This window comes from Corynebacterium sp. HMSC074H12 (genome assembly GCF_001813755.1).
Lineage (GTDB): Bacteria > Actinomycetota > Actinomycetes > Mycobacteriales > Mycobacteriaceae > Corynebacterium > Corynebacterium hiratae.
The window spans coordinates 56,454-105,869 of record NZ_KV813901.1; the positions used below are offsets into that span (position 1 = coordinate 56,454).

The window sequence follows — 49,416 nt, forward strand, 5'->3', positions numbered from 1 at the left end:
CAGTTCGGCTGGGTCTACCGTGGCCGCGATCTTCTCCAGTTCCTCGGCGGATACGCAACCGCCCTCCTTACAGGAGACCTGCGAGATCAGGGAGTAAATACCAAACCGGACATCGCCCCCCAGTACGTTGACGTCCAGCAACGTCGCTCCGCCGTGCACGTCGAGGAGGTCGACCATGTTGGCGTCATCAAGCAGAGCCTCCACGGCAGACTTTGCACTCATCTCCTCTTGGAGGCGGTAAAAACCTGGCTTGATCTGGCTCGCGCGCGGATTCGAATTGGCCGCCGAAGAGAAAGCCTCAGGCGTCTTCACCACATTCTTTTCTGCTAGCTCAGGTGCCAGTTCTCCCATGGATGAGCCTTCCGGGACCTGAACGAGCTGTGTTACACCATTGCCTTGTCCCTCATAGTCCAAGGTATTGCCCCCTCCCAACAGGCGGAAACCGATGTAGCCGAGGCCGCCGATGATGAGGACAAGGCTGGCAATAAGCACGGCCATGCCGCGCTGGCGGCGCTTGACGTACTGGGGTTCCATCGAGCGTCCGATGCGTGAAGGTTTACGGCTCACGTACTTCGTCTCCTAGGTTTGAAGGGCTGTGGCCGTTCAACGCGAAATGGCGCGCATCCAGCCAGGATTGCAAAATTTCCACCGCGGCAGCTTGGTCGATAACCGAACGGCCGCGTTTCTCTGACACGCCAGAGGCTCGCAGTGCAGATGATGCCACCACTGTGGTGAGGCGCTCATCCACCATGCGCACAGGCGGAGGTGTGTTTATCGTGTCATCTTTTGCCAAGCGGCGGCGGATACGAAACGCGATTTCTTTGGCATGTTTAACACTTGATGAGCCGTTGCCCTTGAGATCACGCGGCAAACCGACTGCCACCTCGACGACGTCATACTCGTGAATAAGCTCAAGCAGTCGGTCGATGTCACCCTTGTCGCGGTCCTTAAACCCGGTTTCGCGGCGGACGGTCTCGACCGGCATAGCCAGGCGGGCATCCCGATCGGACACCGCCACGCCGATTCGGACGGTTCCGACGTCAAGACCCAACCGGCGCCCAGGTCCGGGATCGTCTGCTCCTGGCTTATCGGGCTCTACGGCCATGGTGTTCCTCCTGGTCCTGAGAGTCAGCTACTGCTGCACACCTACTCGTGCGCATCCATTAGTGGGTTTCGAGCTCATCACGGACGGCGTCGAAGGCAGCTTGCAGGCCTTCGGCGTTTGCGCCGGAGCCTTGAGCCATATCTGGCTTGCCGCCGCCCTTGCCATCAACGTAGCCGGAAACCAGCTTAACCAAGTCACCAGCCTTGACACCACGCTCGATGGCGGCCTTCGTAGCACCCACGATGAATGGCAGCTTGCCGCCCTCATTCTCCGATGCCAAGACGACCACACCAGCGACATCACCGAGGCGGTTCTTAATGTCGGAAGCCAGCGTGCGCAGGTCACCGCCGTTCACACCCTTAGGGAGCTTGACGGCCACGATGGTGAAATCGTTGACAGTCTTCGCAGTGGAGATCATCTCTCCAGTCTGGGACATGAGCTGGGCCTTGTGCAGCTCTGCAATCTGCTTCTCTGCGGCCTTGAGCTTCTCCGTCAGCTGCGCGATGCGCTCCGGCAGGTCCTCGGTCTGGACCTTCAGCTCGCGAGACACACCTTCCACCAGGGCTGCTTCCTTGGAGTAGTAACGGAAGGCATCCAAGCCCGAATAGGCCTCGATGCGGCGCGCACCGGAACCCACGGAGGATTCACCAAGGACAGACACTGGACCGATCTCTGCGGTGTTCTTCACGTGCGTACCGCCGCACAGCTCGATGGAGAAGGGCCCTCCCATCTCCACGACGCGGACCTCGGAACCATAGTTCTCACCGAACAGGGCCATCGCGCCCATCTCCTTGGCCTTGTCCAAGGAAGTCTCGATGGTATTGACCGGGAAGTGCTGGTCTACCGCCTGGTTAGTCACCAAAGCGATCTCATCGAGCTGCTCCTGGGTGAGCTGGTCGGTGTAGTTAAAGTCAAAGCGCAAGTAACCCGGTCGGTTCAAGGAGCCAGCCTGGACAGCGGTCGGCCCCAGCACCTGGCGCAGCGCGGCGTGGATGAGGTGCGTGGCGGAGTGCGCCTGCACGGCACCGTGGCGCCACTGCTGGTCTACCTCGGCTGTTACGCCAGTGCCCAGTTCAAGGCCACCAGCGGTCACCGTAGCTTTGTGGACCCACAGCCTCTTGCCGATCTTCTGCACGTCATTGACCTCAAGGAGGGTTTCACCGGCAATGATCCGGCCTCGGTCGGCGGTCTGGCCACCGGCTTCGGCGTAGAGCGGCGACTGGTCCAGAATTACCTCGACGGTGTCGCCTGCTTGGACTTCAGAGACCTTCTCGCCATCGCGGACGAGGCCGAGTACCTTGGCTTCGGACTCCAAGGTCTCGTAGCCCGTGAACAGAGTCGGATGGTTATCCACCCACTCGCGGTAGAGCGACAAGTCGGCGTGACCATGCTTCTTAGCCTGGTTATCAGCTTTGGCACGGCGGCGCTGCTCGCCCATGGCGGCATCAAAGCCCTCCATGTCCACGCTAAGGCCAGCTTCTTGGGCCATCTCCAATGTCAAGTCGATGGGGAATCCATAGGTATCGTGCAGTTCAAACGCCTTCTCACCGGACAGCACCTTCGGGGTGGCCGCGCGGGAGGTGCTCTTTAGCTCGTCGACAGCTTCGTCGAAAAGCTTGGTGCCCGACTCCAGGGTCTTGAGGAAGGCCTTCTCCTCCGCCACGGCGACGCGCAGGATGCGCTCACGGTTCTCCGCAATCTCCGGGTAGGACGGAGTCATGGTGTCCATGATGGTGTTCATGAAGCGTTCCATGGTCTCACCCTTCGCACCCAGCAGCTTGGCGGAGCGGATGATACGGCGCAGCAGTCGGCGCAGGATATAGCCACGGCCCTCGTTACCGGGGGTAACGCCATCCAGGATGAGCATCATGCCGGTGCGCGAGTGGTCCGCCACCACGCGGAAGCGGATCAAGTCTTCCTTCGGCGCATCGGGCGTGTATTTCGCCCCGGTGAGTTCCTCGGCAACGTCAATGACCGGGCGCAGCAGATCCGTCTCGTAGACGTTGTCCACGCCCTGCAGGATGCAGGCAACGCGCTCGATGCCCATGCCGGTATCGATGTTCTTCTTAGGCAACGGGCCGAGAATCTCAAAGTTGCCCTTGCCGATGCCTTCGCCGCGCTCGTTCTGCATGAAGACCAGGTTCCAGATCTCCATGTAGCGGTTATCGTCCGCGACGGGCCCACCGTCCTGACCATATTCCGGACCACGGTCATAGTAAATCTCAGAGCACGGACCGCACGGGCCAGGAATACCCATGGACCAGTAATTATCCTCCATGCCGAGGCGCTGAATGCGCTCGCGGGGAACACCGATCTTGTTGTGCCAGATATCGGCTGCCTCATCATCATCGAGGTAGACCGTGACCCACAAACGCTCGGGATCTAGCCCCAAGCCGCCATCCTCTACCGAGTTCGTCAACAGGTTCCAGGCGTGGGTGATAGCACCCTCCTTGAAGTACTGGCCAAAGGAGAAGTTGCCTGCCATCTGGAAGAAGGTGTTGTGGCGGGTGGTGATGCCTACTTCCTCGATATCCAAGGTGCGCACGCACTTCTGGATGGAGGTCGCCGTACCGTTAGCAAAAGGCGGGTTCTGCTGGCCCAAGAAGTAGGGCTTGAAGGGAACCATGCCGGCGTTGACGAAGAGCAGGTTCGGGTCATCCAGGATCAGCGACGCGCTGGGGACGGCTTCGTGGCCGGCCTTGACGAAGTGCTGGGTAAAGCGTTCCCGGATCTCATGAGTCTTCACGAGCAAAAGTCCTTCACTGTTGAGAGGTTTCTAGTCAGCGCTCAACTTTACCCGTCCGGTGCTGTGCTTAGCGACGCCGCCCCCGGATGATGTCCCGCAACCTTCCCAGGTACTCGCGCACGCGCTTTTCCGCTCCGTGGTCGGTGGGCTGATAATACTCGGCATCGGCCAGCGTCTCCGGCAGATACTGCTGGGCTAGAACACCGCGTGGATCATCATGCGGGTACTGATAGCCGACGGCGTTACCTAGGCGCTTAGCACCCTCGTAGTGCCCGTCGCGCAAGTGCGGCGGGACGTAACCGCTCTTACCGGCCCGGACATCGGCCTGAGCAGAATTGATGGCATTAATAACGGAATTCGACTTCGGCGCAGTAGCCAGGTGGATCGTGGCCTGAGCCAGCGGGATGCGCGCCTCGGGCAGGCCGATCAGCGCAGCGGCCTCCGCGGCGGCCACGGCGGTGGGTAGCGCGGTGGGGTCGGCCATCCCAATGTCCTCTGAGGCGTGCACGATGAGCCGGCGCGCAATGAAGCGTGGATCCTCGCCAGCCTCAATCATGCGGGCGAGGTAGTGCAACGCAGCATCGACGTCAGAACCGCGAATGGACTTGATGAACGCGGAGACTACGTCATAGTGCTGGTCGCCGTCACGGTCATAGCGCACCACCGCGCGGTTGACATTGTCTTTGAGAATGTCGACGGTGAGCTCGCCACCATCTGGTACCGCCTCAGCCGCAGCCTCGAGGTAGGTCAGCGTGCGACGCGCATCTCCTCCGGCGAGCAGCACCAGTTGGTCCAGAGCGTCTTCCGTTGCGGTGATTCGCCCGGCTAAGCCGCGCTCGCTCGTCAGCGCTCGCTCGGCGAGAGTGCGCAGGGAGGCGTCGTCAAGCGGCTCCAAGTGCAGCAGCAGCGAACGCGAGAGCAGAGGCGCCACCACGGAGAAGGAGGGGTTCTCGGTGGTAGCTGCCACGAGCAGCACCGTCCGGTTTTCCACCGCAGCCAGCAATGCGTCCTGCTGGGTTTTGGAAAAGCGGTGCACCTCATCGATAAAGAGCACTGTGCGGCGGCCCTCAATCAGCTCGCGGCGAGCATGCGTGATGACTTCCCGTACCTGCTTGACGCCGGAGTCGAGGGCGGACAGGCCGATGAAGTTATCCCCCAGAGAGGACGCGATCAGCGAAGCCAGGGTCGTTTTTCCGGTGCCTGGCGGGCCGTACAGGATGACGGAGGCCTCGCCGGAACCCTCGACGAGGCGGCGCAGCGGAGTCCCGGGTTCCAGAAGGTGCTTTTGGCCCACTACTTCGTCGAGGCTTTGCGGCCGCATGCGCGCGGCCAGCGGTGACCCCGAATGAGTCGCAAAAATATCGGGGCCACCCGGCAGGCTTGGCGCTGATTGGTCGTCGCCGAAGAGTGACTCCTGCCCCATCAGGACTCCCGGAGACGGGAGGCCACAGCGTGGCCGAAAGCGGCAACAGTCGAACACCCATCGTTCTTGCACTGCGCGGCAAAGCGTGAGAGCGCTTCGAAAGTTTCATAAAGGTCGCGCCGAATCAGGAGCTCATCCTCGCTGAACGGGCCGTGATCGGAGCGGCGAAGCAGCGAGCGATGCGGGTCACGATAAATTTCGGCGTTGCCTTCCGCCAGAGCCACTACCCCTTCAATCCCACCGGCATACATCGTGGTCACGCTCGATAAAGCCCAACCAATGAGGCAGGCGACTATCAACTCATGCAGTGTCTTCTCATCCGCCAGCTGCGGCCACACGTCGACGACTCGGCGCTGCCAGGCTTGAATGAAGACGTCCGCCTCAGCATCCGTAATCGGGCGACTGAAGAGGAACTGTGGGAAGCCGGCGACAACACAGGCCACGTCAAAGCCCACGTTGCGAAAACCGGCCCACTCATAATCCAGGAAGGTCAGGGTTGTCCCCGCGATGATGTTGTCTGGGGATAGATCGAAGGGCGTAAAAGCGCGGTTGCGGCCAGAACTAAAGCTCTGCATGGCGGTGCGGGCCAATTCGCGGACGTGCTCTGGTGGCTCCAGTCCTGCTTCGCTGAGGATGTCCGCACCGATCAGAATGGAGCTTTTCAGGGACTCATCGCGCAGGGCTTGGTGCTCGGCGTATTCGGGATGCCGGCGCAACTGACGGTTCAGCAGAGCCTTGTAATCCTCTTCGTGCCCAGCCGTGCCTGCGTGCATTTTGCCCAGCGCGCCGCCCAGGGACCTGAGCAGCTCTCCGCGTTCTTCGTCATTGCTGCGGGCAAGAGTATCCGCCAGGCTGTCGCCATCACCGGCGTCAGACAGCACCAAAATGCGCTTCTCGACGTCGTGTGCGAGCAGCACTGGGCCTGGGCGAACCTCTTCGGATAACGCTGTGGTGAACTGATAGGCCACCACCTCACGCAGAAGGGCGGCGTCATCAATGGTATGCCCGGTGACTGGGTTGTATTTGATGACCACCGAACGATGCGGGAAGAAGGCACTCGGTGACGTGCGGGCACGAAGCACCACGGCGTTGCCCGAACCAGTGAGTTGCTCGACGTCACTAAGCTCAGGCTCCCCGCCAAAGCGGCGCGAGAGCATCTGTGAGGCTTCCGCCACCACGGCATCCGCCACAGATTTGTTCTTGGACTCGTGTCCCATCGGATTCACTTGCTTGCCTGCTTCCACATATCGTAGGCCCAACTACATTACCGAGTTGAGCGACCTAGGACTCCTTCCCAACCTTGTCGCCCTGAGCGGCCTTGGCTGCCTTCTCCGGCTTAAAATCCACGCCGGTCTCCTTGCGCTGCTCGGCAGGGATGGTGCCCGGAGCATCGGTCAACGGGTCCACGCCGCCACCGGACTTCGGGAAAGCGATGACGTCACGAATAGAGTCGAAACCTCCCAGCAGGGAGACAATGCGGTCCCAACCGAACGCGATACCACCGTGCGGAGGGGCGCCAAACTGGAAAGCGTCGAGGAGGAAGCCGAACTTCTCCTGTGCTTCTTCCTCACCGATGCCCATAACGTCGAAGACACGCTTCTGCACGTCTTGGTCGTGGATACGGATAGATCCGCCGCCGATCTCGTTGCCGTTGCAGACGATGTCGTAGGCGTAGGCCAGCGCCTCACCCGGGTTCTCGTCGAAGTTGTCCAGATATTCCGGCTTCGGCGAGGTAAAGGCGTGGTGTACTGCCGTCCACTTGGAGTGGCCCAGAGCCACGTCGCCGGAGGCGGTGGCGTCAGCGGCAGGCTCGAACAGTGGTGCGTCCACAACCCAGGTGAAGGCCCAGTCGCCGTCCTTGATGAGGTCCAGCTTCTTTGCAATCTCACCGCGTGCTGCACCCAGAAGAGCGCGGGATGACTTGGTCTCACCAGCTGCGAAGAAGATGGCGTCACCCGGTTTGGCACCGACGTGCTCGGCAATGCCCTCGCGCTCGGCATCAGTAATGTTCTTGGCCACCGGGCCGCCCAAGGTGCCGTCCTCAGCGATGGTGATGTAAGCCAGGCCCTTCGCGCCGCGCTGCTTCGCCCATTCCTGCCACGCATCGAACTGGCGGCGCGGCTGGGAGGCTCCGCCTTCCATGACGACAGCACCAACGTACTCGTTCTGGAAGACACGGAAGGTGGTGTCCTTGAAGAACTCGGTGCACTCGACGATCTTGATGTCGAAGCGCAAGTCCGGCTTGTCAGATCCGTAGTACTTCATGGCATCGGCATAGGTCATGCGCGGGATGGGGGTCTTGATTTCGTAGCCGATGAGCTTCCACAGGGCGGAGATAATTTCTTCCGCAAGAGCGATCACATCGTCCTGATCAACGAAGGACATCTCGACGTCGAGCTGCGTAAACTCCGGCTGACGGTCCGCGCGGAAGTCCTCATCGCGGTAGCAGCGAGCAATCTGGTAGTAACGCTCCATGCCGGCCACCATGAGCAGCTGCTTAAACAGCTGCGGGGACTGTGGGAGTGCGTACCAGCTGCCCGGCTTGAGGCGGGCGGGCACGAGGAAGTCACGAGCGCCCTCCGGGGTGGAGCGGGTCAGGGTCGGGGTTTCGATTTCAGTGAAATCATGGCTATCCAGAACCTGGCGAGCGGCACGGTTAGCTGCCGAGCGCAGGCGCAAAGCCTCATGCTGGCGCTCCCGACGCAGATCGAGATAGCGGTACTTCAGACGGGTCTCCTCGCCGACCTCACCGGAGGAAGAAGGATCATCGATCTGGAACGGCAGTGCTGCAGACTTGTTGAGCACTTCCAGATCCGTAACGTTGACCTCGATCTCACCGGAGGCCAGGTTCGCGTTAGCAGAACCCTCTGGACGGGGATCCACCACGCCGGTGACCTTAACGCAGTATTCGGAGCGCAGATCATGGGCGCGCTCAGCAACCTCGGATTCACGGAAAACCACCTGGGCAACGCCGGAGCGATCACGCAGGTCAATGAAGATAACACCGCCATGGTCGCGACGGCGCGCCACCCAACCCGTCAGGGTGACGGTCTCCCCCGCCATCTCTTTGCGCAGTTCGCCTGCCAAATGTGTACGCAGCACTCTCGTTCAATCCCTTCTCATTGTTGACGCTCGCACCCACACACGCCACGCGTAGACAGCACGCGCCGAGGGATGCAAGAACTTGAACGGCCCAAGTCTACCGCCCGCACCGGACTTGCTCAGCTCTGGGGTAAACACCGAGCACCGCCGAACGTTGAGCGCTGGTACCCCCGCCTGACGCAGCTCCCCTCATCACACTCACATCACCGCCCGCATATGGCAAAATCTGGACCATGACTTTCAAATCTGGCGCCAACTTTGATGGCAAGCGAGCAAGCTCCGGCGGCGGGGGCCGCGGCGGCATGATCGCTACCGGCGGCGGCATTGGCTCCCTCCTCCTCATTGGCCTCTATCTCTTGCTTGGCGGCGATCTTGGTGACATCACCGAAAGCAGCCCTCAGCCCGACCAAACCCAGGTCGGCCCAGAGGAAAGCGGAGAGGATGCCTTCGCACACTGCCAAACTGCCGAGGACGGCAATAAGTACGACGACTGCCGCGTCATGTTCGCCGCCCAGTCCGTCGACAAGGTCTGGGCCCAGCAGCTGCCGGATCAGGCAGGCATCGAGTACGTCGAACCCGGCCGCGTCATCTTTAACAACACCACTATGTCCGGCTGTGGCCAAGCCTCCGGCGCCACCGGGCCGTTCTACTGCCCGGCCGATGAGTCCGCCTATTTCGACACCGCGTTCTTCGATCAGCTCCGCAACTTCGGTGGGGATAATGCACCTCTGGCACAGATGTATATCGTCGCCCACGAATTTGGCCACCACATTCAGAAGCTAGAGGGCACACTCAGCTTGTCCAATTACAACGAACCCGGCGAGGACTCCAACGCAGTGAAGATTGAGCTGCAAGCGGATTGCTATGCCGGACTGTGGGCACACTACGCCGACAAGGGTGAGGATGCTTTGCTCGAAACGATCACCGAACAGCAGGTCACCGACGCCGTCAACACTGCCCGCGCCGTGGGCGACGACAACATCCAGCGCCGCTCTGGCGGCGAGGTACGCCCCGATACCTGGACACACGGCTCCTCTGAGGACCGAGCACAATCCTTCCTCGCCGGATATAACAGCGGAAAGATGGAGCAGTGCGACACTTTGGGTCGAGGCGTATATAAGTCTTAATACCGAGCGTCAAAAATGTTGGTGTGTCCACCGAAAGGCCACACCACCCCCAAATGTGCCACAAAATGTGCAGATTAAATTCAAATACATGAGGCGTTTACCTGCCGGCAATCTTGATGCTTTACCCTGATCAAGTTCCCGCCGGTTCGTGGTGGGATCCGCTCTGTCTTTAAAAACATAAAAGAACTGTGCGTGATGTCATCACCTGCACCGCAGCAGGTACGTTAATCCCCATCATTATTGACGCTTTTACCTTGCCCGCGGCAGCCCGCGCTTCCTCATCACGCAGCGTTCTCTTCATGAAAGGAACGACGTTTTGAGCACCGCCACGCCGACGATGCCTGATCTCGAAACGATGAATGGTAAGAACAAGGACTGGATTTGGCACTTGTTCTTCGGCGCCATCACCGCTGTTACTCTTGTCCTCTTCATCATTTGGGGCAACGGAGAGGTTGCTGAGGGCGCTAACAAGATCGTCCTTGTTACCGCGATCATCTTCGCCGTATTCATGGCCTTCAACATTGGTGGCAATGACGTCGCCAACTCTTTCGGTACCTCCGTGGGTGCGGGAACCCTCTCTATGAAGCAGGCCCTCGCTGTTGCGGCGGTTTTTGAGGTATCCGGCGCGATCCTCGCCGGCGGCGAGGTTACCGACACCGTCCGCTCCGGCATTGTGGACCTCGACGCCATTGACGGGCTCGACCCCATGGAGTTCGTCTACATCATGATGGCGTCGCTGCTCGGCGCTGCCATCTGGCTGCTCGTCGCTACCCGCATGGGCTGGCCGGTTTCTACGACCCACTCCATCGTCGGCGGTATCGTCGGCGCCGCGCTGACCGTCGGCTTCGTCACCGGCAAGGGCGGAATGGACATGGTGCAGTGGGGCGGCATTGGCACCATTGCTTTCTCCTGGGTACTTTCACCAGTTCTTGGCGGTGTTGCCGCTTACCTGCTGTTTAGGTGGATTAAGGCTTCCATCCTCGTCTACAACGACGCCGCAGACGAGCGTCTGCGCGACATCAAGGTTCGCCGCGCTGAGCTGCGCAAGGAGCACAAGACCCGCTTCGAGCGCATGAACGAGCTGCAGCAGATTTCCTACACCAACGCCATGGCCCGTGATGCCGCCCTCACCGCGGAAGATGATTACGATCCAGAGGCGCTCGAGTCCGACTACTACCGAGATTTGCACAACCTCAACAAGGATCTCGAGGACGTCAACGCGCACCGCGCACTAGAGAACTGGGTCCCGCTGCTGGCAGCATTGGGCGCTGTTATCATCTCCGCGATGATGCTCTTCAAGGGCCTCAAGAACACCGGCGTTGACTTCTCCACACTTGAGAACCTCCTTGTCATGGGCATGGTAGGTGCCGTGGTCTGGATGGCCGTCTTCATCTTCGCCCGCTCTCTGAAGAAGAAGTCCCTGTCCCGCTCCACCTTCCTCCTCTTCTCTTGGATGCAGGTCTTCACCGCCTCCGCCTTCGCGTTCTCGCACGGCTCGAACGACATCGCCAACGCCATCGGCCCCTTCGCCGCCGTCTTCGATGTCCTGCAGACCAACCGGATTTCTGACGAAGTCACCGTCCCGCTGCCGGTCATGGTGGCTATGGGCATTGCCCTCGTTTCTGGCCTGTGGTTCATCGGCCGCTTCGTTATCCAGACCGTCGGTTCCGGCCTGACCCAGATGCACCCCTCCTCCGGTTTCGCCGCTGAGCTGGCTGCCGCTGCCGTTGTCATGGCAGCCTCCCTCCTAGGCCTCCCGGTTTCCTCGACGCACATCCTCATCGGTGCTGTCCTTGGCGTCGGCATCGTCAACCGCGCTGCTAACTGGAACCTGATGAAGCCCATCGCCCTCGCATGGGTCATCACTCTCCCAGCCGCCGCTGCCATCGCAGCTGTGACGGTCTCCATCCTGCGCGTCGTGTTCTAGTCTCAACACAACACGCGCACAGGGCATCGTACCCAGTCGCCGCGAGTCTCCTGCCGCCTCGGGATACTCGCGGCTTCTTTGTTTTCTCTGTCCACCAGCGACCACTGGGGTTTGAGAGCACCCGTACACTGGGACGGCATGAGCGATAACTCCCTGGCCAGATTCTTTTCCGCATTCAACGACATTGAGCAGTTTCTCCGCCAGGCCGTCGGGGCCAAGAACTCCGACTCCTTCTGGTGGATTGTCGACCGCGCACACGACAAACACCTGCTCAGCAAGCGCCAGGCAGAGCAGCTCAAGGACTTAGGTAATCTGCGCAACGCCATCGCCCACGGCCGCTATTTCGACGGCGAGCCCATCGCTACCCCGCACCCACAGGTGCTGGCGCAGCTAGAGAACCTCCAGCGGCTTCTTACAGATCCGCCCACGGCACAGTCCTTACTCGCCAACCGTGAGGTCACCACACTTGGCCCCGATACCCCGATCATAGAGGCTCTCCGGCTCATTAATAGGACCGGCTATTCGCAGATCCCGATTTATGATTCCGGCGCTTACCAAGCCCTCCTCACGACCAATGTCATCGCCCGCTGGGTCGCAGCAGATTTGGGAGACGATGGTGTGGTCAACGCGGCGTCGATTAGCGCCGTTCTAGAGTTTGCAGAGAAGAAGGACAGGGCCGAGTTCCTTCCCCGCAACGCCAGTGCGCAAGAGGTCATCGATGCCCTCACCGAACCCGCGGCGGACGGCACGCATCCTAGTGCGGTTCTCCTTACCGAGCAGGGCAAGCCTTCGCAGCGCCCGCTCGCCATCGCAACGCCAGCGGATCTTGCAGTCTTGGTCGACGCCCTTGAGTGGGAATAATTACCCGGCTAAACTTTGTTGACATGTCACAGAGAGGAGTATGGCATGCAATTTGGAGTCTTTAGCATCGGTGATGTCACGCAAGATCCCACCACCGGTCGCACCCCCACCGAGGCCGGAGCGCATCCGCGCTATGACAGAAATCGCCCTCAAGGCAGAGGAGGTGGGCCTCGACGTCTTCGCCACCGGCGAGCACCACAACCCACCCTTCGTCCCGTCCGCACCCACCACCCATCTGGCCTACATCGCGGCGCAGACGAAGAACCTGCACCTCTCCACTGCCACCACGCTGATCACCACCAACGACCCCGTCCGGCTTGCAGAGGACTACGCTTTTCTCCAGCACCTGGCTGACGGGCGCATCGATCTCATGTTGGGCCGCGGTAACACCGGTCCGGTTTACCCGTGGTTTGGCAAAGATATCCGCGAAGGTATCCCTCTGGCGGTGGAGAACTACCACCTGTTGCGCCGCCTGTGGCGCGAACCGGTCGTGACCTGGCAAGGAAAATTCCGCACCCCGCTACAGGGATTCACCGCCACACCGGCGCCGCTCGACGGTATCCCGCCCCTCGTCTGGCACGGCTCTATCCGTTCCCCACAGATTGCCGAACAGGCGGCCTATTACGGCGATGGTTTCTTCCACAACAACATCTTCTGGAACAAGGAACACACCGCGAAGATGGTGAGCCTCTACCGCAACCGCTACGAATCCTACGGTCATGGTCGCGGGGATCAGGCCATCGTGGGCCTCGGCGGGCATGTCTTCATCGGGTCTACCGAGCAGGAGGCGAAGGATTTCTTCCGCCCCTACTTCGACAACGCCCCGGTCTACGGCCAAGGCCCTTCCTTAGAAGAATTCACCGCACAAACCCCACTGACGGTAGGCACGGTGGAGCAGGTCGTAGAACGAACCCTGCAGTTCGCCGACTGGGTGGGCGACTATCAGCGCCAGCTCTTCCTTATCGATCATGCCGGCCTTCCGCAAGAGGTGGTGCTAGCGCAGATTGAGATTCTGGGTACGCAGGTCGTCCCTGAGCTGCGCCGGCGCTTTGAGGAGCGCCGCCCAGATCATGTACCTTCTGACCCGCCAACGCACGCCACGCTCGGTAGTTATGAACCACACGCGTTGGTCAACCCTGGAGAGGAGAAGTAGATGCGGTCACTCGTCGTCATTACGGCTGGGTTGTCATCGCCGTCCTCGACGCGCGCGCTTGCCGACGCCCTCTCGGCCGCCACCTCCGCCCACGTCACCGCGCGGGGCGAAGGCACCGACATCACCGTCGTCGAGCTCCGGGACCTCGCGAGCGAGCTAGCTGAGGCCATGACCAACTGGGTTTCGCCCACGCCCCGTCTCACCGCGGCACAGTCCGCGGTGCTGGATGCCGACGGCCTCATCGCGGTCAGTCCCGTGTTCCAGGGCAGTTACTCGGGTCTGTTCAAGATGTTCTTCGACACCTTGGAGCCACATTCCCTGGAGGGGCTTCCAACCCTCATCGCGGCCACGGGCGGCTCCAGCCGTCACGCCTTGGTGTTGGATTATGCCCTGCGCCCACTACTCAATTACCTGCATGCCACGGTGGTCCCCACCGGCATCTTCCAGGCCACGGAGGACTTTGGCACCGCTGAGGGCGCGCGCAATGAAAAGCGCATCGAGCGCGCCGCTGGGGAGTTGGCGGACCTCATGGTGCGCCCGCTCGACCGCGTAGCTGGCCTTGCCGGCCCTCTCGGCGAACCGCAGGACACACACCAGGGTTCTGCTGGGCAGGCACCGGATTCGGAATCAGGGGGCTTCCGCGAACTCCTGTCCCGCCACGACGGCCAACCGGGCTAAGCAACGACTGGGGGCGCTCGGTACTATCGTAAGGCGTAACTTATTTAACGCTTCTAAGGAGGTTTAACCCCCATGACAATTAGCGTGACCGACATCTTCTCGATCGGCATCGGTCCCTCCTCCTCCCACACCGTGGGCCCCATGCGTGCTGCTAAGGCCTTCCTCGAGACCCTTGAGCAACACCCAGCAAAGGTCCACATCGAACTGCGTGGCTCCTTGTCCGCTACCGGCCGTGGACACGCTACGGACCGGGCCGTCATTCTAGGCCTCGCCGGTTGGGATCCGCTCTCCGTTCCGCTCGATGCTGAGCCACGCGCCGATGCCTTCATCCCTACCGAGGGCAGCATCAGCGGCCCGGCAGGCGAGGTGGAATACAGCATCGAATTCAACAACGAGCCGGTGCCCGAGCACCCGAACTGCCTTATTTTTACTGCTTGGGACGAAGACGGCTCCATCCTCGCCGAGAACGCGGAGTATTTCTCCGTCGGCGGCGGCTTCATTCTGTCCCGCGAGGAGTACAACGCCCAGCTCGAAACCGACACTGGCGTTCCGGCCGGTGTCGCTGCGGCTACCGCCGAGGACACCGTTCCTTATGAATTCCAATCTGGTGAGCACCTGCTTCACCTGTGCGCTGCCAATGACATGGCGATTTGGGAGATCGTTGCGGCGAACGAGGCTGTGCTTCACCGCGACGAGGGCGGTCTCGACTACGTCTACCAGCACCTCGATCTCGTCTGGGACATCATGCGCGAATGCGTGACCGAGGGAATTTCCACCAAGGGAATCTTGCCTGGTGGTCTCCGCGTCAACCGCCGCGCGCCGCAGATGTACCAGCAGTTGTTGGCCAAGCAGGACGACGAGTCCTGTGGCTTTTCCGCGATGGAATGGGTAAACCTCTACGCGCTCGCCGTCAACGAGCAGAACGCCGCCGGCGGCCGCGTCATTACTGCGCCGACGAATGGCGCCTGTGGCATCATACCGGCGGTACTCCATTATGCCCGCGACTTCATGGCGGACTTTACGCGCGCCGATGCTCGCCGCTACCTGCTCACTGCGGGTGCCGTGGGCATCATTATCAAGTCCAATGCCTCCATTTCCGGCGCCGAGGTGGGCTGCCAGGGTGAGGTAGGCTCCGCCTCCTCTATGGCGGCGGCCGGCATGGCCGAACTGCTTGGGGGGACTCCGGAGCAGGTAGAGAATGCTGCCGAGATCGCGCTTGAGCACAACCTCGGCTTGACCTGCGACCCGGTCGGCGGCCTCGTGCAGATTCCCTGCATCGAGCGCAACGCCATCGGTGCCGTCAAGTCCATCAACGCCGCACGCCTGGCCCGCATGGGAGAGGGAACGCACCACGTTACCCTCGATAACGCGGTACGCACGATGGCCGAAACGGGGCGCGACATGCTCTCCAAGTACAAGGAGACCTCGCTCGGTGGTCTAGCGAAGACGATGGGCTTCACCGTCTCCCAGGTGGAGTGCTAAACCAGCTGACGAAGCTGCTTGACGACGTCCCCCACGGGGACGTCGTGCTGCTCGTGCGCGCGCAGATCCTTGAGCGCCACGGTGCCAGACTCTAGCTCCTGGTCACCGAGGACGAGTGCGAAGCGGGCGTTGGCGCGATCAGCGCCCTTCATCGCTCCCTTGAGGCCGCGGTCACCGAAGGACATGTCCGCGGAAATACCGGCCTTGCGGAGGTCATCAATGATGCTGACCATCTTCTTCTTTGCCGCAGCGCCCAAAGCAACGCCATAAACGGCCACGCGCTCTTCGACGCCGTCGAGCTCCACGCCCTCGGCTTCCAGGGCCAAAACCGTGCGGTCCACTCCGAGGCCGTAGCCGATACCGGACAACTCCTGTCCGCCGAGCTGAGCCATGAGCCCGTCGTAGCGGCCGCCGCCGCCAATGCCGGACTGCGCGCCGAGGCCATCGTGGACGAATTCGAAACAGGTCTTCGTGTAGTAATCGAGACCGCGGACCATGCGCGGGTTGATGGTGTAGGGCACGCCCATGTCATCGAGCAGGCCAGTGACCGTCTCAAAGTGCTCGCGGCACTCGGCATTGAGGTGGTCGAGCATCAGGGGGGCGTCGACAAGCTGCTCCTGGACTTCCGGGCGCTTGTCATCGAGAACGCGCAAGGGGTTCAGCTCCGCGCGGGCCTTGGTTTCCTCATCCAAGTCGAGCTTGAACAGGAACTCCTGCAGCTTCTCACGATAAGCGGGGCGGCACTCGTGGTCTCCCAAGCTCGTAAGCTCGAGGCGGAACTGGCTCAGTCCCAGGCTGCGGTAGGAGCGATCCGCCAAGGCAATGATCTCTGCGTCCAGCGCCGGATCATCCACGCCGATGGCCTCCACTCCGACCTGCTGCAGCTGGCGATAGCGGCCAGCCTGCGGGCGCTCGTAGCGGAAGAAGGGGCCAAAATAGTTGAGCTTGACCGGAAGCTGACCGCGGTCGAGGTTGTGTTCAATGACCGCACGCATGACACCAGCGGTGCCTTCTGGGCGCAGTGTCACGGAACGATCGCCACGATCGGCAAAGGTGTACATTTCCTTGGACACGACATCCGTGGACTCCCCCACTCCGCGGGCGAACAACGAGGTGTCCTCGAAGATTGGGAGTTCGATGTGTTGGAAGCCGGACAGGTGTGCCTGGTGCACGAAGGTGTCGCGCACCTTGGCAAAGATGGCCGATTGCGGCGGGACGTAGTCCGGCACACCTTTAGGCGCGGACAGGGCTTTGAACTGCTTCTTATCACTCACGCCCTTTAGAGTACATCCCCCGCTGCGCGTAGAAACGGATTAGTCGCGCGTTCACGACGCATAGTCGTGGTCGGGCCATGGCCCGGCAAGATAGCAAGGGAGTCATCGAGGCCCCACACCGGGCCGCGCAAGGAACGCTGCATCGCGGCGTGGTCGGAGTGCGGCAAGTCGGTGCGCCCGATGGAACCCTTAAACAGCACGTCGCCCGTCAGGGCAACCTCCTCAGCCACGAGAATGACGCATCCGGGCGAGTGACCTGGTGCATGGAGCAGCTTGAACTCAAGGCCAACCAGATTCAACGTTTCTCCGCCGATCAAGTCGCGACGGTCCGCCACCTGCTTCATGGAGGCGGCAGCAAAGAGCATCTGCGATTCGGGGGACACACCGGAGCCATCCACAAGCATAAACGCGTCATCTGGGTGGATGTAGACCGGTAGGTCAAACTCGGCGGCATCGCGCGTGTGGTCAATGTGGCCGTGGGTGAGCACGACGGCCTCAAACTCCAAGGACTTCTCACGCGCGAGCTGCTCAAGCTTCTCGCGCGTGTGCATCCCTGGGTCCACGATGAACGCCCGGGATCCGTTAGCCACCACATAAGTGTTGGTTTTATAGGGCCCAGCGGCGAAACCGTAGATTTCGGGAGCACTCATTACTTGAGAGATGCCAAAGCTGCGTCGTAGTCCGGCTCAGTCGTGACCTCCGGAACCAGCTCGGTGTAGGTCACCTTGTGGTCCTCGTCCGTGACGATGACCGCGCGGGCGAACAGGCCCTTGAGTGGGGAGCCCTCTAGCACGAGGCCCAGCTTATCCGCGAAGTCAGAGCGGAAGTCAGAGGCGCTGACGACATTCTCAATGCCCTCGGCCGCACAGAAACGCTCCTGCGCGAACGGCAGGTCGCGGGAGACAGAAAGAACAACAGTGTTCTCCAGTCCAGCCGCCTCCTCGTTGAACTTGCGCAGCTGCGCCGCGCACACACCAGTGTCGACGGATGGGAAGCATGAAACGACGAGGCGCTTGCCGGCGAAGTCTGCCTTGGTCAGCTCTGCCAGATCGGTACCGACAAGGGTGAAGTCCGGCAGGGCCTCACCAACCTTGGGCAGCTCGGCGTTGGTTTCGACGGGTTCATTCTGAAAATTCGTTGTAGCCATGGCACCCAAGCGTACTGACGCGCGGGGCGCCGCGCCATGATGTAGGACGGTGCGGTTAGGATAGGTGAGTCGAAAGTTCTGAACCACCACAGTGGAGGAAACATAGGTGTCTACTAACAGCCAGCGCTTGGATGATGCGCTCAACCAGCTCGATCGCGAGCTGAAGTCCCGCGACCGTAAACAGAAGAGCCGCCCACTTGGCGTTGTTGTGATGGCAGCCGTCGTCATTATTGCCCTCGTCGGCGGAATCTGGTTCTTGGCTACCCGCTCGTCGGAGGAAGAGGAGATTCAGGCCGAGGAGAGCTCGGCCGCGGAGACCACAACCGAAGCCCCCACCGCCGAGCCTTTGACCGGCAAGCGTGCCACACCGCTGGGTGACACCGTAACGTGTGAATACCCAGAAGCAGGTGACGCCTCCCGTGAGGTGCCTACGCCTAACGGCAAGGACATTCCAGCCAAGGGTGAGGTGACCGTCAACTTCGCCACCAAGCAGGGCGACATCGAGATGACCCTCGACCGCTCCCTGGCTCCGTGTACCGTCAACGCAATCACGGACATGATTTCGGCGAAGTACTATGACGACACCGTGTGCCACCGCATGACCGATGGCACCATCTTCGTTCTGCAGTGTGGCGACCCGACCGGCCAGGGCGCCGGTGGACCGGGCTTCCAGTTTGCCAACGAGTACCCCACCGATGAGTCTGACGATGCCGCCAAGGCACAGCCTGCCCTGTACCCGAAGGGCTCCATCGCGATGGCCAACGCCGGCGAAGATACCAACGGTTCGCAGTTCTTCATTAACTACAAGGACTCGACGCTTCCTCCCTCCTACACCTACTTTGGTGATTTGACGGAGAAGGGTCAGAAGACCATCGACGCTATCGCTGCTAAGGGCGTCAAGGATGGACAGTCTGACGGAGAGCCCGCCGAAGAGGTGCGCATCACCAAGGCAACCATCGAGGGATAAGTTTTACCCCCTTTACGGTGATTAGCCCCACTCGCGTTCAGCGAGCGGGGCCATTTCTTTATCACTCCGCCCCACCCCATCCAGTACTAAGAATTTCTTAGCCTTGAGCAGTTCATTTGGCAAACCACTCACCCACCACGGGCACCTCTGTTTAATATCCCCAGCTCACATACGGCGGCCAGCAGATACACAGACTCACCAACTAATTGCCAAATCTCTTGCAAATCGCACAATGTCTCAGTAGCATCTGTGAGGTCTTTGAAATTCCCGAGATCTTAAGGAACGAGAATGAAGTTCTTCTCCCGTAAGGCCCTTGTTGCTGCCGCTACCGCTGCAACCGTTTCCCTGTCCGGCGTGTCCGTTGCTTCCGCTGAGGACACCGCTGAGGACACCACAGTCGTAACCAACGAGTCCGCAGACTCCGAGACCACCACGGACAACGACAAGGAGACCGACAACTCCGAGTCCACCACGGACAACAACAAGGAGACCGACAACTCCGAGTCCGAGAACGACAAGGAGAAGGAAGAGGAGTCCTCTTCTTCCTCCTCCAACGACTCTGAGGGTTCCTCCATCACCGACATGAAGCCGTCTGAGATCCGCGACTGGATCGCAGTCTTCACCGCCATCATCGGCGCTCTGGGCACCGTCTTCGCCTTCTACCAGAAGAACTTCGCTCCTAACGCGAAGTAATTCGGTTTCTCTTTCCACCCTCTCCAAAGATTAGGACACTCCACCATGAAGTTCTTCTCCCGTAAGTCCCTCGTTGCCGTCGCTACCGCTGCAACCATCACCTTCTCCGGCACCGCTGTTGCTTCCGCTGCTCCGGTCGAGAACGATAGCTCCTCCGCTGCTTTCTTCGCTCTCTCCTCCGACGATGAGGGCAACGTCAGCCCGAAGGAGATCCGCGAGTGGATCAAGGTTATCACCTCCATCATCGGCGCCATGGATGACGCATTGCGTCTCGGCGACAAGCTCGCTGGCAACTAAGCCGCAAGCACGTAAGTCTCCTCCCGCGTTCAACGCGCCGGAGGAGATTTTTCGTTTTGCGGGCTGGCCATCCCCCGTTTGACCGTTACTGCCCTAGACACTGCTGCCCTGGACGTGCTGCCTTAGTTGCCAAAGTTTTCCCTCCCGCCCCGGGGATCGGGCTATGTTTTCGTCACGTAGGGCAGTCTGGTCCCCACCCCATGAGGCTCGCGCTCTCGTGTGGAATGGAGAAAGGTGTCTCGGCACGTCCTTCAGGACTCCAACCCTCACAGTGGTTAGCAGGTCTAACAGCTGGCGAGAATCTATTCGCTATCCTTTTGCGAGTCTTCTTCGACTTCTTCGATGCGCTCGGCGCCGAGGATATCCTTAAACACTGAAGCGTCGACAAGCTGGCCACGGCGGATGACCGAAATCTGACCAGTCGGTTCCAGAATCATAAGCTGGACGTCGCTACGCCGTCCGAGCCCCGCCTTGCGCACAGCGGAATTGATATCCCTCTCGGTGATGTGCGCAAAATGCATGTTGTCCTCTTGCAGTTCCCCCTTGTACACCAAAAGGACCGGTTTTCGGTCAATGAACCTCGACCACCTCACCAGCTGTCTGAAGGTGCCGAAAGCGGCCTCCAACAACATGAGCGTAAACAATCCGATGATGCCGGCGGCAAGCGTGGGCGGGTTGCCTACGATGACGCGTCCCGAAACCGCACCAAACATAATGATGATGACAGCATCTGAGGCCGTGATAGACGTCAGCACCCGACTACCGAAAAGCTTGACCAAGAGCATGAAAGCCAAGTAGATGCCCAGCGTTGCGAACATCACCACCGGGATGCGGTGAGGCTCGATGCCGAGCTGATACATTGCCTCGCGTCCAAATAGCCTCAGTGTATCCACAGCTTCCCACCATACCTTCCGCATGCGAAAAGCCCGCACCTCAGTGCGGGCTTTAGGAACGAGACTGACTAGATGTTGAACTGCTTGCGCAGCTGCTCAATCATCTGCTGTACCGGAGCCGGTAGCGCGCCTGCCGGCAGGTTAATAGCGCCAATCACAGCGGCAATGGCAGCAGCAATGGCCACGGTGATCCCCACGCCCAGGCCGACGGAGGACGCTACATCCTTGTTGGAGCCGTTATCCTTCGGATCCTTCGGGTTCTCTGGGTCCTTCGGGTCCTCGTCGTTACCCGCGCCCTCAAGGGTGATAGGCAGGACAGCCTTAGTACCAGCATCCGTGGTGATGGACAGCTTCTGCTCGCCCTCTAGGCCCTCCGGGATGGTGAGCTTGACGGTTGCGCGGCCACGCTCGCCAAACTGCTCATCACCCGGCTGTGCTGCGTTATCAATGTCTTCCTCAGCCTTAGCGTCACCCAGTGCAACGGTGACCTTCTTAGCCTGCGGCTCCTCAGCGTTGGAGTAGTTCAGGGAAGACAGGTCAATGGTAATCTCGCTGCCCGGCTTCAGGTCCCCCTCAATGTGAGCACCGATCTGACCCTGGCCGGTGCGGACCTTGGACTCTCCGGACGCAATGTAGTCAATCATCGCCTGGGTGTCCATGTGGCCAACGTCATTGCGGTTCTTGATGGAACCGGGCTCGAAGAAGCCATCGCCGCCTGCTTCCGTATCGCTGGATGCGAGGAAGGAGGACAGAGCAATGCTGTAATTCTTGTTCGGGTCAATCGGTTCACCGTTAATGGTGACGGACTTAACGCGCTTGCCTTGCTCAGCCTTCTGGTCGTAGACAACGGTGACGTTGTTGGACAGGCCTAGAGCCAGACGTGGGCGGGACTGGCCAGGCTTCCACTGGTTTTCCAGTGCGGTGATGAAGTCAGCTCCGCTGACCTCAGCGGTAATCACGGAGTTTCCGAAAGGCTGAACAGCAAAGATGTCCTGGTATGTAACGTCACCTTCCTTGAGGTCGGCGCGCACACCGCCCGCGTTCATGACGCCAATTTCGATGTCCTTGCCCGCCGGCTTGGCTAGAGCGTAGCGCTGACCTTCCGCAATGAAGTTGTTAAGGGTGGACTCCACACCGCGGTTGGAACCGGTGTCCTTGCCCTCATCAGAACCGCGGTACATGGCCTTCTCAGTGGTACCAGCAGTCTTAGCACCCTCAATCTCCGCTACCTTCTTTGCTTCCTCGACGACCTTAGCTACCTCGGGGTCGTCTTCGAGGCCCTGCAGCTGGGAGAAGACCTCTGCGTCGGCCACATCGTACTGCTTGAGATCAATCTTGGTGATCTTCTTCTCGGCCTTGTCGTAGGTGATGTCGGCGTCGTTAAGCACCTTGCCGTACTCGTAGCCCTGTGCCCAGTACAGCGGCAATGCGCCGTCACGGGCAATTTCGCCCTGGGTCTTGACGTGAGTATCACCGCCGAAGAGGATGTCCACGTCCTTGCTGAAGCCCTCAGCGAACTGCTGGGCGTCCTCGTGCATGAGCGCCACAACCACCTCTGCCTCGCCGGACTCTTTCAGACGGGCGGCTTCCTTATTGGTGGCCTCGACCGGGTCGGAGAATTCGACGCCCGGGATGGACGCAGCGGACACCTTGTACTTGGTGTTCTCGGTGACGGTACCAACGAAGCCCACCTTCACACCGTCTACCTCCTTGACGAAGGAAGCATCGAGCAGGGGCTTGCCATCTTTGGTGACGTTGGCGCCCAGGATCGGGAAGTTGGACTGGTCCTTGATACGGCCCATCAGGTCATCGGTGCCCTTGTCGAACTCGTGGTTGCCCACGGCCGTGACATCGAGATTCATAGCATTGAGGGCCTCGTTGGTGTACTTGTCCCCAGAAATCGCAGACACGAAAGCGGAACCGCCAACGTTATCACCGGAGGAGGTCAAGGCGTACTCCTGGTCCTTGTTGACGGCCTTAATGAGCGCAGCCATGCGAGCAGCACCCATCTCGGAGTAACCAACCAGTTCCTCGGTTTCTTTATCAAAGTTTTCGGCCAGCTCAAGGTGGCCGTGGAAATCGGTGAAGTTGGTGACGGAGAAGGTCACCTGGTCGGCCTCAGCGGCGAAGGCAGGTGCGCCGGAGACGGCAACGGCGGTGACTGTGGTGGCGGCCAACAGCTGGCCAAAGCGGCGGAAATTCACGTGGTACTCCTGAAGATGAGAGGAATCTTGTCCACGCGTTTATAACGCATCCATCACGGTGGCGCAGGGCTCGCTAACGCTGCCACCTGCAGGTTCACCTAGTGTCTTCCCCGTTTTCATCCCTGCGCAACCCAGTGTTCAACCACACACCCCCCGGTTGAGGGGTGGTGGTTTAGCCGTGGGCCTCAGTTCGCCTAGGCGGTGACGCGGTAAACGTCGAAGACTCCCTCGGTGTTGCGCAGCGTCGTCATGAGCTGCCCCAGCTGCTTGGTATCGGACACCGAGAAGGTAAAGCGAACGGTCGCGATGTGGTCATCGCCGCGGTTGGACGTCATCGATAGCACGTTGAGGCTCTGCTCGCTGAAGATACGAGTCAGCTCAAAGAGCAGGCCCTGGCGGTCGATGGCCTCAAGTTGCAGCGTTGCGGAGAAAGCACCAGAAGACTTCGGCCCACCGGCCCACTCCACCTGCATCATGCGCTCCGGCTCGGACTTCAGCTTTTCAGCGTTGGTGCAGTCAGCACGGTGCACAGACACCCCACCGCCGCGGGTAACGAAGCCAAAGATGGCGTCTCCTGGCACGGGCTGGCAGCACTTCGCCAACTTGGCCATGACGTCTGGGCTTCCCTCCACCAGAATGCCGGTGCCGGATGCGGAATCCTTCGTATGCTGCGCGCGGGAGTTCTCCAGCTCACTCAGCGGGGTGCGCGAAGCCAAGGCATCGACAGCGTCATCTTGATCCCCAAAGAGAGCCATGAGCTGATTAGCAACGTGCTGCGCCGATACGTGGCCCGCGCCGATAGCGGTGTACAACGCATCCACGTCGGGATAGTGCAGCTGCTCGGCCACCTGCTTCATCGAGCTGGCGGTGAACAAGCGGTGCATGGGCAAACCACCGCGCTGAACCTCAGCGGCCAGGGCATCGCGCCCGGCTTCAAGATGCTCCTCACGGCGCTCTTTGGCAAACCACTGCCGCACCTTCGTCTTCGCCCGGGGCGACACCAAGAACTCCTGCCAATCCCGCGACGGTCCTGCGTTCGGATCCTTCGAAGTGAAAATTTCCACCTTGTCGCCGGACTTGAGTTCAGACTCTAGGGCCACGAGTTTGCCATTGACCTTGGCGCCGATACACCTGTGCCCCACCTCGGTGTGCACAGCGTAGGCAAAGTCAACGGGGGTGGAACCGGCAGGCAGGTTAACCACGTCGCCCTTCGGGGTAAACGCAAAGATCTGCTTGGCGGTCAGGTCATAGCGCAAGGAGTCGAGGAACTCGTTGGGATCTGCTGCTTCCTTTTGCCAATCCAGCAGCTGGCGCATCCACGCCATCTGGTCGACTTCTTCCTGGTGGCCGGAATTCTTGCCCTTAGTTTCCTTGTAGCGCCAATGCGCCGCCACGCCGAACTCAGCGTTGTAGTGCATCTCGTGCGTGCGCACTTGCACTTCAAGAGTGGAGCCACCGGCCGCAATCACGGTGGTGTGCAAGGACTGGTACACGCCGAAGCGCGGCGAAGAAATGTAATCCTTAAAGCGCCCTGGAAGAGCCTGGTACAGCGAGTGCACCACGCCGATGGCTGCGTAGCAGGAGTTGATGTCATCGACAAGAATACGGATGCCCACAAGATCGAAGATTTCCGCAAAGTCACGGCCGCGCACGATCATCTTCTGGTAAATCGACCAGTAATGCTTCGGGCGGCCCATCACCTCAGCCTCGATGCCGTTGGCCTTCAGCGCCTGGCTAACCTGAGCCTTGATCTCTTTGAGCGCTCGATCGCGCGAGGGCGCACGGTCGGCCACCATGCGTACGATTTCGTCATACTTCTTCGGGTACAGGATGGCAAAGGCCAAATCCTCAAGCTCCCATTTGACGCTGGCCATTCCGAGGCGGTGAGCCAGCGGCGCGATGACGTCGAGAGTCTGGCGTGCCTTCTTAGCCTGCTTTTCCGGCGGGAGGAAGCGCATCGTGCGCATGTTGTGGAGACGGTCGCACACCTTGATAACCAACACGCGCGGATCAGTAGCCATTGCCACAATCATCTTGCGGATCGTTTCCGCTTCCGCAGCGGCGCCGAGTGCAACCTTGTCGAGCTTCGTAACACCATCGACGAGTCGGGCCACCTCAGGACCAAAATCACGAGTCAGATCCTCGAGCGAGTAGTCGGTATCCTCCACCGTGTCATGCAGCAACGCTGCTGCGACGGTCGTGGTGTCCATACCTATCTCCGCGGCGATGGTGGCTACCGCCAGCGGGTGCGTGATGTATGGCTCACCGGACTTGCGGAAAACGCCTTCGTGCAGACGCTGTGCCGTGGTGTAGGCGTTATTGAGTAGTTCCGCGTCGGCCTTCGGATGAAATTCCCGGTGAATGGACATCAGCGGGTCGAGCGCCGGATTGATCTTTACTCTGCCGCCCGTCAGCGAACGAGCCAGGCGGGCGGACATGCCGCGGACGCCGCCTGGCCGCCATGCAGTCTTGTCCTGCTTTTCAGTCGTCATGTCTGCCTCCGCGAAGTAGCTTAGGCATACAACCTTAGTCCTTTGTCCCCATCTGGTTGAGCACAATCAGCGGAGAACCTTCCAGGCGCTCGCGGCCCTCCAGTCCCTGAACCTCCAGAACCACGACATTGCCCACGACCTCTGCTCCTGCGGACTCCAGGAGCAAGGTGGCGCCGTGGAGAGTGCCGCCGGTGGCGAGGACGTCGTCGACAAGCACAATGCGCTTGCCCTTGATGTCGATGCCGCTGTTAGGGATTTCCAGCGCGGCGGTACCGTATTCCAGCTCGTACTCCTGGGTCAGCACCGGTGGCGGCAGCTTGCCTTTCTTGCGAATGGCCAAAATACCTACCCCCAACTTGTACGCTACGGCTGAACCCAGCAGGAATCCGCGCGCATCGAGGCCGCCGATCATGTCAGCACCGAGCTCCTTGCACGCCTCAGCCAAGCCATCGACAACGGCGGCGAAGGATTCAGCATCGGCCAACACCGGAGTCAGGTCCTCGAAAAGGATTCCTTCCTCCGGGAAATCCGGGACAAGGCGCACCTTGTCTTTCAGGGCTTGTGCTGCTGCGACGTAAATCTCGCTCACGACTCTTCCTTTGTTTCGGTTGCTTCATTTCGGGTATAGCCCCAGCGGTCGAGATTCCACCCGATACCCGCAGGGCCAGTGTAGGGCACCACGCCAGTCACAGCGCGATCAACGATGAAGGTTCGGGGCTGCGCGGCAATGGGAATAGACGGCAGCTCCTCCCAAAGCTCTTGTTCCAGTGTGCGTAAAGCCGCAGCGTTCTTCACACTGGCAGCGGGCGCGGAATACTCCCGCATCGGGTCGACGGCTCCAAGGTAGACGTCGATCTCCGGCAACCCCGTCGAGGGGTCGGCGTCCAGTTGGGCACGGGATACACGATCCCCCGAACGATCCTCCACCGTAATCCCGGCTGGTTCGCAGGCTGCGCGTAGCTCCTCCACCATCGCTTTATAGCGCGGGTTAGGTGCCAGGTATCCGACGCCGACCGTATAGCCAGCGAGGCCGGAAGCAGTGGCGGTGTCTACAGGGACTGTGGTGAGCGACGCCATTTGTGATGCCACCGAATCACTGGTGCTCACTGTCCGCACGGAGACGGCGGGTACCTCCACGCCGGATTCCTTTGCGGAAACTTCTGCCATGCGTTGTGCATCGACGCAGGCAGCGAAAGCGGCGCGTGCCCACGGCTGCGCGAAGGTGCCGGCTTCGGAGAAAACCAAAGTATCGGTCATGCCTCCCGCAACGGAGTTAACGTCGACCGGTTTTCCTTCTGCGTCCCGATTCAGCCACGACGGTGCCGCGGTAGGTGACTCGGCCACGCGCAACTCGTCCGAGGCCACAAATGCAGCCGCATCCGCCGTGTTCGGCAGCATGACGATCTCCTTCAGCGACGGCTTGTCGCCGTAGTAGTTGTCGTTGGCGGTGAGTACGATGGCGCCGTCGTCCTCGACGCGATCAATGCTGTAAGGACCAAAGGAAATCTGTAGCTCGGGATCGAAACGGCCTGGTTCGGTAGAAAACCCCTCGCGCCACGCCTCCGCCACAGGCTGCAAGGTCGTCACGTCGTAGGCGTGAAGCGCCGCGTTGAGCTCCTCCATGCTAAGCCCTGCTCGCTTAGCTAACGCGTGGGCGGGCACCACCGTGCCCGTCCCAAACAGGTAGCGCCAGCGCGAACCAGCATCTGGGTTAAACCAGACGGTGAACTTCTTGCTATGCGGTGCACACTCCATCTCGGCTATGTCTTCCGCCAGCGGGAGGTGAGAGCCAAAGGTTTCGCTCAACTGCCCGGCGGTATATGCCAAAAGGTAGTCATCGCACGTCACCGGTTCGCCGTCGGCAAAGCGTGCCTGTTCCGTGAGCGTGAAGTCCACACGAGCGCCAACGCCCTCGCTCTCGGCCGGAACGTACTCAGCATCTGCCAGATCCGAGTTCGGAACCATTTGCCCAGCTGGGCCTGGCACGTACAACGCAGGGAACACGCGGCTGGCAAGCTGTGCGGCGCCCGCAGCTTCGCCCCAGGCAGAAGCCGCATTGCTGGTAGCGATTCGGGCGTCGCTTAGTACTGCAAAGCGCGGCGGCGGGACATCCTTGCCTGCCTTGTCCTCCTTCGCTCCGCACGCGGAAACGGTAAGAGCAACAGCGAGCAGTGCCGCGATTGATGAGGCGCGCACGATTTAGCGCCCAGGGCGCCAGGACGCGCCACCGGACTCTTCGCCGCGCGGCTTCGTTGCTTGCTCGGAGGCCGTGGATGGGGAAACTGCTGCCGGGGATACCACAGTGCGCGCGGGCTTCGGAGAATCATCGTCGGCGTCGTCTGCGTCCCCGCCTTCCGCCCGATAAGCGGCGACCTCAGCGTTATGCTTCTTGACGCTCTTGCGCTGGTTCGACAATGTCACCAGCAGCGTCGTTGCGAGGAAGATGGAAGAAAAGACGCCCTCGATAACGCCGATGAACTGGACTAAGGCCAGATCGCGCAGGGTACCGATACCCATCAGCCACACAGCGACGATGAACAAGGCGATAATCGGCAGCGCGGAAATGACCGAGGTAGAGATAGAACGCATCACGGTCTGGTTGATGGCTAGGTTGGTGAGATCGGCATAGGTCTTCTTGCGCTGGCCCTCCAGCCCAGTCGTGTTTTCGTCGACCTTGTCAAAGACAATGACGGAGTCGTAGAGGGAGAAAGTAAGCACGGTCAGCAGGCCGATAATGACCGCCGGTGAAACCTCAATTCCGAAGAGGGCGTAGATACCCGAAATGAAAACACCGTCAAAGATAAGGGCGAGGATGGCGGCAAAAGCCATATCACGCTGCAGGCGAACCGCCACGTAGATAGTGGCGAGCACCAGGAAGACCGCCATGGCGATGACCATTCGCTTGGTAATCGACGCACCCCACGATTCCGAGACCGTCGAAGAACCGATCGCGTCCGGGCTGGGCTTGCCGTTTTCATCCTTGACTTGGAACTCTTCAAAGATGGCCTGGCGTGCCTGATTCACCTGATCCTGGGACAGGCGCTCGGAGGTGATTTCCAATGTCTCCGAGGAACCGGCGCCCACAATCTGCACCAGCTCCGGTGTGACACCGGTGGCATCCGTAAAGGTTTCCTCCACCTGCTCGGTGGTGAGGTCCCCTGCCGGCATGTTGAGCTTGGTACCGCCCTCAAAGTCGAGGGACAAGTTAAAGCCGCGAAGCGCAATGGCCAAAATGGACGCGATGAGCAGCACGCCGGCGATGGTGTACCAGGTTTTAGCCCTGCCCACGAAGTCGAATCCGCTTCCGTCCACGTAGAGACGGTCGAAGCGGGAAATCTTGCGGTTAGTGGTTTCGACAGCCATGTTTACTTCTCCTCATCCGCAGCAGTGGCAACGGGTTTCTTGGCCGGTTTGGCATAAAAGCCGCGTTCGCGACGCTCCTCCACAAGGTTGTAGATGCCACCAAGGCCATTCATCGAAGGTCTAGCGAAGGCCGGGCGGCTGCCGAGGAGCTGCATGAGCGGTGCCATGATCAGGAAGGATACGACGAGGTCGAAGATCGTGGTCAGTCCCATGGTGAAGGCAAATCCCTTGACCGCACCGATGGACAGGAAGTAGACCACGACGGAACCGATCAGGGTAACGGCCTTACCCGTGACGATCGTTGCACGGGAGCGTTGCCAACCTGTGCGGGTGGCGGAGCGGAATGTGCGGCCGCCCAAGAGCTCATCCTTCATACGCTCGTAGTAGACCACGAACGAGTCAGCCGTGGCGCCAATACCGATGACCAAGCCCGCCATGCCGGACAGGTCCAGCGAGTAGCCAATCCAGCGGCCCAGCAGAACCAGAGCACCATAGAGCAGGACACAGGTGGCGATGAGCACCAGCAAGGCCACAGCGGACAGTGCGCGGAAGTAGTACATGGAGTACAGGGAGACCAAGATCAGGCCGACGATACCCGCAATAAGCGCTGCCTCAAGAGCCGCCTTACCCAGTGACGGAGGCACGGTTTCCACCGTTCCGCCCGGCTCGCCGTTAGCGCCCGTAAAGGACAACGGGAGCGCACCGTAGCGCAGGTTGTTGGCCAAGTTCTGGGCTTCTTCCTGCGTGAAATCACCCGTGATGGACGTAGCAGAACCCACCGGAGTCGCGCCCTGGATAACCGGTGCGGAAATAACGGCCGAGTCAAGAGTGATGGCCACCTGCTTCTGCAGGTACTCCTGGGTCAGGGTAGACCACGTCTGAGAGCCGTTGGGGCCGTCGCCAGTCTTGAACGCGAAGCTGATCTCCATCTGGCCGGTTTGGCCGTTGAGACCGCCCTGAATTGGGGATTGGGTATCGATTTCGTTACCGGTCAGGCGGGTACCGTGTGGATCCTCAATCCCGTCCAGCAGCGGAGCCGGCATCAGGATATAGGGCTGCTGATTCGAGTAGTCACACGCCACGAGCGGCTTTGCCGGATCGTCAGTGCCGGCCAGCGGATCGGAATCAGCATCGCACCGCATCAGGCCCAGGGCCGCGGTTTGAACGGTGGGGTCCTCGGACTGGCGGTCCTTGAGGAGAACCTCGTTAACCTGGTCGCGACGTTCGGTTTCCTCCAGAGAGTTTGCCGGTTCCGGAAGCGGCTTTTCGCTCACGGTCGGGGCCGGGGACTTCTTCGCGTCCTTGTTTTCTTCCTTCTTGTCCTCACCCTGGGCAGCATCAGCACTCTGGTTGAGCGCGTCGTGGATAGAGGCCAGTGCGTCATTCGCCTGCTCCGGTGCCACGATGCCATACTTGACCCAGCGGTTCGCCATATCCGTCATGGTCTTTTCAAGCTTGTCCAAGTCCGGCATCGGCTGTTCACCCACTGGGCGGAACAGCAGCTGCGAGGTTTGGCCTACAGCCTGCGCCTGGGAAGCGTCTTCGCCCGGCACCGTAATGACCAGGCTAGAGCCGCTGATAACGACCTCAGAGCCGGAGACGCCCATACCGTTGACACGCTGCTCCAGGATGTTGCGTGCCTGCTGCAGCTGATCCTGGGTGGGGTCTTCGCCCTGCGGAACGAGGGTTACTCGCGTACCGCCCTGCAAATCAATGCCGAGCTTGGGAGTCGGCGATTTATCGCCGGTGAAGAAGATAAGGGCGTAAACCACAATGACGATGAGCGCAAAGAGCGCCATTGCTCGTCTGGGCCACTGCCGTTGACGGCTGCTAACGCCACCACGTTTCGAAGCGGACACAAAGATCTCCTGTGTTGTGAGGAACAGGGCTAAAAATCATGGGTCATGGCAGCCACTGCCACGCACGTGCTGAGTGTCGCGGCGCCACCATGACTAAAGCACAGTCCATCATCGTACGTCATGGACCGGCATAATCCTTAACAGGTTTAAGGTGAGGCACCCGCAGTGTGACGAGTGCAACTTGTTTTAGAGCTTCGGAAAGCGTTCGTCCTCACCCTCCTCCGGCTCAGCCGCTGCTTCGTTCTGGGAAGCAATCGGCTCCGCGGAGCGCACGATGGCCATGGTGTCGAAGGTCATCACCGTGCCGTCCTTGACTCGCAAATCAACCTGTTCACCGCGGGCCTCCACCACGGTTCCGTGCAGGCCACCGGCCGTAATCACGTCTGAGCCTGGTCGCAACGAGGCTTGGAGCTCCTTCATCTGCGCTTGGCGCTTGCGCTGCGCGCGCATGGACATAAAGCTCGGCAAAATGACGAGGACGGCCAGAACAAGGAGAAGAATAAGTTGGGTTCCGTTCATAAAAGGCCAGTGTGCCAGACCTGCCCGTCTCCCGGCCAATTGCCGGGAGGATTAAAAGAGCGTGCCGCCGACAGTTCCTTCGGGCGCCTCAAGCCCTAGGTGTTGCCAGGCCGCTGCCGTGGCAACACGGCCACGCCCGGTGCGGGAGATCATTCCGGCCCGCACAAGGTAGGGTTCGCAGACCTCTTCCACGGTTGACGGTTCCTCACCCACTGCAATGGCCAACGTATTGACTCCCACGGGGCCACCACCGTGTCCTTTAATGAGTGCCTCGAGCACCGCGCGGTCAAGACGGTCCAGCCCACGTTCATCAACGTCGAAGACCCGCAGCGCTGCCTGGGCAGCTGCCACATTAATGTGCCCATCTCCGTTGACCTCGGCATAGTCGCGCACACGACGCAACAGCCGGTTGGCAATACGCGGCGTCCCGCGCGATCGGGAGCCAATCTCCACCGCGGCATCCTGGTCGATATCAACCTCCAAGATTCGCGCTGCTCGGGTAATCACCCGGGTGAGATCCTCGGTATCGTAATACTCCATTTGCGCAGTGAAACCGAAGCGATCACGCAACGGACCAGTCAGCATGCCCGCGCGCGTCGTCGCTCCCACCAGAGTAAAAGGTGGGATTTCCAGCGGGATGGAGGTCGCCCCCGGGCCCTTGCCCACGATGACATCGATGCGGAAATCCTCCATTGCCATGTACAGCATTTCTTCCGCGGGACGGGCGATGCGGTGAATCTCGTCGATGAAGAGCACGTCACCTTCCATGAGGTTCGACAGCATCGCGGCCAGGTCTCCGGCCCGCTCCAGTGCGGGGCCGGACGTCATTCGCAGGGAACTTCCCAGCTCTTGAGCGATAATCATCGCCATCGTGGTCTTACCAAGTCCAGGCGGTCCAGATAGCAACACGTGGTCCGGGGTTACCCCGCGGTTCTTCGCACCATTGAGCACGAGCGATAGCTGTTCGCGCACCTTGGGCTGGCCGATGAATTCATCAAGGGATTTCGGGCGCAGCGAGCGCTCAATATCGTGCTCGCCTTGCTGTTCGGTGGCGTCCACATCCTGGTTTCGCTGCGGAGGCGAGCTCAGATCCATCCCCTCCGGCAGCTTAAACTCAGTGCGTTCTACGTCTGACATGTCACCCACTCTCCCCTATTTTTTCGCGCCCAGTTGGCTCAGCGCTGCCCGCAGCACCACCGGCGTCGCTGCATCGGGCTGTTCAGCCACTACCGATTCCACCACCGGACGAGCCATCTTGTCTGTAAAGCCCAGCCCAATGAGCGCCTCAACGACATCCTCCACCACGGGGCCGGCAGCCGCAGGGGCGGAGGCCGCAGGATCAGCACCGTCCGTGGGCGCAAACGCCTGCACCTTGTCCTTGAGTTCTAGGATCAAGCGCTGCGCCACGCGCTTTCCTACCCCCGGAATCTTCTGCAGCCGTGCAGCCTCCTCCCCCGCGATTGCTTGGGCTAAATCACCTGCGCTCATCACGGACAACGCGGCCAGCGCCAGTTTGGGCCCCAACCCAGAGACCGTCTGGAGGACGTGAAACATGTCGCGGTCATCCTGGCTGGTGAACCCGTACAGCGTCATCGAATCTTCTTTCACCACGAGCGTGGTCATGACTCGGGCTTCCTCACCACGCTGGAGCGTGCCCAGCGTGGCTGGGGTGGCCAGCACCTTGTATCCCACGCCGGCGCATTCGAGCACGGCATGGTCAAGCTGGATGTCGAGGACAGTTCCGCGCAAAGATGCAATCATTACTTAGGTTCCTTGGTTCGAGTGGATGTACCACATAGCTTAAGAGGTCGTCTTCGCCGCCCGAGAGACGGACGCGGTGCGTGGTGAGGTGCCGCGCACACCGCTCGTTCGTGCCCCAGCCCCCACGCCAGCACTCGGATCACCCCCGCTCATCCATGCCAGGGCCGGCGCACGCCAGCAGTGGCAGACGGCAAGGGCCAAGGCATCCGCAGCGTCCGCTGGCTTGGGCGCCTCGCTGAGCCCCAGAATGCGGGTGATCATGGCGGTCATCTGCTTCTTATCAGCGCGCCCGTTGCCCGACACCGCCTTCTTCACCTCCGAAGGGGTGTACATGTGTACTGGGATGTCGCGCTCTGCGGCTGCAAGCACCAAGACGCCGACTGCGTGCGCGGTCTGCATCACGGTTGACACCTGACCGCGTTCGAATACGCGCTCGAGCGCCACGACATCCGGCTTATAGTCATCCATCCATTCCCGGACCGCGACTGACAGCCGCTTAAGGCGCTCTCCCAGATCCTTGTCACTGGGCGTACGGACGACGCCCACGGCGATGGGAATGACCGCGCGCCCACGTCCGGCTTGGACAACAGACAGGCCACAACGCGTCAGACCGGGATCAATCCCCATGACGCGCAACCCCTCCAAGTTCACGGCTGCCTCCTCGCCCTTTTTATTCTCACCCTATACAACCACTCGTTTATCTAGAAACAGTGTACACACATGTGTTCTAGTGCAGGCAGTCCCCCGAGCCGAATACACTCCCTCAGATTGTGGGGCGTAGAGTGGCGCGCATGTCTCAACATCCTAATGGCTTTTCTGAGTTCATTCGTTCCCGCCATTCCGCGCGCGCGTTCCTTCCGGACCCCATCCCCGCAGAGGTTATAGAACAGGTGCTGATCGACGCCCAATCCGCCCCCTCCAACTCCAATACCCAACCCTGGAATGTGCACCTGGTTGGCGGTACGGCATTGCAGGACTTGAGCGCGGCTCTCATTGCTGAGTTCGATAAGAGTGGAATCAATCCGGATTTCACGATCGACTACGGTCAAGGCGTTCACCCGCAGCGCTCGCAGGCGTTAGCAGCCAAGATGTACGGGCTCCTCGGTATTGCGCGCGAGGTTAAGGAAGCGCGCACGGAATTTGTCCGTGAGAACCTTCGCTTCTTCGGCGCCCCACACACGGCTCTGCTCTTCATTCCCCCAATGGGCGATCGTATCCGCGCTGCCTTTGATCAAGGTACCTATGCAGAGAATTTCTTACTCTCGCTCGAGGCACACGGGTACCACGGCGTCCCGCAAGGCATGATTTCGCTCCTCGCCCCAACCGTCCGTGAATTCCTCGGAGTGGACGAGGAGCACAAGCTTGTCACCGCCCTGACCTTCGGCATTGCAGACGAGTCCAGCCCTGTGTTCAACACATCCCCGGGCCGTGCCCCGCTGTCAGAGACGGTAACTGCTCATGGCATGGATGGCCTCAAGCTCGACTAGCCGCGTTAGTCCTCGTCCAGCTGGGCGAGGACCTCTTCGCTCAAGTCCATGTTGGTGTAAACGTTCTGGACATCGTCCGAATCCTCAAGAGCGTCGATGAGGCGGAAGATCTTGCGGGCATCATCTGCCTGTAGCGGTACCTCGACTGAGGCGCGGAAGTCGGTATCGGTGTCATCGACCTCGATATCGGCGGCAACGAGAGCCTCGCGCACGGCGGGGATATCACCCGGTGCACAGGTAATCTCAAACTTCTCGCCGTTGTCGTTGACCTCTTCAGCGCCGGCTTCCAACACGGCGAGCAGGACGTCGTCCTCACTAAGCTCGCCCTTTTCCACCAACACCAAGCCGGTGCGGGCGAACATGTATGCGACGGAACCGGACTCGCCGAGGTTGCCGCCGTTCTTGGACATCGCGGTACGAACATCGGTGGCTGCACGGTTGCGGTTATCCGTCAGACACTCGATGAGCATGGCAACACCATTCGGTCCATAGCCCTCGTACATTACGGTTTCCCAATCGGCACCGCCGGCTTCTTCGCCGGAGCCGCGCTTGCGGGCGCGCTCAATGTTGTCGTTAGGAACAGAGGCCTTCTTGGCCTTCCTAATCATGTCATCAAGGGTTGGGTTTGCGGCGGGATCACCGCCACCGGTGCGGGCGGCCACCTCGATATTCTTAATCAGCTTGGCAAATTCCTTGCCACGCTTGGCATCGTTCGCCGCCTTCTTGTGCTTCGTTGTTGCCCATTTAGAGTGGCCTGCCATGTCATCCCTTTCGATGTGGCTATATAAAAAGCTTGTAGAAACTGCTGCAATTATACGGCCTTGTCCTGGATCCACCGGAACAGGGGTCCGCGCGTGCGTCTCGCACGCCGTGGTGCTGACCCCCGGTGGCTAAACGTTTTGCCAATTCCCGTTGGCGCTTGAGCCTTCGGCGTCCAGATGCAGGATGCGCGTCAGGCCCTCCTGCATCGCCACGGCCAGTAGCTCGCCGCGCTGATTGAAGATCTTGCCCTCTGCTAGCCCCGTCCCGGTTTGTGCTGACGGGCTAGACTGCGAATACAACATCCACTCATCCACTCGAACTGGCCGCAAGAACCACAGAGAATGGTCCAGGCTGGCTAGCTGAATCCTCTCGCCCTGGTGCGGAAGCAATGCTGTACGAATCAGCGTCATGTCCGACATATACAGCAGCGCCGCCTGGTGGAGAGACTGGTCGGCAGTGGTAAGAAAGTCACCAGTGTTACGGAACCAAATATTCCTAAACCCGGCACCGGTGGTTTCCGCGGCAATCGCGTCGCGGTCCGCATCCGGGACAAGCCGCACGTCCCAGTCTTCCCACTCTTTCAAGATGATTCGGGTGGAATAGGGCGAGTCCTTAATACTCTCCGGTGGCGGCACCTGCGGCATGTCTGCTTGGTGCTCTGGACCACTGTCCCCTGGCGCTTGGAAACCAGCGCTGAGCATGAAGATCAAGCGTTCGTTTTGAAAGACCCGTACGTGTCGGTGCGCAAAAGAGCGGCCATCCCTAATCCGCTCGACCCGAATGGTGGTGGGAGCGCCAGAATCGCCCGGCCCCACGAAGTAGCAGTGCATGGAGTGGGCAAACTTGTCGTCAACGGTGAGCTGCGCCGCGCGGAGCGCCTGCGCCATGGTTTGCCCGCCAAAGGTGCGCGTAATAAGCGATGGAACCACAGGGCCGCGGAACTCGTCGTCGCCGATTCGCTCGAGGTCGACCGCCTGGGCCACCGTTGCCATGTCTTGCTCCCTTCCTTGTGCGTTGTGGCGTTCGCCGCGATATGGCGCCCGCCACACTAACCCCGACTATCCTACTCACGTGCTGATCCACCCCCGGAGGTTGCGTACTATATTCCGCATGACTTCAACCACGCCGCACAGCGTGCACCGCGTAGCCGCTTACCTGGAAATGGTCACGTGGGGATTGCTTATCCTCTCGATGATCCTCAAGTACTCGGGCACCACCGCAGCACTCACCCCACTTGCGGGAGGTATCCACGGCTTCGGCTTCCTGTGCTTTTTGCTCATGACGGCCCTGGTGTGGATCAACAACCGGTGGCCAATGGGCATCGGGATCCTGGGCCTGGTCGTCACCGTGATTCCCTTCGCAGCATTGCCTTTTGCGCTGTGGGTTTCGCGGCGCGGGCTCGTTGCTGGTCCGTGGCGGTTTAGCGATGACGCGGAGCCGCAGAGTTTCTTCGACAAGCTCTTAGCCCAGGCCGTGCGCCACCCCGTCCGCACCGCGCTTATCGCGCTGCTCGTCGTTGCCGTAGTGTTTAGCATCCTTCTCATGTTGGGCCCACCCGTCGACGTCGAATCCGCCATTGAAAATAATCGCTAAAGTCCCGACTATCTGGGCTGGATGGGTGCTGGCGCGCCTTTTCCTTATCTACCTACTGGTCAACGAAACGGGTCCGCTCGGGGATGTCCGGTACTACCTCGCGGGCGTATACGGGGATAACCCCCGTGACATGACGGAGTATCCCCAGGTGGGCACCTGGCCCAGCATCCTCCTTGCGTGGATTACCGGCGACGACTTCGAGGCCTATGCCATCGGCTTTACGGCAATGGTGCTGCTTGCCGACGGCGCCTTCCTCGCCCTTCTCCTACGTCATCACCGTTCCAACCCCGGGGCATATAGCGCCGGATGGTTTTGGGTGTTCTTTGGCACGGCGGCAGGCCACGTCTTCGCGTGGCGGCTCGATCTCTATCCTGCCTTGCTGGTTGCCTGCGCGGGCGCGCTTCTGGCTACCCGCCCGCGGCTCGCGTCGGCCTTGTTGGCGTGGGCCACCGCCGCGAAGCTGTGGCCGGGGGTCCTCGCTGCGGGGCTCGTCGGGAGAGCAAGCTCCCGCGATACCTGGCGGCGGCTCGCCGCGTTCTTTGGAAGCCTTCTTGCCCTGTGCCTCGGTGTAGCAGCGATGACCAGCGTGGATAGGGTTCTATCCCCGTTGACGTATCAAGGTCAGCGCGGTCTCCAGATTGAGTCTCTAGCCGCTACGTGGTTCGTGTACCAGGCGCATCGCCATCCTAATGTGTGGACGATGGGATACGCGGCCTCGAAGAGCTATGAGATCTCCGGTCCCGGCGTCGACACGGCACTCGCTATCAGCACCATCGCGACGGGCGCGGCCCTCGTGTGGTTCGTGGGCGTAGCATTCGTGCACTTTCTACGGGGGTTCTGGAGCCCACATTCCACCGTGGTCTTTTTCATCGCGGCGATTCTGCTTCTCATCGCAACGAATAAAGTCTTCTCCCCGCAGTACATCGTGTGGCTCGGGCCGATACTAGCGGTGGCGCTTCGCTCCCCCGTCCCCAAGTCAACCGGCGGGCAACGCCAAAGGGCCGCCGATATCAAAGGGGTACGCACCATCATGGCCGTCCTCGCCGTGGGAACAGCGGCTTTGGGAACCGTCATCTACCCCTATGGCTATGACTACATCTGGTTCTATGTCGGTGAGGACCCCAACCCGGTGTATGCCCTTGTACTGCGCAACCAGCTCATCCTCGTCATGGCTGTACTGGCTCTCTACTGGCACCGCCTCGAGTATCGCGCAGCGCGAGCAGCTCACATGTCGATCTGACTTAGTTCGAAAAACTCAGGCAGCTTCGCTGTTCCCCCCAAGCGCAGCAGCTTGACAGCGGGGCGCAACCGCAGCGCACGAGTATCGCTGACTGCTTCGTTGTAGAAGCGGTGAGCTAGGTGAATGCGCCCTTCCGCGTCGGCAAGCAAGGCCGGACGTGATTCAAAGCGCTGCTGGATGGCTGCGGACAACTCCCGCTCCCGGGTGGCACGCTCATCGAAATTCCCCTGTGCTAGGTCGGTAGACTCCGCCCGCGCCGCAATGCCCTCGAGCTCCGGCGCCAGCGCGCTCACGACCGCCGCACGGCGGTCGAGCGTGGACTCCAACTGCGCTAACGCCGCATCGGTGCGGATGTGGAGGGAGTTGAGCCGCTGTGCTGTGTACAGGGCCCACATTCCGAGCACAATCGCCAGAGCAAGGATGATGACAACTTCGATCGGCATTTAAGACACACGCACCTTTGTTCCGTCCGCTACCGTTTCATAGACGCGCATTACGGCTGCGGCCACATGGTCCCAATCGTATTCGCGAGCCCTCTCCATTCCCGCTGCGGTCAAGGCGTGCCGCTTGCCGGAATCGCTCACCACATCGTGCAGCACGCGGGCTAGATCCGTGGCATCACCGTTACGGAACAAAGCACCGGCGGGTGTATCCGAATCGACGTTGCACACCGCGGCGAAGGCCTCCAAATCTGAAGCCACGACCGCGCAGCCGGCGGCCATCGCCTCAACGAGGACGATGCCGAAACTTTCGCCGCCCGTATTGGGAGCCACATAGATATCGGCGCGCCCGAGGATGGCTGCTTTCTCAGCATCGCTAACCCGGCCCACGAATTCAACCCCTGGGGCGCTTCGCGGATGCCCTCCTCCCATGACCGTCACGCGGACGGGCTCTGGGAGGAGCGTCAGGGCCTCGAGAAGAATGTCCAACCCCTTGCGCGGTTCATCGAGGCGTCCCAAAAACACAATTTCAATCTCCGAATCGCGTCGCTCACGCTCAGCCCGCTCCCGCTCGCGGGCATACACGGAGGTATCCACGCCATTGGGGATAAGCACGGGGTCACCGCCAAGCTGCTCCACCTGCCAGCGCCGCGCCATCTCCGAGACCGCGATCCCGCCCCGGACCTTTTCCAGATATGGGCGCAGGAAAGGCTTAGCTAGGGTCAGCGCGAGAGAACTGGAGGCGGATGCATGGTACGTCGCCACGATCGGCCCGCGCGCCAGTGCCAAGGCTGCCATGGAATAGCTTGGGGAGTTCGGTTCGTGAATGTGGAGGATATCGAAGTTGCCCTCGCGGATGAAGCGCTTGATGTTGCGGCGCAGGTGCGGGCCGATGGACAGGCGGGCCACAGATCCGTTATAGGTGATCGGCACCGCCCAGCCTCCCTTGCGCACGAAGCTGGGGACCTGCGTGCTTGCCGACGCCGGCCCCAGCACCTCCACATAATGGCCCTGTTCAATAAAAACAGTAGCCAAGTCAAGGATGTGGGCCTGAACGCCGCCAGGTTCGTCGAAGGAATAGGGGCAGATGATACCGATCCGCATGATGTGTTCTGTCTTTCTATTTCTTCGCGCGCGCCGCCCGCCGACGTTCTACGTCGGCGTTCCAATGCGGCTGCAGCATGTGCCAATCCTCTGGATGCGCTCGGATGTTTTCTGCGAAGCCTTCTGCGAGCCGCTGGCAGGTCTCGTGAAGAGTGGTAACTTCCACCTCGGGGCTGACGGACAAGCCCCATTCCTTACCATCGAACCACGAGTGCACCACGTGGAGGGCCGCTCCCGTCTCGATGGCGAGTTGGGCGGGGCCTGCCGCAACGTTGGCTTCTTCGCCCATGAAGTCTACCGGCACACCAGTGCGTGTGAGGTCACGCTCGGACAATAAACACACCACGCCACCGCGCTCCAGGGTGTCTTTCAAACGCGGAAAAGGCGAGGAACTTCCGCCGGTCAGCGGCAGGACGGTAAAGCCAAGGCTCTCGCGGTAGTCCACAAAAGCGTCGAAAAGCGCCTCGGGTTTTAGGCGCTCGGCCACGGTGGTGAATCTGCCATAATGCCCCACGCAGAAGACACCCGCCATGTCCCAATTGCCGGAGTGCGGAAGGGCGAAGATCACCCCGCGGCCCGATGCCACTGAGGCGTCCGCGTGCTCCTTGCCGCGCAGCCCTGCCAATAGACGTTTCTGCAACTCGGGGTCCGAGTGGATGGCAGGCAGGCGAAAGGCCTCGAGCCAGTAACGCATGTAGGAACGCATCGAGTCACGCACCAGCTCGCGCGTCACGTTTTCGGCGCCCACCACGCGGCTGAGGTTTCGGCGCAGCTGCTCCATGCCCTTTCCATTGTCGCTGGCCACATCCGCGCCGCGCTCAAACAACCAGGCTGCCAGCGGTTGCGGAAGAAAACGTACAACTTTCCAACACGCGATGTACGCGGCGGCCGTCAGGCGTTCACGATCCACTAGAGCCACGGTTGAGAAGCCTTTCTGTGCGGGCCGGGGTCGGGTGCCGGCTGAGCGGAGCGATTACTTAGGCTAAAGATCCTTCTTGAAACGCGCTTTAGTGTCCTGGCGCGCCGCTTGGCGCATGCGCTGGTAAATGGTGAAGACAGAACCGACAGCTAGGAGCCAGAGCGAGACTTCTAGGGCATAAGGAACCCCCAGTCCCTCCAGACCCACGCCGCCGAGGCCCAGAATCAGGCGCTCGGGGCGCTCGACGAGTCCGCCGACCATCTTAAAGCCGGAGGCCTCACCGCGCGCCTTGACATAGGAAATGACCTGGGAGCTCACGAGCACCACCATGCAGGCGGCGAAGTTAAGCGGGTGAGCATTGTCGACGTACACCATCCAAAAGGCAATCGCTGCGAACAATGCGCCGTCGGTAATGCGGTCACAGGAGGCGTCGAGAGTAGCTCCGAAGTTGGAACCGCCCGTAGTCAGGCGTGCCATGGTGCCGTCGAGCATGTCGAAGGCTGCGAAAAGCCCCGAGAGTAGCGCTGCGGCGAAAAGGTGGTCGAGCGGGATGAGGATGACCGAGATAGCAATGGTGACAATCGTCCCCACGATGGTGACGATATTGGGAGTCAGGCCCATCTTGAGGAAGAGCTTGGCCACTGGGACCACAACCACGGCGGCGGGCTTGCGCCCATGAACACTAAGCATGCGCTTCTCCTAAGATGATTCCCTCGGCGGCGAGCTCCGCCCACCCCTGCGCCAGCAGGGAGCGGGTGTCCTTGAGGAGCTGCGGCAGCACTTTGACGCCGTCCACGATAGTCATGAAATTAGAGTCCCCGCTCCAGCGCGGAACAATGTGCATGTGCAGGTGCTGCCCCACCGATCCACCGGAGGCGCGCCCCAGATTGAATCCAGCGTTGACGGCATCGGGGCCGGAGACCTTCTTGAGAACCCGGATAGCTGCTTGGGCAAACTGGAAGAGCTCACGGGATTCCTCCTCGGTAAGGTTTTCCAGCTCAGATTCTTGACGGTACGGAATGACCATCATGTGCCCAGCGTTATAGGGATAGAGGTTGAGCACACAGTAGACAAGCTCGCCGCGGGCCACGATGAGCCCGTCCTCGTCCGACATCTGCGGAATCTCCACGAACGGATTGTGGGCTTTCTTCGGCACGTCGCCGGCGCCGCCCTCACGCTTGATGTAGCTCATGCGGTACGGCGCCCACAGGCGCTCTAAGCGGTCGGGCGTTCCCAGGCCGGTATCGACGTACTCTCCCACTCTGTATGTTCTCCCTTTCTAGCCTCTGCCTAGATGCATATGCATCTAGACGCGCTCGGCGATGCTGTCCTTGGTCGGTTGTTCGTTATTGCGCTCACGAACCCACGCCTCGATGACGTTGATTGCCGCCTCGACCGGCACACCGTTGACCTGGGTGCCGTCGAGGAAGCGGAAGGAGACCGCACCCGCTTCGACGTCACGCTCACCGGCCAGAAGCATGAATGGCACCTTGCCGGTGGTGTGGTTACGGATCTTCTTCTGCATGCGGTCATCGGAGGTATCCACGTCAGCGCGCAGGCCGCGTGCACGCAGCTGTGCACAAACTTCCTCAAGGTGCGGGGCAAAGGTATCAGCGACTGGAATGCCCACCACCTGGTGCGGAGCCAGCCACGCCGGGAATGCACCCGCGTAGTGCTCTAGGAGCACGCCAAAGAAACGCTCGATGGAGCCGAAGAGCGCACGGTGAATCATGATCGGGCGCTGCTTGGAGCCATCCGACGCCGTGTACTCGAGCTCGAAGCGCTCAGGCAGGTTGAAGTCCAGCTGCACGGTGGACATCTGCCAGGTACGGCCGATGGCATCGCGAGCCTGAACGGAAATCTTCGGGCCGTAGAAGGCCGCGCCTGCCGGGTCCGGGACCAGCTCAAGGCCGGACTTCTCCGCCACCGACTGCAGGATCTTCGTCGAGCGCTCCCAGATCTCATCCGAGCCAACGTACTTGTTCGGGTCCTTGGTGGACAGCTCAAGGTAGAAGTCATCCAGGCCGTAGTCCTTGAGCAAGGAAATGATGAACTCCAGAACCTTGGTCAACTCTTCTTCGAGCTGCTCCGGGGTGCAGTAAATATGCGAGTCATCCTGGGTAAAGCCGCGAGCGCGGGTCAGGCCGTGGATAACGCCAGATTTCTCGTATCGGTAGACCGTTCCGAACTCAAAGAGGCGCAGCGGCAACTCGCGGTAGGAACGGCCGCGGGAGGCGAAGATGAGGTTGTGCATTGGGCAGTTCATCGGCTTGGCGTAGTAGTCCTGCGGCTGCTTGGTGCAGTTGCCATCCTCGTCCCACTCACCGTCGAGCTGCATCGGCGGGAACATGCCATCCGCGTAGAAATCCAGGTGACCGGACTTCTTGAACAGGTCTCCCTTGGTCAGGTGCGGGGTGGACACGAAGGAGTAGCCGTCCGCGATGTGGCGACGGCGGGAGTGCTCCTCCATCTCCATGCGCACGGTAGCGCCATTGGGGTGGAATACCGGGAAACCGGAACCAATCTCATCCGGGAAGGAGAACAGGTCCAGCTCAGCACCCAGGCGGCGGTGGTCACGCTTTTCAGCTTCTTCCACCATGGTCTTGTAGGACTCCAGGGCCTCCTTGGATTCGAAGGCGGTGCCATAAATGCGCTGCAAACCAGCCTTGGACTGGTCACCGCGCCAGTAGGCAGCAGAGGAACGCGTCAGGGCAAATGCCGGGATGTACTTGGTGGTCGGCACGTGCGGGCCGCGGCAGAGATCAAACCACTCCACCTCGCCGGTGCGCGGGTTGACGTTGTCATAGTGGGTCAGATCTCCGGCACCCACCTCGGCGGCCTCATCGGAATCTGGGTCCACGTTGCCCTTGTCCTGGACCAGCTCCAGCTTGAAGGGCTCGTTGGCCAATGCCGCCTCAGCCTCCTCGGTGGTGGCATAGACGTGGCGCTCGAAGCGCTGGCCGCCCTTGATGATCTTCTTCATACGCTTCTCAATGGCCTTGAGGTCCTCTGGGGTGAAGGGCTCAGCGGTCTGGAAGTCGAAGTAGAAGCCATTCTCAATGGCCGGGCCAATACCCAGCTTGGTACCGGGGAATTCCGCCTGTACTGCCTGGGCCATGACGTGTCCGCAGGAGTGGCGGATAACGGCGCGGCCATCTTCCTCGCAGGCAGCAACCGGGGTGAACTCGGAGTCCGTGTCTGGGGTGTGGGAAAGGTCGTAGAGGGTGCCATCGGCGCCGCGGACGACGACAACTGCTTCGGGGCCCTTGTTGGGCAGCTCATGCTCGCGCATCGCTGCTCCCACGGCAGTACCGGCCGGGACCGTGATTGGTTCGTAGTTCACCGGGACTGCTGGAATCATTTCCGCCATGACTTGGTGCGCTCCTTTGCGCTCACGCGCCGCTCGACATACCTGGCCGAGCAGCACTCAACGAGAAAGTTACAGCGGCTTAGTCTACCCCTCTTAACTGCGTATGAGCGATTCGCCCCAGAAGGTTTCGCCTTCAGTTCCGGCCGGCATGTAGTAGACGGCCGAACCAATGTGGGTGATCCACTCGTTGAGCCGATCAGCTTCGTCAAGGCGCGCCTGAATAGGCTCAAACTGTGTCGTCGGGTCCTTCTGGTAGCAAATAAAGATCAACCCGGCGTTGCTGAGCTCACCGCGCTGGGTGGTCTCCGGAGCCGGCGGCAGGTTGTAGTTATACGGGCGACGCAACAGTTTTTGCTCTGGATGCTCCGCCGGCGGATGCGCTCTGGCGACATGAGAGTTCTCATCAATGGCTTTGAGACCAAACTCGTTGCGGGCATCCAGATCCACCGGGTCGAACTCGTCCTTAGCACCTATAGGAGCTCCGGTATCGAGAGTGCGCCCAGTCGAGTTCTCACGTGCTGCGCGATCAAGCTGCTCCCATGTGTCCAGGTTCATGTGGATGCGGCGTACCACCATGGCGCTGCCGCCGGCGAAGGGGCCGTCTTCGATCCACACCTGCTCGTTGAAGTCTTCCTCGCTTCGGGGATTGACCGTTCCGTCCTTTTGCCCGAAGAGGTTGCGGGGAGTAACACCCTTCGGTGCAGATCCATAGGCATGGCTGAATCCCTGCTGGATCCACGCAACGTCGGCGTAATCTTTGCCCGCACGGGTCATATGCCGCAACACGAAGGCGGCAGTGAAAGGATCATCGCTGCAGATCTGCAGGACGATATCCGTTTGGCCCCATTCCGGGCGGAGGTCATCATGGTCAAAAGCCTGGATATCGCGCAGCCAGCTGGGCTTGGCGACGTCCACCGTGTCGAAGAATCCCTCTCCCCAACCGCACGTGACGGTAAGGTTTGCTGGGGTGGTAGACAATTCGGGTTCGAGGCTGCCCAACGGGTTCTCACCCGTGCAGAGGCGACGGGCATCCTCCGTCCACAGTCGCATCAACGCGGCCGCGCCGCGAGCGGTGGTGTCCTTTTTGAGGTTAAAGCCCACCAATTCCACGTGCGCCTGAACCGGAGTTTGGATGCCTGCTTGGTGCTTGCCGTCGAAGGCGACGATATCGTCGCCCATGGTCTCCTCGCGGTTTTCCGGGCCTGTGCTGCCGGCGTCCCCAGCCTGCGCTGCGCGAGAGGCATCCGCGGAGGCATCCGCAGATGCCTGTCCAGGTTCATCCCCTTTCGCACAGCTTGCAAGCGCTACCGCGCTTGCCGCCACAGCGCTTCCGGCGAGCAGTCCACGCCGACTGACAGGTTCCTCGAACCCGCTCATCTTTGATATCTCCCTATCTCGTGAGAACCGATTTCTTGCCTACCTTGGCCCGGAACACGCTGGTTTCTAGTGCGCGTGCTCTTCCTTCTTCATGTCAGACATGTCTGCGGAGTCCGAGTGGTCCATGTGCTCACCATGATCCATGGATCCGTGGTCCATATCGCCGTGGTTCATGTGGCCCATGTCGCCGTAGTCTTCATCGCCGGCGCCAATGGTGCGCACCGGGATATCGCCGAGCTCGATCGTGGAGCCGTCGGCAAGCTCCAGCGTCAGGGTTGCGGTCTCACCGGCCATGACGGGCTCGGTTACTCCCATCAGCATGAAGTGGAAACCTCCCGGCGCGAGCTCGAGGGATTCGCCAGCGGGGATGTCGAAGCCTTCTTCCTTCTCCTTCATCACGCCGTCTACGACCTCGTGGATCTCATAGTGCTTAGCCTTCACCGAAGAGCTGAAGCCAACTACGTTGATGTCCTTGTCCGTGTTGTTGTGGAGCGTGCCGAAGATAGCGGTCATATCGGAGTCCTTCTCCATGGCGCGCACGACAGCATCCTCGAAAGTTACGCCAGACTCAGCGGAGGAAGAAGCCGACGTGCTGGTTTCCGCACCCTTCTCTGCGCTGCTGTCAGCGCTGGCCGCGGTGCTCGTCGCGGTAGCTGTCGAGTCCTCCTCGCTCGGCGAGCAACCAGCCAAGGTGAGGCTGACAGCCGCGATAGCAACTACGGAGGTACGGAAGAAAGAACGGGATTTCAGCATGGAACATGCCTTTCTGGAGTAATTACCTGAAGGGGATGAGGTGGATTGGCTCGCGCGTCATCGAGGCCCTGTGTGGCCTAGCCTGCGCCATCGGAGCGACGTGTTTTCGCCCCGAAGGCGAAGACTGCCGCACCGACGACGAGAACTGCCCCGATACCAATGATCCATTTAGCAGCTGCGGGCAGGGAGCTCAGGGGGTCCTGGGAGTCCTCTGCACCGCCGTCTTCCGCGGCAGCATCCGCGTCACTTTGGCCAGAGGCTCCAGACGACCCATTGCCTGCCTCCCCTCCGGCAGCACCGGAAGCTACGCTGAACGGCACCGAGCCGAGTGTGGAGTGACCATCGGAGGAGGTAATGCGAAAACCTACTTGGTATTCGCCGTCACCAGGTTCGATGTCCTGGGGAACCTCAATGGTGAGGTTTCGTCCGTCAATGGTGGGTGTGGCATCAAAGAGCACGTCGCCGGAGGTTGTGTCGCTCACGGCGAAAGTGTTGAAGTCATCCCGAGGAATGCCAGAGAACTCCAGCGTGATTTCACGGGGGAATTCTTCCAGCGGTGCGTCACCCACCACGTTGCCGCCAATGACTGAGTCATGTGCCGCGGCTAGTGGCGCGGACAGCCCAATCACGAGGCTCACGGCCCCAGCGGCGACTACTGTGGTGACCTGACGCAACTGCATTTCTTGGATGACTCCTTGATGGCGTGATGAAACTTTTGATTGAAGGTTCCCTCATCCTATCGCTGGGAGGGATCTCCTAGCCAATCCTTAACCCCACGTGGAGTGCGTGGGGTTATCAAGTAGTCGTTGCACGCGACAGAAAAGTTCCCTATGCCTACGCAAGCGTGGATTCTGCCGCAGTTCCCGCAGGTAGCACTAGTGTCTACGCCCGCGAAGAAGGATGACCACCAAGATGATGACGGCAAGCGCAATGATGCCCAAGGCTGCGGCCAAGAGAAATCCTAGGGTGCCAAGACCCAAGCCTTTATCCTCGTCGGCGCTTGCTGCTTGGTCCACATTTCCTTCGTCACTATCACTCTTCGGTGCCTCAGTCTTGTCCTTGACAGGCTCATAGATGGGCCCTTGGATTGGATCCCCCAACACCTTGGACGTGAGGTAATACTTCATGGTGGCACGCTTGTCAGTGAGATTTCCTTCGCTCTCCCCTAGGTAATTCCCCTTACCTGCATCCAGCGTCACCACGATGTAGTAGTCACCCTCCAACCAGTTCGCGTTGCCATAAGAGGATGCCGCATCGGAGCTGAAGCGGTTGGTGAAAGCGATAGGGCTTGCTGCCGAAGCCGATCCCTCATCCCCCTCATCAGGCCAGATCAAAACTTCATGCTCCCCAGCTTTCTCTCGGACCGGATTGAGGATAGTCACGTCAAGGCCTGAGTACTGGAGAGCCTGCTTGTCCGAAACCTCTCCAGCTTTGATTGCGGCAGCCAGCTGCTGACCTTCCTTCATTGGGACCTTGTAAACGTGCGCTTCGCCCTGAACAATGTCAGTTTCGATGGTCTGGCCGCTGTGAAGCTCCGCAGCACTGTCAAACCAGTTTCCGGGAGCCATCTGGTCGGCACCGTTGGCGTTGGCATGGAGTTCGCCGTCCAGCTCGCTGCTAAGACCACTTACAAGCTCGTCGATGTTGGATACTGGGTCAACACGGTGAAGCAGGATCTCCACGTCTAATGGTTCATCGGCCTTGTACTGTCCTGCGCGCATCGCGGTCAAGACCAAGTCGCCCTGGCAATTCTTGGAACCGATTTCGTAGGTATACGCGCTAGTGTTTGGCAAGGCCTCAGATACAGTGCCGGTGTTCGCACTGTCCCAGTCAGCTGTGCAATCATCTGAACCTTCATCGCCACCATGCGTACCCGTTGGCGGTTCCGTACCATCGCCGAAAAACGTCTTCAAATACAGGCGGTTCGGTGTTCCCACTACACCTTCGAGTGTCTTGTACATCGTCGCCACATAGCGCTCACCCGGCTTGACGGGGATAGACCATGACTCAGCATGGAAATCGGTACGTGACTCCTTGCCGCCGTTCGGCGGGGCATCCAACTCAGCATGGAAGATGAAGTCCTCGCCAGACTCCCAGCGTGGAAGCGGCGTTGGTTGGCTGATGTCTTCGCTGCCTTCAATCTGTTCGACATCGGATTGGTAAATGTCTGCGGCTCGCCCTGCTGCCTTCTTAATCATCGCTGCCAGTGAATCTGCGTCCCCGGCGTCGAGATACTCGCCGCCGGCGGCATCTGCGATGCAGGAAAGCTCCTTGCGAGCTTCCTCGTCGACATTGAAGCCGATGGTGTTGATGACAAGGTCGATACCTTGGTCGTGGAGTTCCTTGGCTACTTCACATACTGGCGGCGGCGCACAGGTATCAATGCCGTCCGATACCAAGACGATCGTCCCGTGCTGACCGCCTAGCTCTTCGGCGGCCTTCTTCAGGGAATCACCAATCGGGGTATAGCCCTTAGCTTGAAGGTCATCGATTGGCCCAGTGAAAGAATCCCCCACGTCCTCCTTAGGCCCACTCACCACGTGGATATCACGGCATCCGGCTTCCTGATTCTCAGGGGCTTCGTCGACCGTGCCACCATACGTGACGAGTCCCAACGGGATGGTGCCGCCGAGTTCGGAGACGAAGTTCTTCGTTGCGTCCTTAGCTGCGTCCAGGCGGGTCTGCCCGCCAGCATCCTGGACATTCATAGAGCCCGAAGAGTCGAGCACAAGCATCGTCGCACCGCTCTGTGCCTCTGCTGAATCTCCACTCGGTGCAGACTCGGAGTCAGCCGTGGGAGCGGACCCAGGCTCTTCACTGCGCGTGACGCCCGTGGGATTCTGTGCAAACGCTGGCACGGCTATCGCACTGAGAAGTGCCAGAAGCATTACGGCGAGAATGATAAAAGCGCTGCGTAGTGCGCTTTGAAGGGACGATGATGACGGGGAGAAGGCTCTCATGATGTCCATTTCTTTGAGATGACAAGTCTGTGAGAAACATCATAAATGGCTGGCGAAAAGCTCGGCCACCGACGGGGAAAAGTCCCCTTCCAACACGCCCGCCTCAAACCTGCACATCTCCCAGGCAACCTCCCGGGCAAACTTATCCAACCCGAGCGCTCACGGTAAACAAGGCCTCAAAAATCTGCGATTTTGTGCCACTATCTACCGTGAATCACCCCAAACCCAGGCAAACCCTTACCCCCAAACGCAAGGGCGAAGAAATTAAAAAAGTGCCCCTCCATAGTGGAGGGACACTTTCGCCGGAGCGGATGACGAGACTCGAACTCGCGACCCTC

At 60.4% G+C, this 49,416-nt stretch carries 43 protein-coding genes and 1 pseudogene (1 of these 44 cut by a window edge); 12 read left to right on the top strand and 32 right to left on the bottom strand.

The window, feature by feature from the left end; translation table 11 throughout:
• From mltG to aspS, 6 genes are all read right to left on the bottom strand, one after another.
• A protein-coding gene (gene mltG, locus HMPREF2932_RS04820; RefSeq protein WP_071409723.1) for an endolytic transglycosylase MltG crosses the window boundary here: on the bottom strand, positions 1–534 show its 5' end (the start). Its footprint begins 642 nt before the window's first position; 534 of the gene's 1,176 nt are visible here — the first part of the coding sequence; it begins with the start codon at positions 532–534; its stop codon lies off the left edge, out of view.
• A gap of 22 nt (positions 535–556) precedes the next feature.
• Positions 557–1,105, bottom strand: coding sequence for a Holliday junction resolvase RuvX (ruvX, locus tag HMPREF2932_RS04825; RefSeq protein ID WP_070700392.1), 549 nt, complete (start codon positions 1,103–1,105; stop codon positions 557–559).
• A gap of 58 nt (positions 1,106–1,163) precedes the next feature.
• Positions 1,164–3,851, bottom strand: a complete 2,688-nt coding sequence (gene alaS / locus HMPREF2932_RS04830; RefSeq protein WP_071409724.1) for an alanine--tRNA ligase — start codon at positions 3,849–3,851, stop codon at positions 1,164–1,166.
• A 67-nt stretch (positions 3,852–3,918) separates the two neighbouring features.
• A complete protein-coding gene (locus HMPREF2932_RS04835) occupies positions 3,919–5,274 on the bottom strand; it encodes a replication-associated recombination protein A (protein WP_049154576.1) in 1,356 nt (451 codons plus the stop codon).
• Entirely contained in the window at positions 5,274–6,491 is a 1,218-nt protein-coding gene (locus tag HMPREF2932_RS04840; protein WP_071409725.1) for a phosphotransferase family protein, read from the bottom strand. Before HMPREF2932_RS04840 ends, HMPREF2932_RS04835 begins: the two co-directional genes overlap by 1 nt.
• 64 nt (positions 6,492–6,555) lie before the next feature.
• Positions 6,556–8,376, bottom strand: coding sequence for an aspartate--tRNA ligase (gene aspS, locus HMPREF2932_RS04845; protein WP_071409726.1), 1,821 nt, complete (start codon positions 8,374–8,376; stop codon positions 6,556–6,558).
• A gap of 233 nt (positions 8,377–8,609) precedes the next feature.
• On the opposite strand from aspS, the gene HMPREF2932_RS04850 reads away from it, so the two are divergent.
• From HMPREF2932_RS04850 to HMPREF2932_RS04875, 6 genes and pseudogenes are all read left to right on the top strand, one after another.
• Complete coding sequence (locus HMPREF2932_RS04850; protein WP_049154573.1) at positions 8,610–9,503, top strand: KPN_02809 family neutral zinc metallopeptidase; 894 nt, start codon at positions 8,610–8,612, stop codon at positions 9,501–9,503.
• Positions 9,504–9,840: 337 nt separating this feature from the next.
• Positions 9,841–11,430, top strand: coding sequence for an inorganic phosphate transporter (locus HMPREF2932_RS04855; protein WP_198525934.1), 1,590 nt, complete (start codon positions 9,841–9,843; stop codon positions 11,428–11,430).
• A gap of 138 nt (positions 11,431–11,568) precedes the next feature.
• Complete coding sequence (locus HMPREF2932_RS04860; protein ID WP_049154572.1) at positions 11,569–12,291, top strand: CBS domain-containing protein; 723 nt, start codon at positions 11,569–11,571, stop codon at positions 12,289–12,291.
• Positions 12,292–12,336: 45 nt separating this feature from the next.
• A pseudogene (locus tag HMPREF2932_RS04865) lies at positions 12,337–13,444 on the top strand (LLM class flavin-dependent oxidoreductase).
• Positions 13,445–14,122, top strand: a complete 678-nt coding sequence (locus HMPREF2932_RS04870; protein ID WP_070516932.1) for an FMN reductase — start codon at positions 13,445–13,447, stop codon at positions 14,120–14,122.
• Positions 14,123–14,194: 72 nt separating this feature from the next.
• A complete protein-coding gene (locus tag HMPREF2932_RS04875) occupies positions 14,195–15,604 on the top strand; it encodes an L-serine ammonia-lyase (RefSeq protein WP_049154569.1) in 1,410 nt (469 codons plus the stop codon).
• Here HMPREF2932_RS04875 and hisS read toward each other — a convergent pair.
• From hisS to tpx, 3 genes are read right to left on the bottom strand one after another with little or no spacing between them, the layout of a single operon-like run.
• Positions 15,601–16,878 carry a histidine--tRNA ligase gene (gene hisS / locus HMPREF2932_RS04880; protein ID WP_071409727.1) on the bottom strand — a complete coding sequence of 426 codons (1,278 nt, stop codon included), beginning with the start codon at positions 16,876–16,878 and terminating at the stop codon, positions 15,601–15,603. The two genes, HMPREF2932_RS04875 and hisS, sit on opposite strands and share 4 nt — an antisense overlap.
• Positions 16,879–16,883: 5 nt before the next feature.
• Complete coding sequence (locus HMPREF2932_RS04885) at positions 16,884–17,528, bottom strand: MBL fold metallo-hydrolase (RefSeq protein WP_049154568.1); 645 nt, start codon at positions 17,526–17,528, stop codon at positions 16,884–16,886.
• Positions 17,528–18,025 carry a thiol peroxidase gene (gene tpx, locus HMPREF2932_RS04890; protein WP_070679740.1) on the bottom strand — a complete coding sequence of 166 codons (498 nt, stop codon included), beginning with the start codon at positions 18,023–18,025 and terminating at the stop codon, positions 17,528–17,530. Before tpx ends, HMPREF2932_RS04885 begins: the two co-directional genes overlap by 1 nt.
• A gap of 106 nt (positions 18,026–18,131) precedes the next feature.
• On the opposite strand from tpx, the gene HMPREF2932_RS04895 reads away from it, so the two are divergent.
• The 3 genes from HMPREF2932_RS04895 (at position 18,132) to HMPREF2932_RS04905 (ending at position 19,982) form a co-directional block, all read left to right on the top strand.
• Positions 18,132–18,992 carry a peptidylprolyl isomerase gene (locus HMPREF2932_RS04895; protein WP_070679737.1) on the top strand — a complete coding sequence of 287 codons (861 nt, stop codon included), beginning with the start codon at positions 18,132–18,134 and terminating at the stop codon, positions 18,990–18,992.
• Positions 18,993–19,280: 288 nt separating this feature from the next.
• Complete coding sequence (locus HMPREF2932_RS04900; protein WP_070679734.1) at positions 19,281–19,685, top strand: hypothetical protein; 405 nt, start codon at positions 19,281–19,283, stop codon at positions 19,683–19,685.
• A 45-nt stretch (positions 19,686–19,730) separates the two neighbouring features.
• Positions 19,731–19,982, top strand: coding sequence for a hypothetical protein (locus tag HMPREF2932_RS04905; protein ID WP_046648585.1), 252 nt, complete (start codon positions 19,731–19,733; stop codon positions 19,980–19,982).
• A 302-nt stretch (positions 19,983–20,284) separates the two neighbouring features.
• Here the strand turns inward: HMPREF2932_RS04905 and HMPREF2932_RS04910 are convergent, their stop codons facing one another.
• The 11 genes from HMPREF2932_RS04910 to ruvC all read right to left on the bottom strand — a co-directional run bounded on the left by HMPREF2932_RS04910 (position 20,285) and on the right by ruvC (position 33,724).
• Positions 20,285–20,842 (bottom strand): DUF421 domain-containing protein, encoded by a 558-nt coding sequence (locus tag HMPREF2932_RS04910; RefSeq protein WP_180963910.1) that lies wholly within the window; start codon positions 20,840–20,842, stop codon positions 20,285–20,287.
• Between the two features lie 101 nt (positions 20,843–20,943).
• Positions 20,944–23,079 carry a bifunctional metallophosphatase/5'-nucleotidase gene (locus HMPREF2932_RS04915; RefSeq protein ID WP_070679732.1) on the bottom strand — a complete coding sequence of 712 codons (2,136 nt, stop codon included), beginning with the start codon at positions 23,077–23,079 and terminating at the stop codon, positions 20,944–20,946.
• Between the two features lie 194 nt (positions 23,080–23,273).
• Positions 23,274–25,571 carry a RelA/SpoT family protein gene (locus HMPREF2932_RS04920; protein ID WP_049154885.1) on the bottom strand — a complete coding sequence of 766 codons (2,298 nt, stop codon included), beginning with the start codon at positions 25,569–25,571 and terminating at the stop codon, positions 23,274–23,276.
• A gap of 34 nt (positions 25,572–25,605) precedes the next feature.
• Positions 25,606–26,160, bottom strand: a complete 555-nt coding sequence (locus tag HMPREF2932_RS04925; RefSeq protein ID WP_046648146.1) for an adenine phosphoribosyltransferase — start codon at positions 26,158–26,160, stop codon at positions 25,606–25,608.
• On the bottom strand, positions 26,157–27,767 hold the full coding sequence (locus HMPREF2932_RS04930) for an ABC transporter substrate-binding protein (RefSeq protein WP_084738987.1): 1,611 nt from the start codon (positions 27,765–27,767) through the stop codon (positions 26,157–26,159). Before HMPREF2932_RS04930 ends, HMPREF2932_RS04925 begins: the two co-directional genes overlap by 4 nt.
• Before the next feature lie 3 nt (positions 27,768–27,770).
• A complete protein-coding gene (secF, locus tag HMPREF2932_RS04935) occupies positions 27,771–28,934 on the bottom strand; it encodes a protein translocase subunit SecF (RefSeq protein WP_070679730.1) in 1,164 nt (387 codons plus the stop codon).
• Between the two features lie 2 nt (positions 28,935–28,936).
• Positions 28,937–30,733: a protein translocase subunit SecD gene (secD, locus tag HMPREF2932_RS04940; protein WP_198531101.1), complete on the bottom strand. Its 1,797-nt coding sequence runs from the start codon at positions 30,731–30,733 to the stop codon at positions 28,937–28,939.
• A 246-nt stretch (positions 30,734–30,979) separates the two neighbouring features.
• Positions 30,980–31,312 (bottom strand): preprotein translocase subunit YajC, encoded by a 333-nt coding sequence (gene yajC, locus HMPREF2932_RS04945; RefSeq protein ID WP_070679724.1) that lies wholly within the window; start codon positions 31,310–31,312, stop codon positions 30,980–30,982.
• A 51-nt stretch (positions 31,313–31,363) separates the two neighbouring features.
• Positions 31,364–32,449 (bottom strand): Holliday junction branch migration DNA helicase RuvB, encoded by a 1,086-nt coding sequence (gene ruvB, locus HMPREF2932_RS04950; protein WP_049154902.1) that lies wholly within the window; start codon positions 32,447–32,449, stop codon positions 31,364–31,366.
• Between the two features lie 15 nt (positions 32,450–32,464).
• Positions 32,465–33,073: a Holliday junction branch migration protein RuvA gene (gene ruvA / locus HMPREF2932_RS04955; RefSeq protein WP_049154891.1), complete on the bottom strand. Its 609-nt coding sequence runs from the start codon at positions 33,071–33,073 to the stop codon at positions 32,465–32,467.
• 39 nt (positions 33,074–33,112) lie between these two features.
• Positions 33,113–33,724, bottom strand: coding sequence for a crossover junction endodeoxyribonuclease RuvC (gene ruvC, locus HMPREF2932_RS04960; RefSeq protein WP_071409728.1), 612 nt, complete (start codon positions 33,722–33,724; stop codon positions 33,113–33,115).
• Between the two features lie 140 nt (positions 33,725–33,864).
• Between ruvC and HMPREF2932_RS04965 the strand changes: the two genes are divergently transcribed.
• A complete protein-coding gene (locus HMPREF2932_RS04965) occupies positions 33,865–34,560 on the top strand; it encodes a nitroreductase (protein WP_084738989.1) in 696 nt (231 codons plus the stop codon).
• 5 nt (positions 34,561–34,565) lie between these two features.
• On the opposite strand, the gene HMPREF2932_RS04970 is transcribed toward HMPREF2932_RS04965, so the two are convergent.
• Together HMPREF2932_RS04970 and HMPREF2932_RS04975 are read right to left on the bottom strand one after the other, a co-directional pair.
• Positions 34,566–35,321 carry a YebC/PmpR family DNA-binding transcriptional regulator gene (locus tag HMPREF2932_RS04970; RefSeq protein WP_071409729.1) on the bottom strand — a complete coding sequence of 252 codons (756 nt, stop codon included), beginning with the start codon at positions 35,319–35,321 and terminating at the stop codon, positions 34,566–34,568.
• A gap of 129 nt (positions 35,322–35,450) precedes the next feature.
• Entirely contained in the window at positions 35,451–36,314 is an 864-nt protein-coding gene (locus HMPREF2932_RS04975; protein ID WP_071409730.1) for an acyl-CoA thioesterase, read from the bottom strand.
• 118 nt (positions 36,315–36,432) lie between these two features.
• Between HMPREF2932_RS04975 and HMPREF2932_RS04980 the strand changes: the two genes are divergently transcribed.
• Together HMPREF2932_RS04980 and HMPREF2932_RS04985 are read left to right on the top strand one after the other, a co-directional pair.
• Complete coding sequence (locus tag HMPREF2932_RS04980; RefSeq protein WP_070516922.1) at positions 36,433–36,915, top strand: DUF3817 domain-containing protein; 483 nt, start codon at positions 36,433–36,435, stop codon at positions 36,913–36,915.
• Positions 36,916–37,045: 130 nt separating this feature from the next.
• On the top strand, positions 37,046–38,155 hold the full coding sequence (locus HMPREF2932_RS04985; protein ID WP_246818627.1) for a DUF2029 domain-containing protein: 1,110 nt from the start codon (positions 37,046–37,048) through the stop codon (positions 38,153–38,155).
• Here the strand turns inward: HMPREF2932_RS04985 and HMPREF2932_RS04990 are convergent.
• The 10 genes from HMPREF2932_RS04990 to HMPREF2932_RS05035 form a co-directional block, all read right to left on the bottom strand.
• Positions 38,140–38,598: a LemA family protein gene (locus HMPREF2932_RS04990; protein WP_071409732.1), complete on the bottom strand. Its 459-nt coding sequence runs from the start codon at positions 38,596–38,598 to the stop codon at positions 38,140–38,142. The two genes, HMPREF2932_RS04985 and HMPREF2932_RS04990, sit on opposite strands and share 16 nt — an antisense overlap.
• On the bottom strand, positions 38,599–39,699 hold the full coding sequence (locus tag HMPREF2932_RS04995) for a glycosyltransferase family 4 protein (RefSeq protein WP_071409733.1): 1,101 nt from the start codon (positions 39,697–39,699) through the stop codon (positions 38,599–38,601).
• A 16-nt stretch (positions 39,700–39,715) separates the two neighbouring features.
• A complete protein-coding gene (locus HMPREF2932_RS05000) occupies positions 39,716–40,618 on the bottom strand; it encodes a phosphatidylinositol mannoside acyltransferase (RefSeq protein WP_071409734.1) in 903 nt (300 codons plus the stop codon).
• A gap of 63 nt (positions 40,619–40,681) precedes the next feature.
• Positions 40,682–41,308: a phosphatidylinositol phosphate synthase gene (gene pgsA, locus HMPREF2932_RS05005; protein WP_046648162.1), complete on the bottom strand. Its 627-nt coding sequence runs from the start codon at positions 41,306–41,308 to the stop codon at positions 40,682–40,684.
• Positions 41,301–41,879: an ATP adenylyltransferase gene (locus HMPREF2932_RS05010; RefSeq protein WP_046648163.1), complete on the bottom strand. Its 579-nt coding sequence runs from the start codon at positions 41,877–41,879 to the stop codon at positions 41,301–41,303. Before HMPREF2932_RS05010 ends, pgsA begins: the two co-directional genes overlap by 8 nt.
• A gap of 45 nt (positions 41,880–41,924) precedes the next feature.
• Complete coding sequence (gene thrS, locus HMPREF2932_RS05015; RefSeq protein WP_049154899.1) at positions 41,925–43,988, bottom strand: threonine--tRNA ligase; 2,064 nt, start codon at positions 43,986–43,988, stop codon at positions 41,925–41,927.
• A gap of 93 nt (positions 43,989–44,081) precedes the next feature.
• Entirely contained in the window at positions 44,082–45,365 is a 1,284-nt protein-coding gene (locus HMPREF2932_RS05020) for a Dyp-type peroxidase (RefSeq protein WP_071409735.1), read from the bottom strand.
• Between the two features lie 66 nt (positions 45,366–45,431).
• Positions 45,432–46,118 (bottom strand): copper chaperone PCu(A)C, encoded by a 687-nt coding sequence (locus HMPREF2932_RS05025; RefSeq protein ID WP_046648166.1) that lies wholly within the window; start codon positions 46,116–46,118, stop codon positions 45,432–45,434.
• Between the two features lie 77 nt (positions 46,119–46,195).
• On the bottom strand, positions 46,196–46,798 hold the full coding sequence (locus tag HMPREF2932_RS05030) for a copper resistance CopC family protein (RefSeq protein ID WP_046648167.1): 603 nt from the start codon (positions 46,796–46,798) through the stop codon (positions 46,196–46,198).
• A 195-nt stretch (positions 46,799–46,993) separates the two neighbouring features.
• Positions 46,994–49,006 (bottom strand): vWA domain-containing protein, encoded by a 2,013-nt coding sequence (locus HMPREF2932_RS05035; protein WP_246818628.1) that lies wholly within the window; start codon positions 49,004–49,006, stop codon positions 46,994–46,996.
• Positions 49,007–49,416 lie beyond the last annotated feature (410 nt).

Coding starts and splice junctions, on each gene's coding strand:
- ruvA (WP_049154891.1), bottom strand. CDS start 33,073: ATGATTGCATCTTTGCGCGGAACTGTCCTCGACATCCAGCTTGACCAT.
- pgsA (WP_046648162.1), bottom strand. CDS start 41,308: ATGCTTAGTGTTCATGGGCGCAAGCCCGCCGCCGTGGTTGTGGTCCCA.
- HMPREF2932_RS05020 (WP_071409735.1), bottom strand. CDS start 45,365: ATGAGCGGGTTCGAGGAACCTGTCAGTCGGCGTGGACTGCTCGCCGGA.
- HMPREF2932_RS04985 (WP_246818627.1), top strand. CDS start 37,046: ATGACGGAGTATCCCCAGGTGGGCACCTGGCCCAGCATCCTCCTTGCG.
- HMPREF2932_RS05025 (WP_046648166.1), bottom strand. CDS start 46,118: ATGCTGAAATCCCGTTCTTTCTTCCGTACCTCCGTAGTTGCTATCGCG.
- thrS (WP_049154899.1), bottom strand. CDS start 43,988: ATGGCGGAAATGATTCCAGCAGTCCCGGTGAACTACGAACCAATCACG.
- HMPREF2932_RS04975 (WP_071409730.1), bottom strand. CDS start 36,314: ATGGCAACGGTGGCCCAGGCGGTCGACCTCGAGCGAATCGGCGACGAC.
- HMPREF2932_RS04920 (WP_049154885.1), bottom strand. CDS start 25,571: ATGACGACTGAAAAGCAGGACAAGACTGCATGGCGGCCAGGCGGCGTC.
- HMPREF2932_RS04910 (WP_180963910.1), bottom strand. CDS start 20,842: ATGTATCAGCTCGGCATCGAGCCTCACCGCATCCCGGTGGTGATGTTC.
- HMPREF2932_RS04990 (WP_071409732.1), bottom strand. CDS start 38,598: ATGCCGATCGAAGTTGTCATCATCCTTGCTCTGGCGATTGTGCTCGGA.
- HMPREF2932_RS04980 (WP_070516922.1), top strand. CDS start 36,433: ATGACTTCAACCACGCCGCACAGCGTGCACCGCGTAGCCGCTTACCTG.
- HMPREF2932_RS04970 (WP_071409729.1), bottom strand. CDS start 35,321: ATGGCAGGCCACTCTAAATGGGCAACAACGAAGCACAAGAAGGCGGCG.
- HMPREF2932_RS04850 (WP_049154573.1), top strand. CDS start 8,610: ATGACTTTCAAATCTGGCGCCAACTTTGATGGCAAGCGAGCAAGCTCC.
- HMPREF2932_RS04870 (WP_070516932.1), top strand. CDS start 13,445: ATGCGGTCACTCGTCGTCATTACGGCTGGGTTGTCATCGCCGTCCTCG.
- HMPREF2932_RS04855 (WP_198525934.1), top strand. CDS start 9,841: ATGCCTGATCTCGAAACGATGAATGGTAAGAACAAGGACTGGATTTGG.
- HMPREF2932_RS05035 (WP_246818628.1), bottom strand. CDS start 49,006: ATGCTTCTGGCACTTCTCAGTGCGATAGCCGTGCCAGCGTTTGCACAG.
- secF (WP_070679730.1), bottom strand. CDS start 28,934: ATGGCTGTCGAAACCACTAACCGCAAGATTTCCCGCTTCGACCGTCTC.
- yajC (WP_070679724.1), bottom strand. CDS start 31,312: ATGAACGGAACCCAACTTATTCTTCTCCTTGTTCTGGCCGTCCTCGTC.
- HMPREF2932_RS04875 (WP_049154569.1), top strand. CDS start 14,195: ATGACAATTAGCGTGACCGACATCTTCTCGATCGGCATCGGTCCCTCC.
- HMPREF2932_RS04900 (WP_070679734.1), top strand. CDS start 19,281: ATGAAGTTCTTCTCCCGTAAGGCCCTTGTTGCTGCCGCTACCGCTGCA.
- tpx (WP_070679740.1), bottom strand. CDS start 18,025: ATGGCTACAACGAATTTTCAGAATGAACCCGTCGAAACCAACGCCGAG.
- HMPREF2932_RS04840 (WP_071409725.1), bottom strand. CDS start 6,491: ATGGGACACGAGTCCAAGAACAAATCTGTGGCGGATGCCGTGGTGGCG.
- ruvX (WP_070700392.1), bottom strand. CDS start 1,105: ATGGCCGTAGAGCCCGATAAGCCAGGAGCAGACGATCCCGGACCTGGG.
- HMPREF2932_RS04905 (WP_046648585.1), top strand. CDS start 19,731: ATGAAGTTCTTCTCCCGTAAGTCCCTCGTTGCCGTCGCTACCGCTGCA.
- HMPREF2932_RS04995 (WP_071409733.1), bottom strand. CDS start 39,699: ATGCGGATCGGTATCATCTGCCCCTATTCCTTCGACGAACCTGGCGGC.
- ruvB (WP_049154902.1), bottom strand. CDS start 32,449: ATGTCAGACGTAGAACGCACTGAGTTTAAGCTGCCGGAGGGGATGGAT.
- HMPREF2932_RS04965 (WP_084738989.1), top strand. CDS start 33,865: ATGTCTCAACATCCTAATGGCTTTTCTGAGTTCATTCGTTCCCGCCAT.
- secD (WP_198531101.1), bottom strand. CDS start 30,733: ATGGCGCTCTTTGCGCTCATCGTCATTGTGGTTTACGCCCTTATCTTC.
- HMPREF2932_RS05030 (WP_046648167.1), bottom strand. CDS start 46,798: ATGCAGTTGCGTCAGGTCACCACAGTAGTCGCCGCTGGGGCCGTGAGC.
- HMPREF2932_RS04835 (WP_049154576.1), bottom strand. CDS start 5,274: ATGGGGCAGGAGTCACTCTTCGGCGACGACCAATCAGCGCCAAGCCTG.
- HMPREF2932_RS04860 (WP_049154572.1), top strand. CDS start 11,569: ATGAGCGATAACTCCCTGGCCAGATTCTTTTCCGCATTCAACGACATT.
- HMPREF2932_RS04885 (WP_049154568.1), bottom strand. CDS start 17,528: ATGAGTGCTCCCGAAATCTACGGTTTCGCCGCTGGGCCCTATAAAACC.